Below are 54,509 nucleotides of genomic sequence, written 5' to 3'. Positions count from 1 at the left end.
CGCTCGCAGCCGGAGAGCGATCGCAGCATGCCGGCGGCGGCGAGGGCCGTGCCTTCCCAGAGCGCCAGTCCTTCACCCGGATCGTCAACGTCGAGCGCATCGCCGGTGCCGGCATAGTCGAAGCGGAGGCTGGCAATACCTTCCTTGGCAAAATCTTCGGCGAGAATGCGCCAGAATTTGCGGGTGCACATTTCCTCGAAACCCCAGGGGCTGAGGAACAATACGGCCGTCTGGCTCGTCGGTGCCGCGGCGGGCATGAACAGGCCGACAGTTCCGGCGAAAGTCACCGGCGTGGCGGCGGGGGTGACATCCTTAAGCGGGCCCTGGTATTCGGCGGCTCCCAACGCAGCCATGGCATTCTCCTCAAATTCGGCGCGGCGCCAGCCATGCCAGCGCGTGAACGGCAATCGGATGAGCGCGCCGGGGCAGACGCGCGGCAATTTGCTGAAGGACGGCGATATCCTCCGGCGGCACGGCATTCAGCAGCCGGAGCGCCAGGCCATAGACCAGGATGCCGGCAATGACGGCGCTGACGAGGCCGGGAATGCCGGGCAGCACATGGATGAAACCATAGGCCGCGGCGGCGCAGAGCGCGGATGCGCCGGTCACCTTGGCAAGGCTGACGAACATACTGTGCATCGAGCCCTCGAATTCCATGCGGCGCACCATCAGCACGCACATGGCGGAGAAGGCGAGCAGCCGCACCAGGGCGGCACCTTCGCCGCCATACGAGGGCACAGCGATCAGGCAGCCGACGACCATGATGACGCTCGCGACGCCGCCGATGATGGTACGCTCGCGCATGCGGTCGATGGAGTAGAGATATTGCGTGCAGATCTGCATGAAGACGTAGGGAGCAGCCGTCAGCGACAGCAGCGCCACCATGCCGCCGCTCGGGCCGAAGGGCTTGCCGAAGATCGTTACCACCAGCTCAGGGGCGATCGCCGCAAGGCCGAAGCTCATGGGCAGGGTAATATAGGAAATGGCGCGTGCGACGCCCTCGAAGACATGAACCGGCAACTTGCCCGACGCCTGCGAATGCATCTGTTCGGAATAATAGGGCAGCAGGCTGCCGCTCAACTGCACCGGAAGCTGGAGTGCCAGATTGGCAAGCGACAAGCCGACGGCGTAGAAGCCGACCGCTTCGATGCCCCAGTAATGCTGCAGGAAGACCAGCTCGATGCGGTTCAGGAAGATCGAGCTGTTGATGAATTCGACTGAGAGAATGAGCGAGGAACTGACGAGATAGCCAAGGCTGACGCCGCAACTGTTCCGGCGCGCGACTGCGATCCTCAGGCTGGAAACGAACATCGGGAGCTGACCGATGGCATAGCCGGCAAGAGCGCCGCTGACGCCAAAGAAGATGGCGCCGAGAAGCACGGTGGCGAGCTGCAGCACCGAGCTCGTCAAGGTGATGCGGAAGAAAGCGCCGAGCTGTTGTTCGCCGACCAGATAGTTCTTGCTGTAGGCGCCCAGCGACTGAAGGACGAAAAACGCGCCGGTGATGACGATGACGGACCATTCATCGTTTGCCCAATGCAGCCGCTCCGCTTCCCAATAAAAGGCCGTGTAGCCGGCGAGCAGGATCAGCGTCGACAGGATCGTCGGGTGCAGGAGGTAGGCCGCAAAGCCGCGCCGCTCCTCCGTCGAATAGCCCTGCACTTTGAGTTGCGGCAGTATGCGCAGTAGCGTGATGCCGGTGCCGAGTTCGGCGACGAGCGCGCCCGTAGTCGTCAACCAGAGCGAAAAGGCGATGATGCCGTTAGCTTCGGGGCCAAGCAGGCGGGCAGCGATGATCGAACAGGCAAAACCGGTCGCCAGCAGGGTCAGCCCCGCCGCCGCGTTCAACGCCGAATTCGCCATGATGCTCTTCGTCATGAAGATTACCGTTCCCCAGGTCGCAGAAATTGGCCGCAAATGCCGGCTCTTCATGGAGATAGCGCCTGCTGTATTTCATATGCCTTAATATTTACCGTCTATTCCTAATGTAACTTTCATTTTTACTTCAGCTAATATGCATATTTCCGATATTGGCTGTCTTGCCGCTTGTTCGGGAGTCCTCTTTGTTCAGCCTCATCGTCTGTACGATCGACCGCTTCGACCAATTGGAACGGCTGTTTCAGTCGCTGATGAATCAGCGTCACAGGGATTTTGAGGTGATCCTTGTCGACCAGAATCCGGACGATCGGCTGTCGGAGCTGATCGGAAGCTTCTCGCCCTTCTTCATGATCCGCCATGTCCGTTCGGCCAAGGGCCTTTCGCGGGCACGCAACAACGGAATGGCCGCCGCGAATGGCGACTATGTCTGCTTTCCCGATGATGATTGCTGGTATGAGCCCGATACGCTGGAGACGGCGGAGCGGCTGTTTGCCGCGCACCCGGAGCTTGCCATCGTCACCGGTCGTACACTCGATGCCGACGGCTTGGCCTCCGTCAGCCCGACAGGCGAAACGTCGCTTTCGGTGACGCGCTGGAACTATCTGAAATGCGGCAACTCCAACAGCATTTTCGTGCGCCGTGCGGCGCTGCCTGCCATCGGCGGCTTCGACGAGAATCTCGGGGTCGGCTCGGACTCGCCATTCCAAAGCGGCGAGGAGGCAGATTTCCTGCTGCGTGCTCTTGCTGCAGGCAAGCGGCTGATGTTCTTTCCGGAATTGATCGTCCACCATGATCAGGTCACCAGCGAATATGGCCCGCGGCAGATCGAACGGGCGCGCAAATATGGCCGCGGCTTCGGCGCGCTGATGCGCAAGCAGCGCTTTCCGCTCGCCTATGTCTGCTACCGCCTGTGCAGGCCTGTCGCCGGCTGGCTGGCAGCGCTGGTGCGATGCAGGGTCGATACGGCGCGTTACAAGCGTGCCTGGCTGATGGGCATATTGGAAGGTTATGCGACCTGGCCGCGATGGCGCAGCGGTTGATGCCGTTCGCCTCTTGGCGTCATGGCTTCGGCATAGACATCCATATAGCGCTGCGCGACCTCGTCCCAGGCATAGGCGCGGGCGTCATGAATGAGTTCTTCCCTGAGGCCCAGGCCTTCGGCACCGAGACGCGCGAAAGCGGCGGCTAGGGCATCGGCGGTGGTTTCCGGATTGGAAAAATCGGAAAGCATTAGCGTCGGATGGGTTTCAGCGAGCGCCTTGTAGGCATCGTTTGTGTGCAGCACCGGCAGCAGGCCGGCACTCATCGCCTCGATCGCCACCAGGCCGAAGCCCTCATAGTCGGAGGCGGAAGCAAAAAGCGAGGCGCGGGCGATAACGTTGCGGATGGCGCCATTGTCAATCGACACATGCAGCGAGACATGGCGGCCAAGCTCGCGGACGGCGATTTCCTTCTCCAGCGCCGGCTGATCGAGATCGGAGACGGCACCGATAATGTCGAGATGCCAATCCGGATCGCGGGCGGCGAGCACCTTCATGACGTCAAGCATGCGGTCAAGCCGTTTGTTGACGGAGAAGCGGCCGATGGTGACGATGCGGCGGCGGGCTTCGAGCGCGGCGCAATTGGCGAATTTGCCGACGTCGGCGCCGTTCTCGATCAGGCGGGTGCGGCTGGCGGCGATGCCGGAAAACAGCCGCTCGTCCGACAGGCTGCAACAGACGAGCTCGGCATAGGCAAGGGCCGAAAGCCGGGTGGCGGTGTTGAACCAGAGCTTCTTGATGGCGGCATATTTCGGCGTATGGAAGAAGCCGCCATGGGTGGTGGCAACCATCGGGCGGCCATGGAACAGCTTGCCCCAGGCAAGCGCGTCGAAGAAGAAATCGACGGCATGGACATGGATCAGGTCGGCATCGGCGATATGCTTGAAAACCTGCGGCGCCAAGGGATAGCGGCTGGAGCCGGACCAGGGGATGCGGACGATCTCGATATTATCGATGGTTTCGGCCGGTGCAAGTTTATGGGTAGGATCGGAGAACAGGCTATTGCAGGTGACGACCCGGACACGATAGCCGCGGCGGATCAACTGCCGGCAGAGGTTGGCGACCACATCTTCCAGCCCGCCCTTGTTGGGCAGGAACTGGCGCACGACATGCACGATCAGCGGTCCCGAGGCATTCTGTGCCTGAATATCCGAAATAGCCGATGTCATTGACCCGCCCTCGATCTTTGGCCGCACAAAGCCGCGGCGATCAGGCGCGCGAAAGCGCCGTCTCTTGATCAGCGCAAAGCACATCATCTTGCTGGTTAAAAAGAGCTTAATTGCGGACGAGGGATCGCGCCGTTTCAAGCAAGAAGGTTAATATCGGAACATTCCGTCAGGGAAGGTTGGGCTTGTGCATGGCCCCTCGCCCTCGCCCTCTCCCCGCAATGCGGGGACAGAGTTGGGGTGAGGGGCCATCTCGGAAAGAGCGGCATAACCCCTCCTCAGCCGGACCTCTCAAAACGCCCGAAATGTCAGTGTGGTCAGCGAGCGGACGATGCCCGGGATATTGGCGATGTTGTCGTTGATGAACTTGCCGATATCCTGCTCGTCCTTGATGTAGACCTTCAGCAGCAGGTCGTAGTCGCCGCTAGTGGAATAGAGCTCCGAGACCAGCTCCGTCTGGTAGATCGCGTCGGCGACCTCGTAGGTCTTGCCGGGTGCGCATTGGAGCTGAACGAAAATGGGCTTCATGAGATTGTCCTGACTCTGTCGCGGCCGCGATGGCGGCCGGCGCTTTGCTCTATAATGGTCGAAAGCGGCGTGGCCATGCAAGTTTTTCTCTATCCACCGGATGTCGCGCTTGCCGCTTCCGCAAGTCGGGAGGTGGCGCTAGATTGACGGGATTCTTTTAGCCAACCGGATCGATCCTATGCTGAATGACCCTCGCTCTCACGGACTCTGGGAGAAGACTGCTCCGCCGCCGCCTGCGACCGGGCCGCTTGCCGGCGATGTTTCGGCCGACGTGGTGGTGGTCGGCGGTGGCTATACGGGGCTGTCCTCGGCGCTGCATCTGGCGGAAGCCGGAACCAAGGTGCTGCTGCTGGAAGCCAATGAAATCGGCTTTGGCGGCGCGGGGCGCAATGTCGGTCTGATCAATGCCGGCATGTGGGTCATGCCCGACGACCTGCCTGGCGTGCTGGGTCCCGTCCATGGTGAACGGCTGCTGGAGCTTCTTGGCGATGCGCCGAAGCTGGTAATGGCGCTGATCGAGAAACACGGCATCGCCTGCGAGCTGGAACGCAACGGCACGCTGCATTGCGCCGTCGGGTCCGAGGGACTGAAGGAGATCGAAGAGCGTGCCCGTCAATGGGGCAAGCGCGGTGCCCCGGTCACCGTGCTCGATACGGACGAGACGGCGCGGCGGGTGGGGAGTTCTGCCTACGCGGGAGCGTTGCTCGACATGCGCGCCGGTACGCTGCAGCCGCTCGCCTATGTCCGCGGCCTGGCGCATGTGGCGGCCAAGGCCGGCGTTGTCATCCACACAAGCAGCCGCGTGACGGCGACCGAGAGGAATGGCGGGCGGTGGATCGTCAAAACCGCCGGCGGCAGTGTCAGTGCGGATTGGATCGTCGTCGCGACGGATGCTTACAGCACCGGTCCCTGGGCAGAGGTGCGCCAGGAACAGGTGCATCTGCCCTATTTCAATTTCGCCACCGTACCACTTGGCGACAATCTGCGCGGATCGGTGCTACCCGGTCGTGAGGGCGCGTGGGATACGAAAGAAATCCTGTCGTCCTTCCGCATGGACCAGGCCGGTCGCCTTGTCTTCGGTAGCGTCGGCGCATTGCGCAATACCGGGCTTGCCGTCCACAAGAATTGGGCGCGTCGTTCGCTGAAAAAGCTGTTTCCGCAGCTCGGAGATATCGCCTTTGAAAGTGAGTGGTACGGCAAGATCGGCATGACCGACAATGCCTTGCCGCGCTTCCACAGGTTCGCGCCGAATGTCGTCGGCTTTTCCGGCTATAATGGGCGCGGCATCGCGCCGGGCACGGTGTTCGGGAAGATATTGGCCGACCATATTCTCGGCCGAGTTTCCGAAGCCGACTTGCCGCTGCCGGCGACCGATCCGCGCGAGCCCGGCTTCCGTGCGCTGAAGGAAATGTGGTACGAAGCCGGCGCCCAGGCTGCGCATTTTGTAGGCGCGAGGGACTAGAGCATCCTATCGGCTTGGTGATTTCACCTAAAAGCGGGATGCTCCAGGGACGGGAACCGGACCATCATAACAAGAAGAGGAAGATGACATGACCGCCACACTCGATCTCGCCGCCGAGACCAGGGCAATCCTGACCGAACTCGGCGTTACCGCCGATCGCTACACGGGCGGAACACTTGCCGTAACCTCACCGGTAACCGGCGCTGAAATCGGCCGCCTGAGGGAGCATTCGGCTGCCGAAGCGAAGGCTGCGATCGACAAGGCGCATGAGGCGTTTCTTTCCTGGCGCGCTGTACCGGCGCCCAAGCGCGGCGAGCTGATCCGCCTGCTCGGTGAAGAGCTGCGCATCGGCAAGGCAGCGCTCGGCCGTCTCGTTTCCATCGAAGTTGGCAAGATCACCTCTGAGGGCCTCGGCGAAGTGCAGGAGATGATCGACATCTGCGATTTCGCCGTCGGTCTTTCGCGCCAGCTCTATGGCCTGACCATAGCCACCGAGCGCTCGGAACATCGAATGATGGAGAGCCGGCATCCGCTGGGGCCGATCGGCATCATTTCGGCCTTCAACTTCCCCGTTGCGGTCTGGTCGTGGAACGCGGCGCTCGCCATCGTCTGCGGCAATTCCACCGTCTGGAAGCCATCGGAAAAGACGCCGCTGACGGCGCTTGCCGTACAGGCCCTGTTCGAAAAGGCGCTGAAGCGCTATGTCGCCGAGGGCGGCGAGGCGCCGGCCAATCTCTCGACGCTGATCATCGGCGGCCGTGATGTCGGTGAGGTGCTGGTCGATCATCCGAAGATTCCGCTGGTTTCGGCGACCGGCTCTACAGCCATGGGCCGCGCCGTCGGACCGCGTCTCGCCAACCGCTTCGCCCGCGCCATCCTCGAACTTGGCGGCAACAATGCCGCGATCGTCTGCCCAACGGCCGATCTCGACCTGACGCTGCGCGGTGTTGCCTTTTCCGCCATGGGAACGGCCGGCCAGCGCTGCACGACGCTGCGCCGCCTCTTCGTGCATGAAAGCGTCTACGATCAGCTCGTGCCGCGCTTGCAGAAAGCCTACGGCTCGGTCACCATCGGCAATCCGTTGGAAACAGGCACGCTCGTCGGCCCGCTGATCGACAAGCAGGCCTTCGAGAAGATGCAGGCAGCCCTCGGCCAGGCGCAGTCGGCCGGCGGCAAGGTGACGGGTGGCGAACGCGTCGAAAACGGCGCGGCCGATGCCTTCTACGTCCGTCCGGCCCTGGTCGAGATGCCGGCCCAGACCGGACCAGTCGAGCACGAAACCTTCGCGCCGATTCTCTATGTGATGAAGTACAGTGATTTCGACGAGGTAGTGGCGCTGCACAATGCCGTGCCGCAGGGCCTGTCGTCGTCTATCTTCACCAATGACATGCGCGAGGCGGAAGCCTTCGTCTCGGCACGCGGTTCGGATTGCGGCATCGCCAATGTCAATCTCGGCCCTTCCGGCGCGGAAATCGGCGGTGCTTTCGGCGGCGAGAAGGAGACCGGCGGCGGCCGTGAGTCCGGCTCGGATGCCTGGAAGGCCTATATGCGCCGGGCGACCAACACCATCAACTACGGCAGGACATTGCCGCTGGCGCAGGGCGTCAAGTTCGACGTCGAGTAAGGCAAGCATCGCAATCGCTGCGTTGCGATGAGGAGGGCATGGGCGTAGAAACGTCTTCGCCCTCCTTCATCATTCCAAGGTCGCTCACCATGCATCTGTCGCTCGCCGAGGCCGAAACGCTGGTTGTGGAGGCGCTGCAGCGAAATCGGGTCAGTGCGGAAAACGCCCGTTCGGTGGCGGTCGCCCTCGTCGCGGCGGAGGCGGCCGGGCAGGGCGGCCATGGTCTGCGCCGCGTGCCCGCCTATGCCGGGCAGGCGAAGATCGGCAAGACCGACGGCTTCGTCAGGCCACAGCTCCTTCGGCCCTATCCTGCCGTGCTGCGCATCGATGCCGGCAACGGCTATGCCTATCCGGCGCTCGATCTCGCCGTTGCCGAGCTTTCCATTGTTGCTCGCGAACAGGGGATCGCGCTGGCGGCCATTAGCCGCTCGCATCATGCCGGCGTCATGGGCCTGACGGTCGAGCGTTTTGCCGATCAGGGGCTGGTGGCGCTGATGGTCGCCAATGCGCCGGCATCCATGGCGCCTTGGGGTGGCAAAAGGCCCGTCTTTGGCACAAATCCGATCGCCTTCGCCGCGCCGCTACCGGATGACGATCCCATCGTCATCGATCTCGCGCTATCAAAAGTGGCGCGCGGCAAGGTCATGGCCGCCCGGCAGAAGGGCGCGCCGATCCCGGCCGATTGGGCGTATGACCGCGACGGCAAGCCGACGACCGATGCCGAGGAGGCGTTGGCCGGCACGATGATCCCCGCCGGCGAATCGAAGGGGGCGGCACTGGCGATGATGGTAGAGATCCTCTCCGCCGGCCTGACCGGCGCCAACTATTCTTTCGAATCTTCGTCGCTGTTCGACGATCAGGGTTCGCCACCCGCGCTTGGGCATACGATCATGGCCATCAATCCGGCGGCGATGAGTGCGGGCGATACGGCAAAGCGGCTGGCCCTGCTGGCAAGTGAGATCACCAGCGATCCCAATGTCCGCCTGCCCGGCCGGCGCGGGCAGAACTCACGACGCCTTGCGCTGAGTGAAGGCATCAGTGTCGAGGACGAAGTGATTGCCGCGATAGAGAGGCTTTGAGCCGCCGACGGTGATGGTCGGGTGCCTGACGGCCACCCGCGATCCACAGATCAGACGATCGCCGGCGCCGTCTGCCCTTCGTTCAGCCAGCCGCCGATAAAGCCGGCGCGTTCGAGGCCACGGCGCAGGATCGGCGATTGCCGCATCAGGTTCCAGATCAGCCCGCTGCGCTCATTTTCGATCATCATCACGAGCAGGCCCTGGTCGATGGCGACCGAGCGGTCGTCCACCCAGCCTTCTGGGCCTGGGCCTCTGACGCTGGGGTTGAAGCCACCGGGAAAGCGGCCGTCCAGCAACAGGTTCGGATAGGTGGAAAGCAGGGCCTTGGTGCCGTCGAGGGCGGCTTGGCGGTCGAACGGCAGGCAGGATAACGGGCCCCAGGGCGCGATCGTACCGTCGTCGGGACCGAGCGGCGCGCCGCGGGCGGCATAGCCGAGAACCTTAGGGCTGTAACGCCGGCTGTGCTTAGTGCCGGTCGGATTCGGGCCGTCACAGGCCGAGAGCCCCCAAATGTTCTTGGCATAGCCGACGAAGTGGCCCGGGTTGCGGTCGGTGTAATCGCGCTGAACGGCGATGGCCGTCTGGGTGTTGCGGAAATAGTCCGTGTCCTTGTCGGCCACATGCCGGTCGGCGATGCCGCGAAAATCGATCCAGGCGTGAGAGAAGAGATGGATGAACAGCGGCCCGGCATAGAGATAGGGCGTGTCCCTGAACATCATCCAGGTATAGGTCGAGGCGAAGGCGTCGTAGCTCGATGACGGTATGGGATGGCTGGGCGAAGCGAGTGCCAGCACGTAAAGAAAGATCGCCTCGTCATAGCCCTGGTAGCGCCAGCGCAGGAAACCGCTGCTCGGCTTCCAGCCCATGCTGATCGTCTTGCCCTTGTTCAGCGCCCAATGCCAATCGCAGCGCTCATAGAGAAACTGCGCCTGTGTGCGAATGTCCTCTTCGTTCTGATCGGGGCCGTTGAAATAGGCTGCCGCCGTCAATACGCCGAGCAGGAAAAGGCCGGTATCGATGGTGGAGAGTTCGCTGTTCCAGGCCCGGTTGCCGGTCGCCATATAGAGGAAGTGATAGTAGAAGCCGCGATGACCGGTGGCGCCTCGCTCTTCGCCCTGCTGGCTTTCGGCGAAAAAATTCAGCGCGGTCAACACGCGCTGGGCCGCATCCGCGCGGCTGATCCAGCCGCGTTCGACGGCGACGGGATAGCTTGACAGCGCAAAGCCGACGGCGGCGATGCTGCAGTGGCTCGTCTTGATCGAAGTATCCGCCACCAGCCCATTTTCCGGATTGGTGTACAGCATGAAATAGTCGAAGGCTGAACGTTGCAGACGGTCGATCAACGCATCGTCGGTTTCGTTGGTCTGTTGCAGCATTGTCTGATCCATCTCCTCGGCGCCCCCCGGTTTCTGCTGAGCATAGGAGCTCGGACAGTTGCAAATCAAAGATGATTAATGCTGCCACGCTTTTGTGGACGATTGTTTAAAATCGGAGCACCCGTCAGATATACTAGCAGCGGCTGCCTCCAGAAGCTTAATCATCTACGACGCGGATGGCCGAAAGCATCGCGTCCAGCAAACTATCCGCCGTCTCGTCGCCAGGAAGCGATCTGATCATGCCGTCCAGGCGTCCCTCGAGCCGCAGCATAGCGAAGCCATGCACCAGTGACCAGAGGGCCGTCGCCTGCGCCGCCATCTGCAGGGGCGATATCGATATGTCGGGTGCGCGGGCCTGGACGGCGGCGATAAGAGCCTGTCGCGCGGCAAGGATGGAATCGCGTAGCGCCGGTCGGTCCGGATCGAGTACTTCGCTGCGGAACATCAGGGCAAAAAGGCCGGGGTGGACGGTCGCGAAGCCGACATAGCTGCGACCCATTACCTTTATCCGTTGACGGGGATCGTCTCCGGCTTCTGCCATCGCGGTGCCAAGTGCCGCGCTGAAGCGGGTAAAACCAAGGGTGGCCAGCTCGCTCAGCAGACCGGTGAGATCGCCGAAATGGTTTTTGGGCGCGGCATGCGAAACACCGGCTGCGCGTGCGGCGGCGCGCAGTGTCAGGGCCTGAATGCCCTCCTTTTCGAGAACTATCTCCGCTTCGGCGAGCAGGGCGGCTTTCAGGTCGCCATGGTGATAGGGGCGGCGAGCTGCGGCATCGGCTGTTTCATGACTCATGTCAAATATTTACGATGGAAACATTTCCATTGACAAGCAGAAAACGCCGGATATTGTCACTGTCAACATGTGATGCGAAAGAGTTTTGCTCCAGTTTTTTAGCGAACGGAAATTTGATGAGTCTTCTCCTGGCGTTCCTGCCTTTCATCGTCTTTGCGGTCGCGGACGGTTTCGTTGGCCCGACTGTAGCGCTGTTCCTGGCCGCGCTTGTCTCCTTCGTTCTTTTGCTGCGCGACTGGTTCATTCTCGGCAAAGTGCCGAAAATTCTGGATATCGGCACGACAATCCTGTTCGGCGGCCTTTCCCTTTATGTCCTGTTCGGCGGTGCCACGGGATCGATCTTCGCCGTCCGTCTGGCTGTTGATGCTGGGTTGCTGGCGATTGTCCTGATTTCCATCGCCATCCGCCGCCCGTTCACGCTGCAATACGCCCGCGAACAGGTGTCGCGCGAGTTTTGGGATCACCCGGTCTTCATCAGGACGAACTACATCATCACCTCGGTCTGGGCGCTGGCCTTTACGATGATGGCGGCCGCGGATGCGCTGCTGCTTTATGCGCCCGACGTACCGGCCCAGGTCGGGATTGTCGCAACCATCGCCGCGCTTGTCGCCTCGATCAGGTTTACGGGATGGTATCCGAAGCGCGCGCGGCAGCGTGCAGCAGAGCAAGCGGCAGAATAATAAGCTCTCGCGTGTTGTGCCTTACCGAGCTTAAGACATGCTACTGTTTGGCTTAGCGGGAAGCCGGATACTTATCCGGCCCGTCGGGTCTGACCTGCCTGCTTGGCAGCCTTTTCAAGGGCTTCCTCCGCCCACTGATTCAGGCTCTTGCCGGAAAGCTCGGCAGCCATGGCGGCACGACGATGAACTTCCGGGTCAACTCTGAACATCATCTTGCCGGAATAGGGCTTTTGCGGCTCCTTACCAATCCGGTGACAAGTGGCGATATAATCATCGACAGCCTCGTGAAAGGCACTCTTAAGTTCCGCGACGCTTTCGGCATGAAAGCCGATGACGTCGGAAATGCCGGCGATCTTGCCGAAAAAGATTTCATCTTCATCGTCATATTCGATGCGGGCATGATAGCTCTTGTAGCTCATGGTGTTCACGGCGTTACTCCGATTTGGATCAGGAATTCCCTGGCGTCGCGAACTTGATATCGCTTTGCTTCCTTGTCCGGATGGGGGCGATGAAAGCTCGCGACCGCGCCGTCTTTCTCGAACTTCACGCGCGAGCCACTTCCTTCGATGATGTTCGCGCCGGTTGCGATGAGGAGACTTTCGATATCGGCCCAATCAATCGTGCCGGATACCGGGTTTCTGAAAACTGCGGCAAGAGTCCTGATCTGCTTGCTATTCATGCTAGCAATATAGCGAGTGCTAGCAAATTATGCAAGCTTTGGCCGGAATGTGTTGCTCACCCCAATTTAGCTTCCACCCGCTCACGCCACCGTCGAAGCGTTCGCCCAAAAATCGCGTCGTCCCCCAGCGCTCTCGCAAGTATCAGTGCGCCCTGGATACCGACTACCGCTTCTTCGGCAAGCGCATTCGCTTCCGTCGTCTTGAGGCCCGCTCTCGTCAAAGCGCCGGCAAGTGCTTCGATCCATCGGTTGAAATAGGCCTGGATCGCCGCTGCGAAACGGTCGCGCGTTTCGTCGAGCGCGAAGGCGCCGATGAGGCAGATGCGGCGGCCGGAGCGGAAATAGGTGTCTGTTGTCTCCCACATGCGGGCAATGGCGGCGTGCGGTTCGTCTTCTTCGAGCGGCTTGAACATCTCGTTGACGAACCAGGCGTCGATATTGGCCATGATCTCCGCCGCCATCTCCTCCTTTCCGCCGGGAAAGAAGTGATAGAGGCTGCCCTTCGACAGTTTGGTACGCGCCGTGATGTTGCTCATCGATGCACCCTCGTAGCCGAGTTCACGAAAGACTTCGGCAACGAGGATGATGGCGTCCGATTTTTCGAAGATGGTGCGTGTCATCGTCTCAGAGTCCGAGATCGGAAAGCCCTGGATGGTCGTCCGGACGGCGGCCGAGCGGCCAATGGAATTTCCGGTCTTCTTCCTTGATCGGCATGTCGTTGATCGAGGCAAAGCGGCGCTGCATCAGGCCCTCGGCGTCGAATTCCCAATTTTCATTGCCATAGGAGCGAAACCAGTGGCCGCTATCGTCGCGCCATTCATAGGCGAAGCGCACGGCGATGCGGTTGCCGTCGAAGGCCCATAGTTCCTTGATCAGCCGGTAGTCCAACTCTCTGGCCCATTTTCGGGTGAGGAATTCGACGATTTCCTTGCGGCCGCGCGGAAATTCGGCGCGGTTCCGCCACTGGCTGTCTTCGGTATAGACCTTCGAGACACGTTCGGGATCGCGGCTGTTCCAGCCGTCTTCGGCCATGCGGACTTTGGCGTTAGCGGTTTCGCGGGTAAACGGCGGCACGAGTGGGGTGGCCATAGCTTGCTCCTTTTGGACCGATAAGATTATTCTAGACCGATCGGTTTAGCAGAGCAAGAGCGAATTTGATTTTCTCGGGAGGCTATCGCGCGAATTTCTTTGCGCCCATGACACAGGCGACAACGCCGAGCGTCACCGCAAGCATGGACCAACTGACGCTTTCCTTCAGCAAGGTAGCGGCGAGCGCCAGGCCGAAGAAGGGCTGCAGCAACTGCAATTGCCCGACGGCAGCAATGCCGCCCTGTGCCAATCCGCGATACCAGAAGATGAAGCCAATCAGCATGCTGAAGAGCGAGACATAGATCAGGCCGATCCAGGCCGGCTCGCCGATGCCGCCGATCGCCTGCGGCATGGTGAAGAGGCAAAGCGCGATCATGACCGGCAGCGACAGGACGAGCGCCCAGGAAATGACCTGCCAGCCGCCCAGCCGGCGCGACAGCACCGCGCCCTCGGCATAGCCGAGCCCGCAAACGAGGATTGCCGCCAGCATCAGCAAATCGCCGACCGGCGAGGCGGAGATACCTTGGGCCAGCGCATAGCCGCAGACGATGGTGCTGCCAACGGCGGAAAATATCCAGAAGGCCGGCCGCGGCCGTTCACCGCCGCGCAATACGCCGAATATGGCCGTGGCAAGCGGCAGCAATCCGATGAAGACGATCGAATGCGCCGAGGTGACGTGCTTCAGCGCCAGCGCCGTCAGCAGCGGAAATCCGACGACGCATCCAAGCGCGACGATGGCAAGAGGGATGATATCGTTGCGAACTGGCCGCTTCTCCCGAAAGGCGAGCAGCAGGCACAGCGCGAGAATGCCGGCAATCGCCGCGCGGGCGACCGTCAGGAAGACGGGATCGAAATCCATCACCGCCACCCGTGTTGCCGGCAATGAGCCGCTGAAGATCAGCACGCCCGTCATTCCATAGATCCAGCCGCTTGTCGTCTTGTCCATTCCGATGCTCCAAGTTTATCGGCCGGTATCGGCGAAGTCGGCTGGTCATTCCAGAGACGGCGCAGTACAATTTTTGCAAACTGTTATGGTGTGGGGTGCAGTACGGATGAACGATACTACGAATGGGGCCAGCGGCACGCGCATCGAGGTCGTGATGGCGGCGATTTCCAATCGCATTGCCGCACGCAGCTTGGTGCCGGGGGCGCGGCTTCCTTCGGTGCGCAGCTTCGCCAGGACGATGCAGGTATCCGTTTCCACTGTGGTCGAGGCTTATGAGCGGCTGGCGGCCGAGGGTGTCATCCGCTCGCGGCCCGGTTCCGGCTTTTACGTCTGTGGGCCGCTCGCGCCGCTTTCCCTGTCGGAGATCGCTCCCCCGCTCGAGCGCGATGTCGATCCGCTCTGGATTTCGCGGCAATCGCTGGAGGTGGACGACACTGTTCTGAAGCCCGGTTGCGGCTGGCTTCCGCCCTCCTGGATGCCGGAAGCGGCGCTGCGTCGAGCGATGCGAACCCTGGCGCGGACCGGCGGGAGCGACATTCTCACCAACTACGGAACACCGCTCGGCCTGCCGCCGTTGCGGCAGCTTCTGGCGCGGCGCATGGGCGAACACGGCATTACGGCGTCGCCCGATCAAATCATGCTTATGGAATCCGGCACGCAGGCCATCGATCTTCTCTGCCGGTTCCTGCTCGAACCCGGCGATACCGTGCTGGTCGACGATCCCTGCTACTTCAATTTCCACGCTCTCCTGCGGGCGCACCGGGCCAATATCGTCGGCGTGCCCTTCACGCCGACAGGGCCGGATATCGAGCGGTTTGCCGAGGCACTCGAAAGACATAAGCCGCGCCTCTACATCACCAATTCCGCCGTTCACAACCCAACCGGCGCCGCATTGTCGCCGGTGACGGCGCATCGCCTGTTGAAGCTGGCGGATGCTTCCAACCTGATCATCATCGAAGACGATATTTTTGCCGATTTCGAGCACGTGCCGGCGCCGCGGCTTGCCGCCTATGATGGGCTCGATCGGGTGATCCATATCGGCAGCTTCTCGAAGACGCTGTCGGCCTCGGTGCGCTGCGGCTTCATCGCGGCGCGGCGGGATTGGATCGACGGCCTTGTCGATCTGAAGATCGCCACCAACTTCAGCGGTGGCCAATTGGGGGCCGAGCTGTTGTTCTCGGCCCTGAAGGACGGAGGCTATCGCAAGCATATCGAGGCGTTGCGAGTCCGGCTTGCCAAGGCCATGAGCGAAACCATCTCCCGATTGGAGGCAATCGGCATCACGCCCTGGCTAAAGCCACAGGCAGGCATGTTCCTTTGGTGCCGGCTGCCGGAGGGGCTGAATGCGGCCGACGTCGCCCGCGCCTGTCTCGCCGAAGGCATCATCCTGGCACCCGGCAATGCCTTCAGCCAGAGGGATGCGGCAAGCAATTTCCTCCGCTTCAATGTTGCGCAATCAACGGATGCTCGCATTTTCGAGGTCCTGGCGGCGTCGATGCGGGCATTGGGCGCGAGTGTCTGAGATCCGCCAGCATGCCTGCCGCCAGTTAGCGGACCGCTGCGGCCAGCGGGAGTGCCGGATGCATTACTTATGCAGCATCTTCAAGGCGTCGATGAAATAGCTGTTGGCGCCGGAATAGTCGTCGGCCTTGCAACGCTTGAGACCCTCAGCCACCAGGGCGCTTGCCCGCTTTCTGTCGGCGGCGCTGATCGCCGATGTCTTCAACCCATTATTGATACTCTCCACCATTTTGGCGCATGGCGCGGAATTGCCGCTTCCCGTGGTTGCGGTGTTCGCGGCGAAGGCGGTGAAGGAAAGGGCGAAGGTGATTGAGATCAGCGACGGAACGACAAGAGCGAACGTTTTCATGTCCCTGCAGCCTCAGCTCCGCCCGCAGTCTACGGACAAGACATGCAGACCAAACGTCTTTGGATAGGGTCGAATGCCGAGAGAGGGATGGGAAAGACAATCGGACACTGGGAAGCAGCTCTAATACGCTCTTGCAGGTCTTGTTGAACTGACGCATCACAGTATAGCTCCGCCACAAGGCCGCTTCAATTGCGGTTCACATCGGCTTTCTAATCCCCGTTGGCAAAATGAGATCGACCGTGCGTGTTCTGCTTGTTGAAGACGACAATATTCTCGGATCATCCCTCAAGAAGGCTTTGGAGAAACACGCTTACGGTGTCGATTGGATGCGCGATGGCGAGTCCGGTCTCGAAGCTGCGCAGCATTCGCATTTCGCGGCTGTTATTCTCGATATCAACCTGCCGCAGCTCAATGGCATGGAGGTGCTGAGAGGCATTCGACAGCGGGGCAATGCGGTGCCGGTTTTGCTGCTGACTGCGCTCGATGCGGTACGGCAGAAGGTCGAGGGGCTCGATGAGGGCGCCGATGATTACCTGGTCAAGCCGTTCGATCTCGACGAACTGCTTGCCCGCCTGCGCGCGCTGATTCGCCGCCGCGATGGGCGAACCGAAAGCCTCATACGATGCGGCGATGTCGAGGTCGACCCGTCGGCGATGGTCGCCCGCAAGGGCAGCGCGCAGGTTCATACCACCGCCAAGGAATTCCATCTGCTGAAGCTGCTCATGGAGCGCAGCGGCCGATACGTGACCAAGAACGATATCGAATATGCGCTTTACGATGCCGAGAACAGCGTCGAAAGCAACGCCATCGAGGTGACGATCTACAACCTGCGCAAAAAGCTCGGCACCGATTTCATCAAGTCGATCCGCGGTGTCGGCTACATGATCGAACGATGATCAGGTCTACGCTAACCCGCAAACTCTTCTTCAGGATAGCGCCGGTCGTGGCGGTGACGATCGTGGTGATCGGCGCCTTCGCGTTCAACAGCGCAACGCGCGAAATCAACAATATCTACGATGCCCAGCTCATCGACGATGCGAACGTTATCTGGAGCTTGCTGCGTCGCCCTCTGGAAAGATCGCCGGACCGCTCTCCGAAGAAGATCGACGATATCGACTTCAATATGGACAACCAGCTATCCTTCAATGAGGACGCCGACGACTATGCTGACGCCCACATGTTTCGCGCATGGGTGGATGGCCGTATCCGCTTCTATAGCAGCACGGCGTTCCAGTCCGATGTGCCGCAGCAGAAGGTCGGCTTTACCACGCTCACCTATAAGGGAGAGGAATGGCGGGTCTACTCGCTGCCGATACCGAACACGACCATCGTCATGGAGATCGGCGAGAAGATCGCCCTGCGGGAAACGTTGGTCTCCAACATCCTGCTCAATCTCTTCTTTCCGCTGCTTGTGCTGGTGCCGGTCATCGGCTTCCTCATCTGGCTTGGCATCAACAGCGGCCTGCGCACGATCCACGGGCTGGTACGCCAGATTCGCACCCGGTCGCCCGACGATCTCTCCGCCATCCCTGTCCAGGGCCTGCCGCGTGACCTCTTGCCGCTCGGCCGCTCAATCAACCAGCTTCTGGAGAAACTCGGTCACTCATTGACCCTCGAACGGCGCTTCTCCGATCTTGCGGCACATCAATTGCGCACCCCGCAGGCGAGCGTGAAGCTGCTGCTGCAGATGCTGGACAATACCGACAATGAGCAGGAACGGCAGACGATCATCGCCGATCTCGTGGCCAGCAACAATCGCGCCATACATCTGATCGAGCAATTGTTGCGGCTTGCCAGGGTAAGCCATCATCCCCTCAATCCGACGCCCGTCGCCCTCTATCATATGGTGGCATCGGTTCTGGCGGAATTCGGCAATATCATCACCAGCCGTCAGCTCGATGTGCTGCTGGAAGGCGACGAGACGGCGCAGGTCAAAACGGATGAATCGCTGCTGCGCATGATGATCGGCAATCTGTTGGACAATGCCATCAAATACACACCCGTTGCCGGCAAGATCGAAGTCGTGATCTCCTCTGAAAACGCGCTCTGGCTGATATCGATCAGCGACAGCGGGCCCGGCATACCGCCCGATGAGCGTGCTGCGGTCTTCCAGCGATTCTATCGGCTCAATACGCTTCACACTGAAGGGGCCGGCCTCGGTCTTGCGATCGTCGCCGATACGGCCGACCGGCTGGCGGCCTCAATCCAGCTATTGACGCCGCGTTGGGGCACGGGCCTGCGGGTCGATCTGCGGTTGCCCAAAAACCAATAGAGCGACCCCTATATACCCATCCGAGCGCTCGGTGCTCATCGCTGGACGGTTCAGCTTTTCACGAAGTCGTGGGGCTGCTCGTTTTTCATTTTCGCATCATCCTGCCCTCATGCCTGGCTCATCCGTGGTTGCTAAACGCAACTTCAGGATAAGGCGAAAGGGTTTTTTTATGCAGGTGTTTTGCGATTTTGATGGAACCATATCCATCGAAGACGCGACGGATATGGTGTTGTCCCGTTTCGCCGGTTCCGAATGGGAAGACATAGAACAGCAGTGGAAACAGGGGCTGATAGGGTCGGGCGAATGCATGCGCCGGCAGATCGCCCTCGTGCAGGCGAGCCGCAAAGATCTCGAGGCTCTCCTGGACGGGGTGTCCATCGACCCCGGCTTTGAGGGTTTCCTGTCATACTGCAACCGCAGTGATCTGCCCGTGACGATCGTCAGCGATGGGGTCGACTATTTCATTCGCCATATCCTGGCACGTCACGGCATCGGCGACCTCAGAATAGTCGCCAACGTCCTCACCTATCGCTTCGCTCATGGCCGAGACTTGTATTCTCTTTCTCCGTCGCCCACGGCAGCCGGCTGCATGTCCGGTTCAGGCGTCTGCAAATGCCGGGTTGTCAGGGGAACTGAACTGCAGATCTACATCGGCGATGGGCGAAGCGATTTCTGTGTTGCCGACAAGGTCGATCTCGTCTTCGCAAAAGCCAAGCTCGCCGATTACTGCGATGACCGCGGCATTTCCTATGTCGGCTTCGACAATTTCGCCGACCTGCTTCCAAAGATGAAAGCCATTCTTCCCAGTGCCGCACGGGAGCACCGCGCGCTGCTGCATTCCAAGATCGCGTGAACCAGACCGAGAGGCATTAATGAAAACCAATGTAGTCGAAGCCTTCAGTGGCGAGATGCAATCGCCCGTCAAATCTGAGGCGGAGTTGCGCATCCTTGAGGAGGCTTATTGCTCCCATGGCGATACGGTCCACTATACGGCAAAGCCGAAATTCTTCGAGGAATGCGAAGGCTCCTACGTCTACGACCAGTCAGGGACGCCGTTCCTCGATCTGCAGATGTGGTATTCCGCCGTCAATTTCGGCTACCGCAACGAACGCCTGAATGCCGCCGCACACCGGCAGCTCGACCGGCTGCCGCAGGTCGCCTCGCAATATCTGCACCGGGAAAAGGTGGAGCTGGCGGCCATGATCGCCCAGGACGCCGAACGCAAGTTCGGGCGCAAGGGGCGGGTTCATTTCAACGTCGGCGGCTCGCAGGCCGTCGAGGATTCGCTGAAGCTGGTGCGCAACTATACCGGCGGCAAGAGCCTGATGTTCGCCTTCGAGGGCGGTTATCACGGCCGCACCCTCGGCGCCTCGGCCATCACCTCCAGCTACCGCTACCGCCGCCGCTACGGTCATTTCGGGGATCGGGCGCAGTTCATCGAATTTCCCTATCATTTCCGCGGCCCGAAGGGCATGTCGAAGGAAGAGTACGGGCATCACTGCGTTCAGAAGTTCGCCCGTCTGTTCGAGAGCGAATATAACGGCGTTTGGGATCCGAAGGCGGGCAAGTCCGAATATGCCGCCTTCTACATCGAGCCGATCCAAGGCACGGGCGGCTACGTCATTCCGCCGATGAACTTCTTCATCGAACTCAAGAAGGTGCTGGACGAACACGGCATTCTGCTCGTCGTCGACGAAATCCAGATGGGCGTCTACCGCACCGGCAAACTCTGGTCGATCGAGCATTTCGGCGTTTCCCCCGATGCTCTTGTCTTCGGCAAGGCGATCACCAATGGGCTCAATCCGCTTTCAGGCGTCTGGGCAAGGGAAGAGATGATCAATCCGGAAATCTTCCCGCCCGGTTCGACACATTCCACCTTCGCCAGCAACCCGATGGGGACCGCCGTGGCTCTCGAAACCATGAAGATGTTGGAAGAGGAGGATTTCGGCGCGGCCATCATGGCCAAGGGCGCTTATTTCCTCGATGGGCTGAAACAATTGCAGAAGCGCCATGCCATCGTCGGCGAGGTCGACGGTCTCGGCTTGGCCCTGCGGATGGAGATCTGCAAGGACGACAGCTACACGCCGGACAAGGCGACGATGGACTGGCTCTGCGACGAGGGCATGAAGGGCGACATTCAGGTCGGTTCCAAGATGTACGGCCTCGTGCTCGACGTCGGCGGCTACCACAAGAACGTCATCACCTTCGCGCCGAACCTGCTCATTACCCGCGAGGAGATCGATCTGGCGATTGCCCTGCTCGATCAGCTTCTCACGCGCGCAGCCCGGAGATAGACCGGTGCAACTCCTTCTTCTTCATCTCGATGATGCGTTGGAGTTGCAGCCAGATTTCGTGCGCGCCTGCAAGTTTGCGGGCGCGTGCCAATATGCCGATAAAGGAACCGGCAGGGTGGTGCGGCTCTGGAGCAAGCAGAAGGCGCTTGCCGAACTCGGCCGCAACATCGTCCGGAACACGCCCGCAATCGGCAAGGATCCGCAGCTCTGTTTCATGGGCTCCGGCGACTTTCATCATGTGACGGCGCTGCTTCTCGATGGGGCTCTGGAGCGGCAGTCCATTGCGACGACGCTCATTCATTTCGACAATCATCCGGATTGGGTCACCTTCAATGGCGGGATGCATTGCGGCTCCTGGGTCAACAGCGCGCTGGCCAACCGCCATATCCAAAAGGTCATCACCATTGGCGTTTGCAGCCACGACCTTCGTAGCCCGGAGCGCAAAGGCGCCAATCTGCACTGGCTCGGCGAAGGCAAGCTGGAGCTCTATCCTTATGAACATCCGCCGAGCCGTGTTTTGGCCGAATACGGCAGCGGCGCCAGCTATCGGCAGGAGAAGGGCGCCCTGCACTGGAAATCCATTTCCGAGATCGGCGAGGAAAATTTCATCGACCGGATGCTGAGCCGGATTCGCACCGAAGCGGTCTATCTGACGATCGACAAGGATGTGCTGGTGGCGGATGACGCCGTGACGAACTGGGACCAGGGCCGTATGCGGCTGCCCTACCTGCTGGCGCTGATCAGCGAAATCGGCAACCGCCATCGCATTATCGGCGCAGACGTCATCGGCGACTACTCGGCCCCGAGCTATGCCGGCCCTTTTCAAACCAGGATTTTGAAAAGGGCCGAGGTTTTTATCGACCAGCCGCATATCCGGCCAAGGGCCGAAACGATCAGAAATATCAACAGTGCCGCAAACCACGCGCTGCTGGAGGTCCTGGCGGAGTACATGGCATGAGCGGCAGCCTGACCCTTCCCATGCTCGGCCTGATCCTTTTCTGCGTGCTGGCGGAAACGGCGCGCGAGGTCTGCTTCAAGCACTCGGCAAGCGAAAACGCATTGCTTTCGGCGCTGACCAAGCCCGTCACATGGCTGGGCATCTTCTTTTGGGCGGTGGAGCTGCTCGCCTGGACCGCCGTGCTCGAGCACGTCCCCCTCTCCATCGCTTTTCCGCTGATGGCGCTGAGCTATGTCGTCATCGTCTTCGCCGGAGCCCTGATCTTCAAAGAAAATATCAACCTCCGCCACGCGACGGGTGTGTTCCTCGTGACCGCCGGCGTGGCTTGCGTGGGAGTAACCGGACTATGAAAATCTTTGCGCACACCAGATGGGATGCCGCGCCGGTTCTGGCCGCTGTGGCGCATCTCGCTTTCGACATCTATCTGATCGTCGGTTTCGAAAGCCGGCCGTTATGGCTCTCGGCTGTCCTCGGCTGCCTGTATGCAGTGTCGATCTCGTGGAATATCAACAGCATATCCCATAATTTCATCCACACGCCCTATTTCAAGCCGCGCTGGATGAACTACGCGTTCAGCCTGCTGGAATCGGTCGCGATCGGCTTCTCGCAGACCTATTATCATTGGGTGCACATGCGCCATCACTCCGGCAATAGCGATCGGCCGGACGAAAAGGGCGATACGATCGATCTCCTGTCGATCTATCGCCACGGCCGCAACGGCGAGCCGGAGAATGTGTGGTCCTATACGCTTCTGAGCTTCTTTCGGGACAGTCTCGGCGACATTCACAAGGCTATCGCCCGCACGCGGCCGTTCGATGCAAAATGGGGCCGGTTCGAGCTCTTTTTCTTCCTTGGCCTTGCTGCAATTGCGTTGATCTATGACTGGAAGGCCGTGCTGTTCTTCGTGCCCTTCTATTATTTCGGCAACTGCCTGTCGTCGCTGAACGGCTATTACGAGCATCTGAACGGCGATCCGGACGAGCCGATCGCCTGGGGCGTCAGCAGCCACAAGTCGTTCTACAACTGGCTGTGGTTCGGCAACGGCTATCATGCCGAGCACCATTACCGGCCGCGGACCCATTGGACGAAGCTGAGCACGCTGCACGAGCAGATCAAGGAAGAGCAGGAAAAGGCCGGCACGCATGTCATCAGCACCTGCCACGCCCTTGGCTTCATGGCCAAGGAAAACCGGCAGGCGGAGCTTTCCCATGAAATCTGAGGAATTGAGTTTCTTTCTCGAAGGAAACAACGGCAAAGGCGTGCTCCTCATTCATGGATTAACGGGTGCGCCGGCCGAAATGAAGCTTGTCGCGCGTCAGCTCAACCGCAGAGGGTTCAGCGTCCACGCACCGCTGTTGGCAGGTCACGGCGAGGATGTCAGGGCGTTACGGCTCTCTCATTGGGAGGATTGGCTGGACAGCGTGGTACAGGCGGCGGAATTCATGGCGCGGCGCACGCAGCATATTTTCGCGGCAGGCATCTGTGTGGGCGGCAAGCTGTCGATGCTCGCCGCCAATAGCCGCCCGGATCTCATAAAGGCCGTGGCGATCTATTCGCCCTGTTTCCACTATGATGGCTGGGACGTGCCACGCCACTACACTTTGCTGTCGCCGCATATCGGCTGGCTATCGCGCATTCCCTTCCTCGACCGTCTCAATTTCAAAGAGAATTCATCCCTTGGCATCAAGGACGAGCGTTTGCGCCGCATGGTCGAGGCAATGGCGGGCGAAGGCATGCTGGAAAAATTCCCTGGCCGCGGCATCGTCGAGATGCACCGTTTGGGCAAGACGCTGCGGGGCGTGCTGCCCGACATTCGCGTGCCGACCTTGATCCTGCACGCGGAGGAAGACGATCTCAGCAATCCGAGGCACGCCCGCTACATTTCCGAGCACATTGGCGGCCCGCATGAGCTGAAGTGGATCAAGGACAGCTATCACATGATCCACGTCGATCGTCAGCACCGGCAGGTCGCGGAATTCACCGCCGATTTCTTCGAGGCGAGCCATGCTTCAGCGCTCGCTTAGTCCTTCGCCGACGCCGGCGCGCGATCCGGTCGCCGAGGTGCATTTCAGCATTCGCGCCATCGGCCGCGATGCCTGGAACGCCTGCTTTCATGATCAGGTCGAGGATTATGATTGCCTGCTGGCCATCGAGGAGGCCGGTATCGAAGGCTTCGAATGGCGCTACATCACGGTCGCCGAGGACGGGCGGATCAGCGCCGCAATGCCGGCTTTCCTCTGCCCCTATGCCCTGGACACGACGCTGGAAGAGGGCGCGCTGCGCAGGGGCATACGGTGGGTGCGGCAGCGCTTTGCTGGCTTCCTGACGCTGCGCCTCGCCTGTCTCGGCTCTCCCTGCACGGAAACGGGCGCGGTCGGCTTTCATCCCGATGTGCCGCCGGAACGCCGCGAGGTGTTGTTTGCCGAATTGCTGTCATTCTTCGAACAGCTTGCGGCAACGGAAGATTGCGCGCTGATGGGCCTCAAGGACATTCCCCAGCCGGTTGCCCCCGCGCTAGACGGACCGCTGTCGGCCCGCCGTTACGCCATGATCGGCGGCTTGCCGACCGCCTGGCTCGATATCGACTTTAAGACGATCGACGAATATCTCGCCCGGCTCTCTTCCGGCACGCGCAAGGACATGCGCCGCAAGTTGAAATCCTTTGCGCGGGTCAGGGTCGAGATTCGAACGGATTTCGGCGATTTCCTGCCCGAGGTCATGAGGCTCTACCACGACACACGCAATCGCAGCGAATGGCAGTTCGAGGAACTGACGGCCGGTTACTTCGAGGGAATCCTTTCCCGGATGGACGGTCGCTCTTTCTGCGCCTTCTATTTCGTCGATGACAGGCTTCTTGCTGCCAATCTGATCGTCCATGACGGACGCGCCGCCATCGATAAATTCTTCTGCATGGATGGCGAAGAGGGGCGGCCCTACAATCTTTATTTCCTGAGCTGGTTCACCAATCTGCGCTATTGCCTGGAGCACGGCATACGCCGTTACCAGAGCGGTCAGGCCTATTATGAAAACAAGGTGCGGCTCGGCAGCAAGCTCACCGCCAATGCGATGTTCTTTCGCCACCGCAATCCGGTTCTCCAGAAAATATTGCGGCTGGTTTCGCCGCTGTTTTCGACAGATGAGGCGGGCTGATGATGTCGATGCGCTTATCCTGGCTGGCGGTGCCGGTGTTGAACACGCTGTACCAATTCTTCATCAAGCATGGAGCCGCGCAATTGGACGGTGACGGCGGAGCGGATTGGCTGTGGCAGGCGCTCACGTCGCATTGGATCCTGGCGGCGATCGCCGCCGAAATCCTCTGCTTCTTCATCTGGATGAATGTGCTTTCCGAGCTTGATCTGAGCCGGGCCTTCCCCCTTTCCGGCATCAGCTACGTCTTGATCATAGCTACCGGCTGGTTCGTCTTCGGCGAGCCCGTCGTCGGCCTGCAGGTCATCGGCAGCGGATTGATCCTGACGGGCGTCTGGCTGATCGCCAGTGCAGCGGGCGAAACCTCAGACCAAAATGGCTGGGCGCCAAAGCGCGGTTCGCTCAGTACCGACACGGGTAAGGATAAGTGATGTCCCGATTGCAAGCTGAAGACCAAAACAAGGGCGTCAGCATCGCGTCCGGCCTTGCGGACTGGAGCTTGAGACGCGCGCTGTCGCACATCGTAACGCGGGGATCACTGACGGTGACGACCGCAGGCGGCCGCGTCCTGACTTTCGGCGATGGCACTGGTCAACCTGTCCATGTCTGCTTCACCGACACCCGCGCGCAGTGGGCTTTCCTTGTCGACGCCGACCTACGGCTCGGCGAACTCTACATGGATGGCCGTTTTCTTGTCGAACACGGCTCGCTCTACGATTTCGTCGCAATGATGCTGCGGGAGGCGCAGAACAGCACGCATCCGCTCATTGCCCGTGTCATCGATCACATCCGCACGAGGCTGCGGATTTTCCGCCACCGCAATCTGCCGGGGCGTTCCAAGGCAAATGTCGCGCATCACTATGATCTCGACGGGCGGCTCTACGAGCTTTTTCTGGATGCGGACCGGCAATATTCCTGCGCCTACTTCGCCCATCCCGGTCAATCGCTTGAAGAGGCGCAACTGGCGAAGAAAAGGCATCTGGCGGCCAAGCTGTCGATCGAGCCGGACAACAGCATTCTCGACATCGGCTGCGGCTGGGGCGGCCTTGCCCTGCACCTGGCCGAGCAGGCACCGGGCGGCTATGTCCTCGGCGTCACCCTGTCCGAAGAGCAGCACGATTATGCTTCGAAACGGTTGCAGGGCGCCGTGGAGGGATCGAGGGCGGAGGTTCAGTTCGCGCTCCGGGACTACCGCAGCCTGACGGGTCATTTCGACAGGATCGTCTCGGTCGGCATGTTCGAGCATGTCGGCCTGTCATCCTATCGGACCTTCTTCCGCAAATGTGCCGAATTGCTCGAGGATGACGGTATCATGGTGCTGCACACTATCGGTTGTTCGGCAACGCCCGGCTTCACCACGCCCTGGCTCGACAAATACATCTTCCCGGGCGGTTACATTCCGGCACTTTCGGAGATCGTGCCGGAGGTCGAGGCAGCGGGATTGACGATCACCGATGTCGAAGTGCTGCGCCTGCACTATGCCTGGACGCTTGCCAACTGGCGCGAGCGTTTCATGGCGCGCTGGGGCGAAGTGGCGGAACTCTATGATGAGCGTTTTTGCCGCATGTGGGAATATTATCTTTCGACGGCGGAAGCTGCGTTCCGCTATGAAGATCTCGTCGTCTTCCAGATCCAGATCAGCAAACACAACGACATCGTTCCGGTCACGCGGGACTACATCGCCCGCAACGAAGCGCAGCAGGCTTCAAAACCGGATATCGAACGTTCTGTTGAGCGTAAAGCCGATGACGTTCTGGTTGGGTGAGCCGATCTGCGAGGTGATCGGGCTGTCGGCTGCATCACTTACGAGGCGGCTATATTTGTCATAGACCTGCACGCTCCAGGCGGGCGAGATCGTATAGGTCGCGGCCACCGTGAAGCCGACGGATTTCAAGCCGCCGCTGGCGTCAAAGGCATCGAGCTGGCCGTTTTTCACGGCTTCGCTCGCCGAGATTCCGAAATTGCTGCGCATATAGGTGGAGTTCGCCAGCGACATGCGCGGACCCGCCGACAGAAGCCAGCTATCTCCAACGGGCTGGAACCAGTCGAGCGACAGATCGGCAACGAGGCCGTCGCCGCCCCACAATGCCTGACGCGTCTCCGCCCGCAGCCGCAACTGATTTTCCATCGGCCAATATTGCGCGAACGCACCGGCGTCAAAATTCCAGTGAACCCTGTGCAGGCCGTTCAGACTGGAATCGTCAAATGCCGAGCGTCCACCTCTCAGACCGACGACCGGACCGACTTCGATGCCGCCAACCTCGAAGAGGCTATAGTCGATGTTGTCGTCCGGAGCGCTGTAGTCCTGCGTTTCGCCAAGGCGATGAAAATCGAAGGATGGCATGCCGCTGAAGGAGAGATGCTTCGATCCTTCGTAGGAAGGGCCGTATTCCACCGTGCCGCCAAGCGTAACGATCCAGGTACTCGACGAAGATTTCGTCGCCTCCTGCGCCAGTGCCGGAAGCGCGCCGATTGCGGATGTCGCCAGCAGAGCTATCCCGGCAAGCGCCGAGACGCTGGCGAAAGATGTTTTGACGCTGAACATTCTGCCAACACCCGTCCCTGATCGCCCCACACCGATTTACAGGCAGATCGCCCCCGCGCGCATTCCTAGCACGGCCTGCGGTTCCAAAAATAGAAAAAACTTGAGCAGGGGTGGTGGTTAAGGCTGTTCCGCACCTGCATTTCGACCGGATTGGCTCCTCAGATCGACGGCGATTTCAGCACTGCACCTCCAGCCTCGTCGCTACGAGCTGCGAATAATTCGTTCCCATCGGGTCGTTGAAGAACATACTGGTGAGCGTCGCCTGGTTCTGCGCGATGATCTCGTTGGGATTGGGCCTCACCACCTTGCGCTTGCAGCGGGCAAATGCCTCTCCGGAGGTGGCCATGTCGCTGTCCGCGGCGAAATCGACCGCGGTATAAAGCGTCGTATCGTAAATCCCGAAAATCGTGGTTCCCTTGAGGAAGGTCTTCTGCAGCGGTTTTAGCGAGAAGGTCAGTATCAGGGCGTTGTCCTTATAATCCGCCTGTATCGCCTCGGGCTTCGCCATCGCGACCGCTTTGCCGTTACTGGTGACGTTTGTGTAGTAGTTGTATTGCGCAAGCGAATTCCTGACCGTCTTGCCCACCGCTTTGAGCTCGCCGGCATCCAGCGTCATGTTGCCGTTCTTGTCGAAATCCAGCAGCACCGAGGAGGAAAAGACCTCGTCGAAACGCCAGACATTGCGAAGCTCGGCAATCGAGCCGTCTGGTGCTGCGACCACCTCGAACTTGGCATCGATAAATATATGCGGGTGGGCAAGAGCCGTGACAGGAAGGAGCGACAGCATCGCGATCGGCAGAATCGTCAGTCGTTTCATTCAGGCTCTGTCCGTGATCCGTCGGTGGCTCTGGTGTCGAGGCCTGAACTTCAATTGAGACTGATTTGAGACCCTGACGGGTTCCGGTCACGGATGGCTGGATACGTGCTGAACTCGTGCCGAGATTGAGCTCTCCACTCTATGGACTGTTCCATCTGAAGGCGGCGACAAAGCCTGAGATCAGTACCAGCAGCAGGAGCAGGTGGAATACACGGTCGGCCGTCGTCTGCGGGCCGATGCCGATGGCGATGGTGAATGCGCCGACGAGGGTTGCGAAAAGTGCAAAACTCTGGACCGCCAGAGCTACGGAGCGGGTCCACGCCGGCTGAAAGAGGCACGCGAAGATCCCGCAAGCCAGAACCGCCGCAATCAACCCCTCGGCTGTCGCGGCCCGCGCATGCTCATAGCCGCCAAGGAGCACGCCGGAGTGGACGAGCGAGGCGGCAGCAAAGAGCGTGACTTCGAAGATGAGAAGAGGTTTCGCCCAAGAGATCATGATCCGGGTCCATCACTGTCCATTGCGCAAAGATCGTATCGAACAAGAACCTGAAACAACGCGCTTGGTTTCCCTCAATGTCTTCGTTTGTTTCCATGGCTCAAAAATGCAGCCGGACTTTGTCGGATCGATGCGGTTCACCCTAGTGCGAACGCGAACATCAACGTGCGGTTTTTCCTGAAAGACGAAGGTGGATTGCGCGCGGGCGCAACAGGCATATCGTTATGCCATGGAGCACAGCGAAATCTTTCAACGCCTCGGTGTCGCACTTGCCATTGGCCTACTTGTCGGCATCGAGCGGGGCTGGCAGGAGCGCGACGTTCGGGCAGGCGGCAGAACGGCAGGCATCCGCACGTTCGGCCTCACCGGTTTCCTGGGCGGAATAGCCGGCGTACTGCAGTCCATGATCGGCCCACTGCTGCCGGCGACGATCGCCATCCTGCTCGGCCTCATCTATATCGCCGGTAAGTGGCAGGAAACGAAAGAGGATGAAGATTACAGCATCACCTCGGTCGTCGCCGCTCTCGTCGTTTTCGGACTGGGCGTTCTGGCTGCCGTCGGCGACGTTGTGACTGCGGCCGCCGGTGGCGTTGTCACGACGGCAATTCTTGCCGCGCGCCACAGTCTGCACGGCTTTCTTAGGGGACTGACCTGGCCGGAACTGCGTTCGGCGCTCGTGTTGCTGGCAATGACCATGGTTGCACTGCCGCTACTGCCAGATAAGGCGCTCGATCCCTGGGGAGCGCTCAACCCTTTCTCTCTCTGGCTGCTGACCATTACCATCGCCGCCCTTTCCTTTGCGGGCTATGTCGCCATCAAGCTGACCGGCACGAGCCGCGGCATCCTGCTCGCCGGCGCCGCGGGAGGGCTGGTCTCCTCGACGGCGCTGACGCTTTCCTTCGCCCGTCATTCGAAGGAGGCGCCGCAGGGCTCGGCACATCTGGCCGCTGGGGCTGCTATTGCCGGCGCCTTGTCCTTCGCCCGCGTCTTGGTGATCGGCAGCGCCCTTTCCTTCAACTTGCTTCTGCCGCTGGCGTCTGGCCTGGTGCCGGCGATTATAGGCTTCCTGATTGCCGGCTTCCTCTGGGTCTGGCGCTCCGGCTCCGCAACGGAGGTTCCGGAAATCAAGCTGAAGAATCCGTTCGAATTGCGCATGGTGTTCTCGTTCGCCGCCTTGCTCGGGCTGATCAGTCTGATATCGAAAATGACCATCGACTATGTCGGCGCATCCGCCCTTTTCGTCGTGGCCGCAATTTCCGGACTGGTGGACGTGGACGCCGTCACACTTTCGACCGCACGGCTCGCGGGCTCGACGATCGACGTCAAGACAGCTGCCGACGTCATCCTCATTGCTGTCGTCGTCAATGTCGTGACAAAGGCGGTCCTGGCCTTCTCGTCCGGCACGCGCGAATATGGCATGGCCCTGGCGCAAGCATCAGCCATTGCGATCGTCACGGGCGCTGTCGCCTATTTCATGCTGCGCAGCTTCATGCCCGATTGATATGATCGGCCAGAACCGGCTGCCGTGGGAATCAGTCATCCCTTGCGCGCCGCTTTGCAGCTTGGCATTCTAATGGTGTTGCCAGATGGGTGTGGCTATGTCCGATGATTATGAGGCTACCCTGGTACGGATAACCGGCAGGGTACAGGGTGTCAGTTTCCGTGTTTGGACCCGCAACGAGGCGTCAAGGCTCGGTTTGACAGGCTGGGTCCGCAACGAATCGGATGGGTCCGTCCTCGCTTTGATCGCCGGGTCTGACACTGCGATTTCGACCATGATCGAGCGTTTCTGGCATGGGCCTGCCGGCGCATCCGTTTCCAGCGTGGAGAAGCAACCGACCACCCTCGCGGAGATGCCAACCGGGTTTCGCATCACCGGCTAACCGCGTCTGCAATGCCAACTTGCGGATCTCTCATGGCTTCAAATGCGCCGATATGTGCCGGCTCTCTTCAGAGACCGGCCTTGCGGCAAATGCAAAATGGCCTCGAGCGGCCATTATAACCATCTGATTCTCTTGAGAAAACTGGAGCGGGCGAAGGGATTCGAACCCTCGACCCCAACCTTGGCAAGGTTGTGCTCTACCCCTGAGCTACACCCGCTCATATCCGCAGCCGTCCGGGGTAGTGTGTTGGACCGCTGGGCGTCGTCTTGCGGCGACGGGCGCTATATGGCCTAACCATTTTTCAAATGCAACAGGGAAATGACGAGGTGGCGAAGAAAAATCTGCATTTTTTTCATTGCCCGCCGGAAAGCCCCAGGACGCCGGGCTTTGTCGTCTGGAAGATTGCAAAGGATTTGCGGGCGACGTATCAGGGGCGGGATATTTTTATTGCGAGACGCTCATGACCGACAACAGCCCGAAAACCCGCGACGATCTTTTCCGTTTCCTGGATGGCCTCGGCATTTCCCACAGCACCAAGGATCATGCGCCGGTGTTTACTGTTGCCGAATCGGTGTCGCTGCGCGACGAAATCCCCGGCGGGCATACGAAGAACCTGTTCGTGAAGGACAAGAAGGACAATTTCTTCCTACTGACGGTCGAGGAGAATGCGAGCGTCGATCTGAAGACGGTGCACACGCTGATCGGTGCGGCCAGCAAAGTCTCCTTCGGTAGACCCGAAAAGCTGCTAGAATATCTGGGCGTGGTTCCCGGCGCGGTGACGGCCTTCGGGGCGATCAACGATACGGGCAAGAACGTTACCTTTGTGATCGATGCCGAATTGATGGAGCACGACATCGTCAATTGCCACCCGTTGTCGAACGACGCGACGACCTCGATTGCCAGCGGCGATCTCCTTCGCTTCATGGAGGCGACGGGTCATACGCCGCTAGTCTTGAAAGTGACGGGCTGACATACGATTTTAGCGCTACGATTAGAGCGAGAGGACCTATCTTCGAATTGGCCTGTCGCTTTGGCTATTTCATTGGGCGTGATTTTATCCAAAGGCTGCTTCTTTCCTTTTGGAATCATGCTTTAAAGGGTCCAGGATACCGGCAGGCGGGAGACACTCATGAGCGGTTCAAACAATCCTTATAACGCGTCCTTCGGCCGCCAGATGTCGGCTTCGGCATCCTATGGTGCCGCACCTGTCGCATCCGGCGGCGCTTCGCCCATCAAGGACACCACGACGGCGAATTTCGCGCGGGACGTTATCGAGGAGTCGCGCAACCAGCCGGTGCTGGTGGATTTCTGGGCGCCCTGGTGCGGCCCGTGCAAGCAGCTTACGCCGGTTCTGGAAAAGGTCGTCAACGAGGGCAAGGGCCGCGTCAAGCTGGTCAAGATGAATATCGACGATCATCCGGCCATTCCCGGCCAGCTCGGCATCCAGTCGATCCCGGCGGTGATTGCTTTCGTCAACGGCCGTCCGGCCGATGGTTTCATGGGTGCTGTCCCCGAAAGCCAGGTTCGCCAGTTCATCGATCGCCTCGGTGGTCCGGCTGACGGTGCCGGCGATCAGGCGGCAGAGATCGAAGCGATTTTGGAAGAGGCTGCCGGTCTTCTCACCGGGGGCGATATCAATGGCGCCGCCGAGCTGTTCGGCGCGGTGCTGCAGGCCGATCCGGAAAACGCCAAGGCGCTTGCCGGCATGGCAGAGTGCATGATCGCGGCCGGCCAGAGCCAAAGGGCGCGCGAGGCGCTGACGGATCTGCCGGAAACGCTTGCCAATGATGCCGGCATCCAGGCCGTGGTGAAGAAGCTCGATCAGATCGAGGAGGCCCGCAAGCTCGGCGATCCCGTGGCGCTCGAACAGGAATTGGCGGTCAATCCGGACAATCACGAGCAGCGCGTCAAACTTGCCAAGATTCGTAATGTCGAGGGCAAGCGCGATGAGGCGGCCGAGCATCTGCTGACGATCATGCGCCGCGACCGCGCTTTCGACGACGATGGCGCGCGCCGTCAGTTGCTACAATTCTTCGAGGTTTGGGGTGCCAAGGATCCGGCGACCATTGCCGCGCGTCGCAAGCTTTCGTCGATCCTGTTTTCCTAAGGCGTCATCTGTCCGGAAGGAACCTGACGCGCCATTCGGGGCGTCGCGGTTGCCTCGGTTGAACAGGAAAGCGAAATGCTTCGGCGTTTTGCCCGGAAATGCTCTTGTGTTTTCGGGAGAGGGGGTCACATTGTCCTGTGGCGCGGCGTGTGACGGAAGAAGAATGTCCGTTGGGGTATCGTTCTTGCGCGTCTCACAAGGCGCAGCACGGTGATGTAGCGGGACGAAAATCATGCAAGTCGGCAATGCCAGATATCTGAAGCCAAGCGATCTGCCGGATTCGGTGGTTGTCTTTCCTCTGTCCGGTGCTCTGCTTCTGCCGACCGGGCAATTGCCGCTCAATATCTTCGAGCCGCGTTATCTTTCGATGTTCGATGCCGCGATCGCCGGCAACCGGCTGGTTGGCGTCGTGCAGCCGGCGCTCGGCGAGCATCCGGAAACGCCGCATCTTGCGCATGTCGGCTGCCTTGGGCGCATCACCTCCTTCGCCGAGACGGGCGATGGCCGCTATATCGTCTCGCTGACCGGCATCTGCCGCTTCCGGCTGATGGACGAGATCACCGGCCACCATCCCTATCGCAGCTTCCGTATTACGCCCTTCATTTCCGACCTCAAGTCGCGCGACGAGGAGGATACAGTCGATCGTTCGGCACTTCTGTTGGCCTTCCGGGCCTATCTCGACGCCAATAAATTGGAGGCGGACTGGGAGAGCGTGGAGCGCGCCAGCAACATGACGCTGGTCAATTCGCTGGCGATGATGGCGCCCTTCGATCCCGCCGAGAAGCAGGCGCTGCTGGAAGCGCCCGACCTGAAGACGCGGGCGGAGACCTTCATCGCCATCATCGAAATCGTACTCGCCCGCTTCGGGGATACCGATTCCGTCATGCAGTAGGAGGTTGCGATGGATATCACCGTCAGCAAGGTGGACCCGAAACTGCTCGATCTCCTCGTCTGCCCCCTTACCAAGGGACGGCTGACTTATGATCGCGAAAAGAACGAACTGGTGTCGGAAAAGGCGCGGCTCGCCTATCCCATCCGCGATGGCATTCCGATCATGCTGATCTCGGAGGCGCGGCGCTTAGAGGACTGAGGGGGATTGTTCTCCCGATAAAGGAACTCAGATCGCCTCGCCGGCGAGAAGCCGTGGATTGTCCCTGGCAGCCGTGCCGGCGGCCTGACCGATGAAGAAGGATTTTAGTTTCGGCAGGCGGTCGACGAGGCCGAGGCCGAAATCGCGGGCGATCCGCACCGGCGTAATATCGTTGGAAAACAGCCGGTTCAGCACGTCGGTCGTCACCCCCATGCGGAAGGTGTCGAAGCGCCGCCAGGTCTGGTAGCGTTCGAGAATATTGATCGAGCCGATATCGAGGCCAAGGCGGTCGGCTTCAACGACGGTTTCCGCCAATGCGGCAACATCCTTGAAGCCGAGGTTGAGGCCCTGCCCGGAGATCGGGTGGATGCCGTGGGCGGCATCGCCGGCGAGTGCAAAGCGCGGTGCGACGAAGTCGCGGGCAAGCGTCAGGCCGAGCGGGAAGGCGCGGCGCTCGCCGACTGCGTGCAGTGCGCCGAGCTTGTGGCCGAAACGGCGCTCCAATTCCTCTTCGAATACCAGATCGTCGGAGGCGACCAGCCGGTCGGCATCTGCGGTGCGCTCGGTCCAGACGAGCGAGGCGCGATTGTTCTTCAGCGGCAGGATGGCGAAGGGGCCGGAGGGCAGGAAATGTTCCTCTGCGCAGCCATTGTGCGGCCGCTCGTGCTCGACGGTCACGACGATGCCGGACTGGCCATAGTCCCAGCTCACCGTCTTGATTCCAGCCATATCGCGGAGCTTGGAGCGCACGCCATCGCAGGCGACCAGCAGCTTTGTTTCCAGGGCGCTGCCGTCCGAGAGCGTCAGCGTAACGTTGGCATCGCCGGTCTTGAAGTCTGTCGCGCTGACGCCATGGCGAATCGGAATACCAAGGCGCTCGCAAGCGCCGCGCAGCGCGCCGACCATGGTGAGGTTCGGGACCATATGGGCGAAGGGCTGACCTTCCGCCACTTCCCCGTCGAAAGTAAGAAAGACCGGGCGCACGGGATCGCTGGTGCGCGAATCGGTGACGATCATGCGGGTGATCGGTTCCGCTTCCGGCTTGATCTCGTCCCATATGCCGAAAACGTCCAGCATCTTTGAAGCGGCGGCGATGATCGCCGAGGCGCGCATGTCCTTTTTCCAGGCGCTTTCCGGGGCGGCCTCTATGACCATGACGTCAAGATGGGGGGCTGCCTGCTTGACGGCAACCGCGGCGGCGAGACCCACATAACCGCCACCCACTACCAGCATGTCCAACATAGCGCTTCCCCGTGTCCTACTGTCATTTCCTGTTCTATATAGAGCATCCCATTCATGGTTCCTACCGTCGGAGTTCATGCAAAATGTCGCGCGAGAACGAGAAATTGACCGCCATGCAAGTCGTGCTCGCGACGCTGGATCTCGAAACGATCGAGATGAACCTTTTTCGCGGCAACAGCCCGCAGGTCGGCTGGCAGCGCGTCTTCGGCGGGCAGGTCATTGGCCAGGCGCTGATGGCGGCGCAGCGGACGGTGGCGGACGATCGTTTCGCGCATTCGCTGCACGCCTATTTCATGCTCCCCGGCGATCCCACTGTGCCGATCCTCTACCAGGTCGACCGCCTGCGGGACGGCTCGAGTTTCAATACGCGCCGCGTGCTGGCGATCCAGCACGGCAAGGCGATCTTCGCGATGACGGTTTCCTTCCAGATCGACGAGCCCGGTTTCGAGCATCAAAGCGAGATGCCGCAGGTGCCGGCTCCGGAAGAACTGATGGACGAGGAGCAGATCAAGGAGCGCTATCTCGCCAATGCGCCGGAAAATGTGCGCCGCTATTGGGAGAGGAAGCGGGCGATCGAAATCCGGCCGGTATCGCTCGATCATTATTTCTCCCGTACTGAGCCCAGCCAGCGGCAGGATATCTGGGTTCGCCTGACCGGACCGGTGCCGGATGACCGGCTCTATCGGAATGCAGTGCTTGCCTATCTCTCGGACATGACGCTCATCGACGCGGCGCTTCATGCGCATGGTACGTCGGTTTTCGATCAGGGCCTGCAAGTGGCGAGCCTCGATCATGCCATGTGGTTCCACCGGCCGTTCAAGCTCGACGACTGGTTGCTCTATACCCAGGATAGCCCAAGCGCCTCAGGCGCGCGCGGCTTGGCCCGCGGCAGTCTTTTTACGCGCTCTGGTGTCCTGATTGCGTCGGTGGCGCAGGAAGGTTTGATTCGTAAAAAGGCAAATGATTAAATAATATGCAATTTTTCAAATTTGCATATTATTTGTGCGCGAGGCGCGCCGAGATCTGCCGCTTTATTAGGTGCCTTCCGCAAAGTCGTTAAAATTCAATTAGTTATAATAGTGTCACGAATCTGGCACGTCCCTTGAATGTGTACCCTCAGTCGCTGCTGAAACAGTCGTCAGCGGCAAGGAGAGTCGGCTCCGTGCCGAGGGTAACAAAGGATGGGAAACCAGATGAAAATTGTGATGGCCATTATCAAGCCGTTCAAGCTCGATGAGGTCCGTGAGGCCCTCACGGCTGTCGGCATCCAAGGCCTGACTGTGACCGAAGTGAAGGGTTACGGGCGCCAGAAGGGGCACACCGAAATCTATCGTGGCACCGAATATGCCGTCAGCTTCCTGCCGAAGCTGAAGATCGAAGTCGCGGTCGCAACCGAAATCGTCGACAAGGCCGTCGAAGCCATCGCGGCGTCCGCCAAGACGGGTCAGATCGGCGACGGCAAGATTTTTGTCTACTCGATTGACCATGCCGTGCGCATCCGTACGGGCGAAACCGATTCAGACGCGCTGTAAGACACGGCCGATCAGGGAGTTATCTGCATGACATCTACAAAGCTTTCCTCCACTCTCGCACGGGTAGGCGCGCTTTCCGCGGCCTTGCTCGCGCCGGCGATTGCCTTTGCGCAGCAAGCCACGACAGCCGCAGCGCCGGCCGCTGCCGCAGCACCGGCAATGACCATGGACAAGGGTGACAACACCTGGATGCTGGTTTCCACGGTTCTCGTTCTTCTGATGACGATTCCGGGTCTGGCGCTGTTCTACGGCGGTCTCGTCCGCGCCAAGAACATGCTCTCCGTCCTGATGCAGGTCTTCATGATCACCGCGATGGTCATGATCATCTGGTGCGTCTATGGCTACTCGCTTGCCTTTACCGACGGCGGCTCGCTGAACAGCTTCGTCGGCGGCTTCTCCAAGGCCTTCCTCGCTGGCGTCAGCACCGATCCGAAGGATCTCGTCGAAACCTTCACCAAGGGTGTTGGCATTCCGGAGCTGACCTATGTCTGCTTCCAGATGACCTTTGCCTGCATTACGCCGGCCCTGATCGTCGGCGCCTTCGCCGAGCGCATCAAGTTCTCGGCCGTGATGCTCTTCGTCTTCCTGTGGGTCACGTTCATCTACTTCCCGATCGCTCACATGGTCTGGTTCTGGGGTGGTCCAAGCTCGTACTCGGCTCCGTCGGGCATGGTCTTCGGTTTCGGCGCGATCGACTTCGCGGGCGGCACGGTCGTTCACATCAATGCCGGTATCGCCGGTCTGGTCGGCGCGATCATGCTTGGCAAGCGCACCGGCTACAAGAAGGAGATCATGGCTCCGCATTCGATGACGCTCACCATGGTCGGCGCTTCGCTGCTGTGGGTCGGCTGGTTCGGCTTTAACGCCGGTTCCAACCTCGAAGCCAACAGCTACGCTTCGCTCGCCATGATCAACACCTTCGTTGCCACCGCTGCCGCCGCTCTTTCGTGGTGCGTGGTTGAAACCTTCACCCGCGGCAAGGCTTCGATGCTCGGTGCTGCTTCGGGTGCCGTTGCTGGCCTCGTCGCCGTCACGCCGGCTGCCGGCTTTGCCGGTCCGATGGGCTCCATCGTTCTCGGCCTGCTGGTTTCGCCGATCTGCTACTTCTTCGTCGACGTCGTGAAGAACAAGTTCAACTACGACGACAGCCTCGACGTCTTCGGCGTTCACTGCGTTGGTGGTATTTTCGGCGCCATCGCGACGGGCATCCTGGTCAATCCGGCCCTCGGCGGTGCAGGCATCGTCGACTATTCGACGGCTGACTTCGCAGCCTCCTATCCGGGCACCGCAACCCAGTTGCTCGCTCAGGTGAAGGGTGTACTCACCACGCTGATCTGGTCCGGCGTCGGTTCGGCGATCCTCTACAAGATCGTCGACGTGATCGTCGGCCTCCGCGTGACGCCGGAAGCAGAGCGCGAAGGTCTCGACCTCGCCTCCCACGGCGAAGCCGCTTACCACAATTCCTAATCTGGGGCTTGCGACGCCGGAACAAAGTTTCCGACGTCGCAGAACATCCCGTCGCGGTTCATTTATCAAAAATGAGCCGCTCTTGGCCCGGACCTCGGTTCGGGCTTTTTTTGTTCGCGCGACCGTCTGCCACGCGCCCATATTTCATTGATTCGCCCGCCGCACCCGCATGGTTAACATGCCATTAACCCTCCTCTGATTAGCTAGGGCCGACGTATTCCGTGAGTTGGCATGAAGCCGATTCGCGTGCTTTTCGACAACGAACGGGCTGGATAATATGGGCAGAAGCAATTCGGCAGCGTTGGGCGGTCCTTCCGGTCGTCTCTCGCTTTCGGGAGTGGTTTGGCGGCAGGTGAGGGGCCTCAGCGGCTTCGCGCTGCTGTTCCTGCTGGCGCTTGCCGTTGCGGCACTGGCGACATGGAACGTCATGGACCCCAGCTATTCCTACGCCACGAGCAACGCGCCGACGAACATACTCGGCTTTTCCGGCGCTGCCTTTGCCGACATCATGATGCAGGCGCTCGGTCTTGCCTCGGTCGTCGCGCTGCTGCCGGTCGTCGCCTGGGCTGTTGCGCTGATTTCCAACCGCAGGATTCATCGTGTGCCGGCTCGTCTCGGCGCCTGGGTCGGCGGGGCTATCGTTGCTGCCGGTTCCATCGCCTGCTTCCCCGCGCCTCCGACCTGGCCGATCCCGAACGGTATCGGCGGCGTTATCGGCGACATCGTTCTGCGCTTCCCCGCTCTTTTCATCGGCACCTATCCGAGCGGCGTCTTCGCCACCGTGTTCGGCTCCATTCTCGCGATTCCCGCGGCCTGGCTGATGCTGTTTGCTGCCGGCGTTCTCGGCCGCAGCCTGCCGGAAGATGAGGAGGACGAAGAGGAATACGAGAACACGCCGAGCCGTGCGCGCAATGTCGGCGACGACGACGAGGATGACGATCGCGGCGGCTTCCTGGCCTTTGGCGCCCTCATGCACGCCTGGTACAATACGCAGGCGCGCCTTCGCCGGCTATTCGGCATGGGGCCGCGCAAGCGCCGCGACCATGCCTTCGATGCGCCCTACGATTTCAATGACGACGAGTTCGGTACGCTGAACGAGCCGGTGCGCGCCAAGGCGCCGGTTGCCCGCGGCGAACGCGTCGAGCCGTCGATGGACGGTCCGGCGCAGCGCCGCGTCGTTTCTCCGCCGTCGATGAGCATCGACGATGACGAGGATGAAGACGACGATCCTTCCTATGAGCGCGAGCTGCCGCGCCCGGCCGGTATTCTGCCGGACGACGAGGAAGACGAATGGGCGCTGCGTCCCGCATCGCCTAAGGTTCCCGGCGGCCACCGCGTCGTTCCCGCCGCCGCCCGCCCGAAGCCCGGTATCCGCGCCGAGCGCGAGGCGCAAACCTCCTTCATCCGTCCCTATGGTTTCCAGCTTCCGGCCGTGCATCTGCTTGCCGAGCCGAAGACGATCGTGCGTGACGCGACGCTGTCTTCCGATGCGTTGGAGCAGAATGCCCGCATGCTCGAGGGCGTGCTCGAGGACTTCGGCGTCAAGGGTGAGATCATCCATGTCCGGCCCGGCCCGGTCGTCACGCTTTATGAACTGGAGCCCGCGCCGGGCATCAAGTCTTCGCGCGTGATCGGGCTTGCCGACGATATCGCCCGTTCGATGAGCGCCATCGCCGCCCGCGTCGCCGTCGTTCCCGGCCGCAATGCCATCGGTATCGAACTGCCGAATTCCACGCGTGAGACCGTCTACCTGCGCGAGCTCGTCGCCAGCCGTGATTTCGAAAGCTCGAAGGCCAAGCTTGCCATGGCGCTCGGCAAGACGATCGGCGGCGAGCCCGTTATCGCCGATCTCGCCAAGATGCCGCATCTGCTCGTTGCCGGTACCACCGGCTCGGGCAAGTCGGTCGCCATCAACACCATGATCCTGTCGCTGCTCTATCGCATGACGCCGGAACAGTGCCGCCTGATCATGATCGATCCGAAGATGCTCGAACTCTCCGTTTATGACGGCATTCCGCATTTGCTCTCGCCGGTGGTCACCGATCCGAAAAAGGCTGTTGTCGCGCTGAAATGGACCGTCCGCGAGATGGAAGAGCGCTACAAGAAGATGTCGAAGATCGGCGTGCGCAACATCGACGGCTTCAATACCCGCGTCGAGCAGGCCGTCGCCAAGGGCGAAGCGATCAGCCGCACCGTGCAAACCGGCTTCGACCGCCAGACCGGCGAAGCGATCTACGAGACCGAGGAATTCGATCTGAAGCCGATGCCTTACATCGTCGTCATCATCGACGAGATGGCCGACCTGATGATGGTCGCCGGCAAGGATATCGAAGGCGCGGTGCAGCGTCTGGCGCAGATGGCGCGTGCGGCCGGCATCCATGTCATCATGGCGACGCAGCGTCCGTCGGTCGACGTCATCACCGGTACGATCAAGGCGAACTTCCCGACCCGCATCTCCTTCCAGGTCACATCGAAGATCGACAGCCGCACGATCCTCGGCGAACAGGGCGCCGAGCAGCTCCTCGGCATGGGCGACATGCTCTACATGGCCGGCGGCGGGCGCATCCAGCGTGTCCACGGCCCCTTCGTCGCCGACGGCGAGGTGGAAGATATAGTATCCTACTTGAAAACGCAGGGTTCTCCCCAATATCTCGATGCGATCACTGCCGACGATGATGATGACGACGATGGTCACGGTCCGGCGGGTACGGCCAACCTTTCCGACTCGGAGGACCCCTACGACCAAGCCGTGGCGATCGTGCTGCGCGATGGCAAGGCGTCGACCTCCTACATCCAGCGCCGGCTCGGCATCGGCTATAACCGTGCCGCCTCGCTGATCGAGCGTATGGAGCAGGAAGGCTTGATCGGCCCGGCCAACCACGCCGGCAAGCGCGAGATTCTCGTGCCGACGGAAGCGGATGTTCTCGATCGCTGAGGGATCGCGAGCCCGTGTCACATATCCCGAATATGCTTTCGGAGATTTGATCGCGGCCCGTGATCGAGCATGGGCCGCCGCGCCATGAAGACGCCGATTTTGCGCGCCATGGACAAAGCATGAAGGAGAATTCGATGAAAAAGACCGATGCACAGCCCTTGACCAGCCTGAACCTGACCCGCCGTCATTTCCTCGGCGCTGTGCTGGCGGCCGGTGCGGCAAGCGCGGCCCCCGCGTCGGCCTTTGCGCAGGCGCAAGCTGCGGCTGCGACCCTCAATCCCGGCATAGCCCAGGCGATCGCCGATCATTTTTCGTCCATCAAGACCATGAAGGGCGGCTTCCTGCAGATCGGGCCGCGTGGCGACCAGATGAGCGGCGCGTTTTTCATCCAGCGCCCCGGCAAGCTGCGCTTCAACTATGACCCGCCGTCCCGCATGCGCGTCATCTGCGACGGCAACAACGTCCAGGTCATCAACGACCAGACGCGTACGAACAACATGTATCAGCTCTCGAAGACGCCGCTGAGCCTGCTGCTCGCCAACAAGATCGACCTTTCCGCGGACATGGTGCGCAATGTCGATGCACAGCCGGACCTTACCAAGATCACGCTCGGAAACCGCACCGTCTTCGGTGATTCGACCATCGCCATGATCTTCGATTCCAAGACGTACGACCTGCGCCAATGGACGGTCATCGACCCCCAGGGCAAGACCACGGATGTCATCATCAACAATGTGAAGACCAATATTTCCTTCGACGACAGCGTTTTCCGGATCGATTATACCGGCACGAGCCGGTGATCCCCTGCCAGCCATGACGAACGGGGAGAAGAGGTTGAACGATCTTCCTTTTCTCTCCTTGCCAGTCTAAATCCCTAGCCTGATTAGAGCAATTCCAGGAAAAGTGCGAAGCGGTTTTCCGTCCGGAATGCGTAAAAACAAACGGATAGAGCGGGAAAGCGATTCTGTGAAACGCTGAACCGCTCTAAGGATAAGGGTTTGGGCATGGGATTTTCGATTGCGACCTGGAACATCAACTCGGTGCGGCTGCGCATGCCGATCGTCGCGCAATTCGTGATGCAGCACCGGCCCGATATTCTCTGCCTGCAGGAAACCAAGGTCCCCAACGAGCTCTTCCCGCTGTCGCCTTTGCGGGCGCTCGGCTACGAGCACATCATCGTCCATGGCCAGAAGGGCTATCACGGCGTCGCCATCGCCTCGCGTGTTCCGCTGACCGAGGACCATCGGCAGGATTATTGCAATGTCGGCGACAGCAGACATATCTCGGCGATCTTCGAACGCGGCGGCCGGCGCATCCGGTTGCATAATTTCTATGTTCCGGCCGGCGGTGACGAGCCGGATCGGACGATCAATCCGAAGTTCGGCCATAAGCTCGATTTTATCGACGAGATGAAGCGGCTGCATGCCAATGCCGAACCGAACACATCAGCGATCCTGGTCGGCGATCTCAACATCGCGCCGCTCGAGCATGACGTCTGGTCGCACAAGCAATTGCTGAAAATCGTCAGCCACACGCCGGTCGAAACCGACGGGTTGATCGAGGTGATGAAACGCGGCGCCTGGCTCGATCTGATGCGCCAGCATGTGCCGGAGACCGAGAAGCTCTATACGTGGTGGAGCTATCGCGCCAAGGATTGGGAAGCGGCGGATCGCGGCCGGCGTCTCGACCACATCTGGTCGTCATCCGATCTCGGGCCGCTCCTGCAGCGCATCGAGATCCTGAAGGCGGCCCGGGGCTGGGACCGCCCGTCCGACCATGTGCCGGTGACCGCGCATTTCAATCTCTGAGCCAGGAGTTTCAAGAAAACCGGTGCAGGAGCGCCGCGGCCTGCTTGGCGAGGACGGCGAAATTTTCGCGGACGCGGTTTTGGATGAGCAGACCGGCGTCGGGGTATTCCTCGATCAGCCGGTGAAATAGCGCCCGCGTGATGCGGATGACATCGGAGTCCTCCAGCGCCACGGCGGTGTATTTGCGCTCCACCAGCGTCACCAGCGCCAGCTCCGACAGCATGGCGCCGGCCTGCACGGTGGCCTCGACATGGGGTTGCCCCGTGGGATCAAGGGTGCTTAGCTCAAAACTGCCGCGGGCGATGACATAGGCGCATTCGGCTGGCGATTTTTCGCGGAACAGAGTGAGGCCGGCCGTGACATGGCGACGGTCGGCGCCGAAGGCGATCAGCCGCAACGGCTCATCGCCCATGCCGTGGAACAACGGCAATTGCGACAGCAGGCGGATATCGTCGTTGAGCGCCATCGTATCGCCTACGGAATGATCTTGTAGCCGCCGTTTTCCGTTACCAGGATTTCGGCGTTGGAGGGATCGCGCTCGATCTTCTGGCGCAGGCGATAAACATGGGTTTCCAGCGTGTGGGTGGTGACGCCGGAATTGTAGCCCCACACTTCCTCAAGAAGGATATCGCGGGTGACGACTTTCTGGTCGGCGCGGTAGAGATAGCGGATGATCGCCGCTTCCTTCTCCGTCAGGCGGATCTTCTGGCCGTCTTCGGTGGTCAGCAGCTTCTGGCTCGGCTTGAAGAGATAACGGCCGACGGTGAAGGTTGCGTCCTCGCTCTGCTCGTGCTGGCGCAGTTGCGCGCGGATGCGGGCAAGCAGCACGGCAAAACGGAACGGTTTGGTGACATAATCATTGGCGCCGGCTTCAAGGCCGAGGATGGTGTCGGAATCGGTGTCGTGGCCCGTCAGCATGATGATTGGTGCCTTGAAGCCGCTCTTGCGCAGCAGCTTCACCGCTTCGCGGCCATCCATATCGGGCAGGCCGACGTCCATGATCAGCAGATCGACGGGAGCGGCGCGTGCGACCGCGACGCCCTTGCCGGCGGTCGCTTCCTGCAGAACCGTGAACTCCTCATAAAGGGACAGTTGCTCGACCAGCATTTCACGCAGGTCGTTGTCATCATCCACCAGCAGAATGGTGCGTGCGGTCATGCCGTTGCGGTCCTCGTTCTATTGCACCTTAAGTCCTACGCCAAATTGCATTTTTAGCAAGTCGTCAGGCAGCTCAGGCTTGGTCGTCCAGTTGAAACTGCTATGATTTCAAACGAAATCACAAGCAAAGCAAAAACATGTGAGGAAAATGCAAAAAGCAAGGGCGGGTGGCAGGCGGGCCGTTTCCACAATCGTCGTTCGTCCCGCGCCGGGGAAATCCACGCGCGCCCTGGTGCAGATCGGGCCGCTGGCGCTGCCGGCGGCGATCGGCCGATCGGGGCGCAGCGTGCTGAAACGGGAAGGGGACGGCGCGACGCCGATTGCGGCGATGAAGCTGCTTTACGGCTTCACGCGCGGCGATCATGTCCGTTTTCTGCGCACATCTCTGCCGATGCGGAGCATTCGCAAGAGCATGCTCTGGTGCGATCAGCCGGAAGACGCCAATTACAACAGGCTGGTCAAGGCGCCGTTCAAGCCCAGCCATGAAGAGATGCTGCGGCGCGATGGGCTTTACGACATCTGCCTGGTGCTCGATTGGAACATCCGCTCGCGCCGGCGTCATCGCGGCTCGGCGATCTTCTTTCATCTGATCCGGCCGGGCTACGAGCCGACGGCGGGGTGTGTCGCGGTCAATCTTCGCGACATGCGGCGGATACTGCCGCTGCTGCGCAAGGGAACGACCATCCGCGTCATCTGAGTGGTCGCCTCGGGGTTAAAATCCCAATATTCCCCACTATATAGGTTTGCGACCGGCGCGCCCCTGGCCCGGCTTCTTTCTTTCAGAATTTAAATCACGCCTTCACTCCACCGCTTCTCATCCTTTGGAGACTTATCGTGACCACGCAATCGACGATCACTTTCAATGATGGCAATTCCATTCCGCAGGTCGGCCTCGGCGTCTGGCAGACGCCGGAAAACGTCGCGCCGATGGCTGTCAGCGCGGCGCTGAAGGCCGGCTACCGCCATGTCGACACGGCCGCCATCTACGCCAATGAAGACGGCGTCGGCGAAGGCATTCGCCAATCCGGCGTCGCCCGTAAGGATATTTTCCTGACTACCAAGCTCTGGAACGAAGCCCAGGGTTTCGACTCGACCCTGAAGGCGTTCGATGAAAGCCTGAAGCGGCTCGGCACCGACTATGTCGATCTCTATCTCATCCACTGGCCGTCGCCGCATCGTGGCCGTTACCTCGATAGCTGGAAGGCTTTCCTGCGTATCAAGGAAGAAGGCCGCGCCCGCTCGATCGGCGTTTCCAATTTCGCCAAGGAGCATCTGGACCGCATTATTGGCGAGACCGGCGTCACCCCGGTGCTGAACCAGATCGAGCTGCATCCGACCTTTCAGCAGAGGGGCCTGCGCGAGGTGCACGACAAGCTCGGCATCAAGACGGAGTCCTGGAGCCCGCTCGGCCAGGGCAAGCTTCTCGGCAACGCCGTCATCGGCAAGGTTGCCGCCAAGCATGGCCGCACGCCGGCGCAGGTCATCATCCGTTGGCACATGGACAACGGGCTGATCGTCATCCCGAAATCGGTGACGCCGAGCCGCATCGAAGAAAACTTCAACGTGTTCGACTTCAAACTCGATGCGGATGATCTCGCCGAAATCGCCAGATTGGATTCGGCTGGCGGACGTATCGGGCCGGACCCGATGACGGCGGCGTTCTGATTGTCGAGGTTTGCGGAGGGGAATTGTCTTTCCGCTCAGCATTCGGAAGGCCCGGAGCCGATACTCCGGGCCGCTTAGAATCGTTGATCGTGCCGCGGGCAAAATCTCTTCAAATGCGGCGGCGAAGCGCATTCACCACCAGGGCGAAGGCCGGCGAGGCCTGCCGCCTGCTCGGATAATAGAGATGATATCCGGCAAAGGGCGGACACCAGTCCTCGAGAACCCTGACGAGCCGCCCGTCGTGAAGATGGGGCTGCACGATATCCTCCGGAAGGTATGCCAAGCCTAAACCTGCCAGTGCCGCGTTCAGGCGGAGTGCGATATTGTTGAACACCAATTGGCCTTCGACCCGCACCTTCAGCTCCCGCCCGTCCTTCTCGAATTCCCAAGCATAGATGCCGCCGTACGTCGGCAGGCGCAGATTGATGCAATTGTGACCGGTCAGATCCTGAGGTGTCTGGGGTTTCGGCCGATTCTCAAAATATGCGGGAGCACCGACGGCCGCCATGCGCATGTCGGGACCGATGCGAACGGCGATCATGTCTTTCGCCACCTGTTCACCCAACCGCACGCCGGCATCATATCGTTCGGCGACGATATCGGTCAGGCCATAGTCGACGATGATCTCGACATGGACATCCGGATATTGCGGCAGCAATGTTTCCAGTGCAGGCCAAAGGATGGTTTCGGCTGCATGCTCACCGGCGGTAATGCGAATGGTGCCTGCCGGCTTTTCGCGAAATTCGCTAAGGGCGGCCAATTCGTTTTCGATCTCATCGAAGCGAGGGCCAATGGTCACGAGCAAACGCTCGCCTGCTTCGGTCGGTGAGACGCTGCGGGTGGTGCGGGTCAGCAGCCTGAGCCCCAAACGAGCCTCCAGTCCGCGGATGGTATGGCTTAGCGCCGATTGGGAAACGCCGAGTTTTGCGGCTGCTTTGGTGAAGCTTTGTTCCCGTGCCACGGCAAGGAACGCAATGAGGTCATTCACGGGCTGGCGCGGCATTCATGAATCCTTCTCATAAGCCTTTGCCACTTTTACCATCTAATCGGGGTCAATCGCATGCCCTAAATGCCTGTTATCAGCAGCCGAATTCATCGCGCTGCCCTTGGATCAAAGGACGAAGGTCATGGAAATCAAACGAAACGGTTCGCAGCCATCGAGCAGGGGACCAGCCGATTGGTTCACGGGAACAGTCCGGGTGGATCCGCTGTTTCAAGCCCATGAGTCCACGCGCGCGGCCGGTGCCAGCGTCACATTCGAGCCGGGCGCCCGCACGGCTTGGCATACTCACCCCGCCGGTCAAACCCTGATTGTGACGGCCGGTCTTGGCCGGGTTCAACGCGAGGGCGGGCCGATCGAAGACATACGGCCCGGGGACGTTGTCTTGTTCTCTCCGGGCGAAAAGCATTGGCACGGCGCCTCACCCACCACAGCCATGACCCATATCGCCATTCAGGAACACCGCGACGGCAAAGTGGTCGAGTGGATGGAGCATGTCAGCGACGAGCAATATCGGGCTTGAGGGAGAAGAAGCCATGCAGATGCGTAAACTTGGAAACAGCAGTCTCGAAATCTCGGCTCTCGGTCTCGGATGCATGGGCCTCAGCTATGGTTATGGCCCGGCGACGGATACGCAAGAGGCGATCAAGCTGATCCGTGCGGCCTTCGAACGCGGCGTCACCTTCTTCGACACCGCGGAAGCCTACGGCCCCTACAAGAACGAGGAGCTTCTGGGCGAAGCCCTGGCGCCCATTCGGGAAAAGGTCGTGATCGCAACGAAGTTCGGTTTTGAATTCGATGCGAATGGCGGCCAGAGCGGAATGAACAGTCGGCCGGAACATATCCGCAGGGTTGCCGAAGCGGCGCTGACGCGCCTGAAGACCGATGTCATCGATCTCTTCTATCAACATCGCGTCGATCCGAACGTCCCGATCGAAGATGTCGCCGGTGTGGTGAAGGACTTGATTGAAGAGGGCAAGGTCAAGCATTTCGGATTGTCGGAGGCCTGCGCACAGACGATCCGGCGTGCGCATGCGATCCAACCGGTCGCGGCCCTTCAAAGCGAATATTCACTCTGGTGGAGAGAGCCTGAGCAGGAGGTTCTGCCGACCCTCGAAGAACTCGGCATCGGCTTCGTTCCTTTTAGCCCGCTCGGAAAAGGCTTCCTCACCGGCGCGATCAGCGAAAGCACTACATTCGACAGTAAGGACTTCCGCAACATCGTCCCACGCTTCACGCCGGAAGCGCGAAAGGCCAACCAAACCCTCGTCGATCTGCTTGGCGCAATCGCGGCACAGAAGCGGGCGACGTTGGCGCAGATTGCCCTTGCCTGGCTGCTTGCCCAAAAGCCCTGGATCGTTCCGATCCCTGGGACGACCAAGATGCACAGGCTTGAAGAGAACATCGGAGCGGTTGATGTCGTGCTCACCGCCAACGATCTTCAGCGTATCGACGACGCACTCTCTCAGATCGCCGTGCAGGGGGACCGCTATCCTCCGCACCTGCAAGCAAGGGTCAACCGTTAGAGCGCCACGCGGCCGATCCGATAAGAATGCTACGCGTAAAAATAGCCCGTCATCGGCGGGCTACTTTTCGGCGGTTCAGACTGCGGCGGATTTCTCCAGCGCAGTCTCGAAGTCAGATAGATATTTACCGAGCAGCGTATTCAATGCTGCTTTTTCCTCCTCCGACAGACCAGAGACGAGACGGGTCTGCGTCTCGACATGGGCTGCCACCGCGCTGTCAATCAGCGCAAAACCCTTTTCGGTCAGCGATACCAGAAAGCTGCGGGCGTCTTCAGGGTTGACGCTGCGGGCAACGAGGCCAGCTTTTTCCAGTTGATCGATGCGATTGGTCATGGTGCCGGAGGTTACCATCATGGCGGCCATCAGATCGCTGGGGGAGAGGGCATAGGGCATTCCCGAGCGGCGCAGCGTCGCCAGCACGTCGAAGGTTGCGCGATTCAAGCCGAACTGCGCGAAAGTACGCTCCATCTCGCGGCCAAGATGGTGGGCTACGTTTCCGAGGCGGCCGATCAATCCCATCGGGGTGGTATCGAGATCGGGCCGCTCCCTTTTCCATTGGGCAAGAATCTTGTCGATGCGATCCATGCCCGGACATCGCCATGAAAATATCTTGACGTCAAGATATTTCAGATTATCTTGAGGTCAAGATAAATTCGGAAGTAAGACATGACGCGCAATTCCGATCTCTTGTTGACCGCCGTCTCGCCGGCGATCTGGGGCAGCACCTATCTTGTGACGACGGAACTTCTGCCGGCCGGCTATCCGCTGACGGTTGCCCTGTTGCGTGCGTTGCCCGCAGGGCTGCTTCTGCTCGCCATCGTGCGGCGGGTACCGCACGGCATCTGGTGGGTGAGATCGCTCGTCCTCGGCGCTCTGAATTTCTCCATCTTCTGGTGGATGCTGTTCATCTCCGCCTACCGGCTGCCGGGCGGCGTGGCAGCGACCGTCGGTGCGATCCAGCCGCTGATCGTCATCGTGCTGGCCCGCCTCTTGCTCGGCTCGCCGATCCGCGGCCTTTCTATCGTGGCGGCGCTTGCCGGCATTGTCGGCGTTGCGTTCTTGATCCTTACGCCGCGGGCAACGCTCGATCCCGTCGGCATTGCGGCCGGGGTCGGCGGCGCCGTCTCCATGGCGGCCGGTACCGTGCTCAGCCGGCGCTGGCGGCCCGATGTCTCGCCGCTCACCTTTACTGCCTGGCAGTTGACCGCTGGCGGCTTGCTGTTGCTGCCTTTCGCCATGATGATGGAGCCGCCGCTTCCTCTTCCGACCGCCGCCAATATTCTGGGCTTTGCCTATCTCGGCCTGATTGGAGCGGCGCTCACCTATATTCTCTGGTTTCGCGGCCTGTCGCGTCTGGAACCATCCGTCGTCTCGCCGCTCGGCTTTCTCAGTCCCATGACCGCCGTGATCCTCGGCTGGGGTGTGCTGGACCAACAGCTCAGCGCAATTCAGATTCTGGGCATCGCCATCGTGCTTGGCAGCGTCTGGCTGAGCCAGCGCGCGCAGCAGCTTCCTTCTGCCGGGAAATCAGCGTCCGCCAATCCGGCAATCGCGTCGGAACGATAGAGTCCGGTGACGGGAATCCGATCAGTGCTTCGTCCATCGAGACAAACAAAAAAGGCGGCTCGAAAGCCGCCTTTGTCGGTTATCTGAAATCAATCAGTTCCATTCGCGAATATCGACGAAGTGACCGGCGATTGCCGCTGCCGCTGCCATAGCCGGCGAGACCAGATGGGTGCGGCCCTTGAAGCCCTGGCGGCCTTCGAAGTTGCGGTTCGAGGTGGAGGCGCAGCGCTCGCCCGGCTTCAGGCGGTCATCGTTCATGGCGAGGCACATGGAACAGCCCGGCTCGCGCCAGTCGAAGCCGGCGGCCTTGAAGATCTTGTCGAGGCCTTCGGCTTCCGCCTGTTCCTTCACAAGACCGGAGCCCGGAACGATCATCGCGTCGACGGTGGATGCCACCGTCTTGCCTTCGACGACCTTGGCGACGGCGCGCAGGTCCTCGATGCGGCCGTTGGTGCAGGAGCCGATGAAGACGCGATCGATGTTGATCTCGGTCATCGGAGTGCCCGGCTTCAGGCCCATGTAGTCGAGGGCGCGCCACTTGGAAGCGCGCTTGGTCTCATCCTGGATCTCGTCCGGGTTCGGAACGATGCCCTGCACAGAGACGACGTCTTCCGGCGACGAACCCCAGGAGACAATCGGCGGCAGGGCGGCAGCGTTGAGCACGACGACGCGGTCGTAATGCGCGCCTTCGTCGCTCTGCAGCGTCTTCCAGTAGGCGATCGCCTGCTCCAGTGCTTCACCCTTCGGCGCGCGCGGCTTGCCCTTGATATATTCGAAGGTCGTGTCGTCCGGCGCGATCAGGCCGGCGCGGGCGCCGCCTTCGATCGACATGTTGCAGATCGTCATGCGGCCTTCCATCGACAGCGCGCGGATCGCTTCGCCAGCATATTCGATGACGTAGCCGGTGCCGCCGGCAGTGCCGATCTCGCCGATGATGGCGAGGATGATGTCCTTGGCAGTGACGCCCTCCGGCAACTGGCCGTCGACGCGCACCAGCATGTTCTTCGCCTTCTTCTGGATCAGCGTCTGTGTGGCGAGCACATGCTCGACCTCGGAGGTGCCGATGCCGTGCGCCAGGGAGCCGAAGGCGCCGTGGGTGGACGTATGGCTGTCACCGCAGACGATGGTCATGCCGGGCAGGGTGAAACCCTGCTCAGGGCCGATGATGTGGACGATGCCCTGACGCTTGTCGTTTTCGGAGTAATATTCCACGCCGAATTCAGCCGCGTTCTTGGCGAGCGCCTCGACCTGGATGCGGCTTTCCTCGTTCTTGATGCCGAGATGGCGATCAGCAGAGGTCGGAACGTTATGGTCGACGACGGCCAGCGTCTTTTCCGGGGCGCGAACCTTACGGCCGCTCATGCGCAGGCCTTCGAAAGCCTGCGGCGACGTCACTTCATGAACGAGGTGACGGTCGATGTAGAGAAGACAGGTGCCGTCGTCCTGGCTGTCGACGAGATGATCATCCCAGATTTTGTCGTAAAGGGTGCGTGGAGCGCTCATGGCTACAGATCCATATTGCATTGTCGAAAATGGGGGTGACGGATCAGGACCGCCGGCCTCGGGAGTGATCAGCGAAGTCGGCTGTTGAGCGCGCCCGAAATCATCGCAAAGAATCGGGCCGGCAGGCGCTTATGGTCCTGCAGCACGAAAGCCGTGACGAGCTGTCCGTCTTTGCTCATGATCTTTGTCATGCCGATGCTCATACCAATTTTCAAAACCTTCGGCAATGGTGGCGATAGGGTGGTGTTGGGTGGGCCGACGTTTGGCCGCAGCCATCACACTTGCGCATCCGGCGGCTGGCCAGGCGCCATGCGGCGGAAGGCGGAGCGATCGCCGCCCGAACGCCGGCGCATCCAGGCTTCGAGCTGCCGCAGCAATAGCGACAGGCCAATCGTCAGCAACAGGTAGATGAAAGCGAGGATCGACAGCGTTTCGAAGTAGCGGAAATTGGCCGAGTAATAGAGCTTGGCAAGCTGGCTGATATCGGCAACGCCCAGCACGGACACCAGCGAGCTGTCCTTCACCATCGCGATGAAGTCGTTGGACAGCGGTGGCAGGATCACGCGGATCGCCTGCGGAAAGACGACGAGGCGGAAACGCTGGAAGCGGGTGAGGCCTAGCGCCTTTGCCGCTTCGATCTGGCCCTGGTCGACGGCTTGAATGCCGGCGCGGAAGATCTCGGCGATGAAGGACGAATAGCCTATCGTCAGCGCGATGATCGTGCGCCAGACGAACGGCACGTCGCGGACAACAAGCGGGCTTGTCCAGCCGGCGGAAATCAACGGGGAAATGATGAAGTTATAAACGGCGACGAAGGCCGGTGTGCCAACGAAGGCGACGTAGGAGAGCAGCACGAGCATCGGGATGCCGCGCACGATCTCGATATAGAAGCGCGCCGCCTGCCGCAGCACGAGGAAGTCCGACAGGCCAAGCAGCGCAAGCCCAAGGCCGAGCAGCATGGCAAGCGTAAAGGCCACCAGCGTCACGAAGATCGTGACGCCGATGCCGTTGAGCAGAAGAGAGAAGATCTGGGCGTAGAGGCCGTTTGCCGCGATTGCAAAGGAAATGACGACGCCGAGTATGGCAAGGGCGATCAACCACCAGGGAAAGTCATCCTTGCCGGGGTGCCCGCCCAGGCCTGTCAATGGTGCCATCAGAGCGGGCTTCCAGTATATCGATCTGCAGGGTTCATTGGCCCATCTTGTAGTCGAGGAGCCACTTCTTGTTCAGGGCGTCGAAGGTGCCGTCGGCTTTCAGGCTGGCGATGGCGGCGTTGATCGGAGCGACGAGATCGGAGCCTTTCTGGAAGATGAAGCCGAAATCCTCGGTGCCGAGCGGATCGCCGATCAGCTTCAATCCGCCGTTTGAAGCGTCGACGTAACCCTTGCCTGCCGTGCCGTCGGTCAGCACCAGATCGACATCGCCGGTCTTCAGCGCCTGCACGGTCGCGCCGAAGGTTTCGAAGGTCTTGATGCGCGGGTTCTGCTCGTTGCCGTCGAGGACTTCATAGACGGCGGTGTAGAAGGGGGTCGTGCCCGGTTGCGCGCCGATCAGGCCTTCCTTGAAGGCGGCGAAGCTCTTGGGATCCGTGAAGCGCTTCTCGTCGCCGCGCACCAACATGAACTGCTGCGAGCGCATATAGGGATCGGAGAAGTCGACCTTCTGCTTGCGGTCTTCCTTGATGGTAATGCCGGTCATGCCGATGTTGTACTGGCCTTCGGAGACGGCCTGGATCATCGCATCCCAGCTCGTGTTCTGGTACTCGACCTTGAAGTTCAGCCGCTTGGCGATCTCGTTCATCGCGTCATATTCCCAGCCGATCGGCTTGCCGGACTTGGGGTCGACGAATTGCAGCGGCGGATAGGCATTCTCAGTGACGACGACCACGGTCTTGCCGTTCAGGTTCGGCAGATCGGCGGCGAAAGAAGCAAATGGTGCAAGCACGAGGGCGGTCAGGCCCAAAAGAAACGAACGACGGAATGTCATGGAAATCTCCCCGGATAGCGCAACGGAAAATTGTCATAATTAGAAAGCGAATGGCAAGGCTATTGCCATGGTCGCGACGATAAAAACAGAAAAGCCTCTCCAAAGCTCGTGGTTTGCGGGGAATTTTCCTTCTCGTCCCTTTTCTCCTTCGCAACAAAAAAGGCGACCCGAAGGCCGCCTTGATCTCTGCAATCCAAGAGGAAAGCTTATTCTGCTGCCGGTTCCGCGGCGGCTGCAGCGGCTTCGGCTGCTGCCTTTGCTTCGGCGGCTTCTGCTGCTGCCTTCTCGGCTGCGAGAGCCTGAGCTGCGGCAACCTTTTCAGCTTCAATGCGAGCCTTTTCATCGGCCAGAGCCTGGCGCTCGGCATCGTTGAGCTTGCGAGCGCGCGTGCCGGTGTTTTCAACGATACGGGCAGCCTTACCGCGCAGGTCGCGCAGGTAGTAGAGCTTGGCGCGACGGACCTTACCGCGGCGAACGACTTCGACGCTTTCGATCAGCGGCGAGTAAACCGGGAATACGCGCTCGACGCCTTCGCCGTAGGAGATCTTGCGAACCGTGAAGTTTTCCTGCAGACCGCCGCCGGAGCGGGCGATGCAAACGCCTTCATAGGCCTGAACGCGGGTACGGTTGCCTTCCGTGACCTTCACGTTGACGCGGACGGTATCGCCGGCCGAAAACTCGGGAAGGGTACGCTTGGCTTCGATCTTGGCGGCCTGTTCGGCTTCCAACTGCTGAATGATGTTCATGTTATCAACCTCTTTGTTGGTTCAACAGCCAGAGCGCTCCGAATGGTCTATCCTTGGTCGAGCCTCGGATATCTGCCAATAAAGGCAGGAGCGAATACGTCTGCTTTTCTTTGCTGGTTGATGGGAAATTTCCCATGCCGGGCGCGCACATATCCTATTGTCGCGGCTTTGTCACCCCTTGTCGGGGAATTTCATGAGCGAGACGTCGCTTTTGATGGAATCCGCTCCTCCCGCTGACTAAAAAACAAGCTGGTGTCCGAAGGGTTTAAATAATTGTCAAAATTCGCGTCGTGCTGCACACTTATTTCTTCAGGGGAGCTAAGAAAAGAGGCAGTCATGACAGTGAATAATCCATCGCCCTTGCTCTACAACGAGGATCTGGCGCCAGCCGAGGAGCGAAAGTGGGGAGCTTTCAGCATTTTCAACGTCTGGACCTCGGACGTCCATAGTCTATGGGGCTACTATCTTGCCGCCAGCCTTTTTCTGCTCTGCGGCAGCTTCATCAACTTCGTCATCGCCATCGGCATCGGCTCGCTGGTGATCTTCTTCTTCATGA

The 54,509-nt window shown here is 60.4% G+C and carries 61 protein-coding genes and 1 tRNA gene (2 of these 62 only partly in view); 36 read left to right on the top strand and 26 right to left on the bottom strand.

What is annotated here, in order from left to right; all coding sequences use genetic code 11:
• Positions 1-353 carry the beginning of an alpha/beta hydrolase gene (locus QA648_RS15700; protein WP_283047927.1) on the bottom strand. It extends 1,441 nt beyond the left edge of the window, so the window shows 353 of its 1,794 coding nt (coding positions 1-353); the start codon lies at positions 351-353; its stop codon lies off the left edge, out of view.
• A 10-nt stretch (positions 354-363) separates the two neighbouring features.
• Positions 364-1,878: a polysaccharide biosynthesis C-terminal domain-containing protein gene (locus tag QA648_RS15695; protein ID WP_104825256.1), complete on the bottom strand. Its 1,515-nt coding sequence runs from the start codon at positions 1,876-1,878 to the stop codon at positions 364-366.
• Positions 1,879-2,063: 185 nt separating this feature from the next.
• On the opposite strand from QA648_RS15695, the gene QA648_RS15690 reads away from it, so the two are divergent.
• Positions 2,064-2,918 (top strand): glycosyltransferase, encoded by an 855-nt coding sequence (locus tag QA648_RS15690; protein WP_283047925.1) that lies wholly within the window; start codon positions 2,064-2,066, stop codon positions 2,916-2,918.
• Here the strand turns inward: QA648_RS15690 and QA648_RS15685 are convergent.
• Positions 2,885-4,087 carry a glycosyltransferase family 4 protein gene (locus QA648_RS15685; protein WP_283047924.1) on the bottom strand — a complete coding sequence of 401 codons (1,203 nt, stop codon included), beginning with the start codon at positions 4,085-4,087 and terminating at the stop codon, positions 2,885-2,887. The two genes, QA648_RS15690 and QA648_RS15685, sit on opposite strands and share 34 nt — an antisense overlap.
• A 288-nt stretch (positions 4,088-4,375) precedes the next feature.
• Positions 4,376-4,612 (bottom strand): Lrp/AsnC ligand binding domain-containing protein, encoded by a 237-nt coding sequence (locus QA648_RS15680; RefSeq protein WP_034522129.1) that lies wholly within the window; start codon positions 4,610-4,612, stop codon positions 4,376-4,378.
• A gap of 178 nt (positions 4,613-4,790) precedes the next feature.
• Here QA648_RS15680 and QA648_RS15675 point away from each other — a divergent pair, with 178 nt between their 5' ends.
• The 3 genes from QA648_RS15675 (at position 4,791) to QA648_RS15665 (ending at position 8,777) form a co-directional block, all read left to right on the top strand.
• On the top strand, positions 4,791-6,074 hold the full coding sequence (locus QA648_RS15675) for an FAD-binding oxidoreductase (protein ID WP_283047917.1): 1,284 nt from the start codon (positions 4,791-4,793) through the stop codon (positions 6,072-6,074).
• Between the two features lie 88 nt (positions 6,075-6,162).
• The gene (locus QA648_RS15670; protein ID WP_283047916.1) at positions 6,163-7,698 is read left to right on the top strand and encodes an aldehyde dehydrogenase family protein; all 1,536 of its coding nucleotides are present in this window, start codon (positions 6,163-6,165) and stop codon (positions 7,696-7,698) included.
• An 89-nt stretch (positions 7,699-7,787) separates the two neighbouring features.
• Complete coding sequence (locus tag QA648_RS15665; protein ID WP_283051362.1) at positions 7,788-8,777, top strand: Ldh family oxidoreductase; 990 nt, start codon at positions 7,788-7,790, stop codon at positions 8,775-8,777.
• A 50-nt stretch (positions 8,778-8,827) separates the two neighbouring features.
• On the opposite strand, the gene QA648_RS15660 is transcribed toward QA648_RS15665, so the two are convergent.
• Both QA648_RS15660 and QA648_RS15655 read right to left on the bottom strand, forming a co-directional pair.
• Positions 8,828-10,153, bottom strand: a complete 1,326-nt coding sequence (locus QA648_RS15660; protein ID WP_283047914.1) for a glucoamylase family protein — start codon at positions 10,151-10,153, stop codon at positions 8,828-8,830.
• A 157-nt stretch (positions 10,154-10,310) separates the two neighbouring features.
• On the bottom strand, positions 10,311-10,946 hold the full coding sequence (locus QA648_RS15655; protein ID WP_283047912.1) for a TetR-like C-terminal domain-containing protein: 636 nt from the start codon (positions 10,944-10,946) through the stop codon (positions 10,311-10,313).
• A gap of 116 nt (positions 10,947-11,062) precedes the next feature.
• Here QA648_RS15655 and QA648_RS15650 point away from each other — a divergent pair, with 116 nt between their 5' ends.
• A complete protein-coding gene (locus QA648_RS15650; RefSeq protein WP_283047910.1) occupies positions 11,063-11,626 on the top strand; it encodes a hypothetical protein in 564 nt (187 codons plus the stop codon).
• A 71-nt stretch (positions 11,627-11,697) separates the two neighbouring features.
• On the opposite strand, the gene QA648_RS15645 is transcribed toward QA648_RS15650, so the two are convergent.
• From QA648_RS15645 to QA648_RS15625, 5 genes are all read right to left on the bottom strand, one after another.
• On the bottom strand, positions 11,698-12,054 hold the full coding sequence (locus QA648_RS15645; RefSeq protein WP_283047909.1) for a type II toxin-antitoxin system HicB family antitoxin: 357 nt from the start codon (positions 12,052-12,054) through the stop codon (positions 11,698-11,700).
• A complete protein-coding gene (locus tag QA648_RS15640; protein ID WP_283047908.1) occupies positions 12,051-12,305 on the bottom strand; it encodes a type II toxin-antitoxin system HicA family toxin in 255 nt (84 codons plus the stop codon). Before QA648_RS15640 ends, QA648_RS15645 begins: the two co-directional genes overlap by 4 nt.
• A 56-nt stretch (positions 12,306-12,361) precedes the next feature.
• Complete coding sequence (locus QA648_RS15635; protein ID WP_283047907.1) at positions 12,362-12,925, bottom strand: TetR/AcrR family transcriptional regulator; 564 nt, start codon at positions 12,923-12,925, stop codon at positions 12,362-12,364.
• A gap of 4 nt (positions 12,926-12,929) precedes the next feature.
• Complete coding sequence (locus QA648_RS15630; RefSeq protein ID WP_104824707.1) at positions 12,930-13,394, bottom strand: nuclear transport factor 2 family protein; 465 nt, start codon at positions 13,392-13,394, stop codon at positions 12,930-12,932.
• Positions 13,395-13,476: 82 nt separating this feature from the next.
• Positions 13,477-14,340: a DMT family transporter gene (locus QA648_RS15625; protein ID WP_283047906.1), complete on the bottom strand. Its 864-nt coding sequence runs from the start codon at positions 14,338-14,340 to the stop codon at positions 13,477-13,479.
• A 106-nt stretch (positions 14,341-14,446) separates the two neighbouring features.
• Here QA648_RS15625 and QA648_RS15620 point away from each other — a divergent pair, with 106 nt between their 5' ends.
• On the top strand, positions 14,447-15,862 hold the full coding sequence (locus tag QA648_RS15620) for a PLP-dependent aminotransferase family protein (protein ID WP_283047905.1): 1,416 nt from the start codon (positions 14,447-14,449) through the stop codon (positions 15,860-15,862).
• Between the two features lie 63 nt (positions 15,863-15,925).
• On the opposite strand, the gene QA648_RS15615 is transcribed toward QA648_RS15620, so the two are convergent.
• Positions 15,926-16,210, bottom strand: coding sequence for a hypothetical protein (locus QA648_RS15615; protein ID WP_104824705.1), 285 nt, complete (start codon positions 16,208-16,210; stop codon positions 15,926-15,928).
• Between the two features lie 239 nt (positions 16,211-16,449).
• Between QA648_RS15615 and QA648_RS15610 the strand changes: the two genes are divergently transcribed.
• The 11 genes from QA648_RS15610 (at position 16,450) to QA648_RS15560 (ending at position 26,646) form a co-directional block, all read left to right on the top strand.
• Entirely contained in the window at positions 16,450-17,106 is a 657-nt protein-coding gene (locus QA648_RS15610) for a response regulator transcription factor (RefSeq protein WP_104824704.1), read from the top strand.
• Positions 17,103-18,482: a HAMP domain-containing sensor histidine kinase gene (locus QA648_RS15605; RefSeq protein ID WP_283047903.1), complete on the top strand. Its 1,380-nt coding sequence runs from the start codon at positions 17,103-17,105 to the stop codon at positions 18,480-18,482. The genes QA648_RS15610 and QA648_RS15605 overlap by 4 nt, the downstream gene beginning before the upstream one ends.
• A 169-nt stretch (positions 18,483-18,651) precedes the next feature.
• A complete protein-coding gene (locus QA648_RS15600; protein WP_104824702.1) occupies positions 18,652-19,335 on the top strand; it encodes an MtnX-like HAD-IB family phosphatase in 684 nt (227 codons plus the stop codon).
• Between the two features lie 19 nt (positions 19,336-19,354).
• Entirely contained in the window at positions 19,355-20,776 is a 1,422-nt protein-coding gene (locus QA648_RS15595; protein WP_104824701.1) for an aminotransferase class III-fold pyridoxal phosphate-dependent enzyme, read from the top strand.
• 4 nt (positions 20,777-20,780) lie between these two features.
• Positions 20,781-21,734, top strand: a complete 954-nt coding sequence (locus QA648_RS15590; protein WP_283047902.1) for an arginase — start codon at positions 20,781-20,783, stop codon at positions 21,732-21,734.
• Positions 21,731-22,084, top strand: a complete 354-nt coding sequence (locus QA648_RS15585) for an EamA family transporter (RefSeq protein ID WP_283047901.1) — start codon at positions 21,731-21,733, stop codon at positions 22,082-22,084. Before QA648_RS15590 ends, QA648_RS15585 begins: the two co-directional genes overlap by 4 nt.
• Positions 22,081-22,953 carry a fatty acid desaturase gene (locus tag QA648_RS15580; protein WP_104824698.1) on the top strand — a complete coding sequence of 291 codons (873 nt, stop codon included), beginning with the start codon at positions 22,081-22,083 and terminating at the stop codon, positions 22,951-22,953. The genes QA648_RS15585 and QA648_RS15580 overlap by 4 nt, the downstream gene beginning before the upstream one ends.
• The gene (locus QA648_RS15575; RefSeq protein WP_283047898.1) at positions 22,943-23,758 is read left to right on the top strand and encodes an alpha/beta fold hydrolase; all 816 of its coding nucleotides are present in this window, start codon (positions 22,943-22,945) and stop codon (positions 23,756-23,758) included. The genes QA648_RS15580 and QA648_RS15575 overlap by 11 nt, the downstream gene beginning before the upstream one ends.
• Positions 23,739-24,884, top strand: a complete 1,146-nt coding sequence (locus tag QA648_RS15570) for a peptidogalycan biosysnthesis protein (RefSeq protein ID WP_283047896.1) — start codon at positions 23,739-23,741, stop codon at positions 24,882-24,884. Before QA648_RS15575 ends, QA648_RS15570 begins: the two co-directional genes overlap by 20 nt.
• Entirely contained in the window at positions 24,884-25,312 is a 429-nt protein-coding gene (locus QA648_RS15565) for an EamA family transporter (RefSeq protein WP_104824695.1), read from the top strand. The genes QA648_RS15570 and QA648_RS15565 overlap by 1 nt, the downstream gene beginning before the upstream one ends.
• Entirely contained in the window at positions 25,312-26,646 is a 1,335-nt protein-coding gene (locus QA648_RS15560) for a cyclopropane-fatty-acyl-phospholipid synthase family protein (RefSeq protein WP_283047895.1), read from the top strand. The genes QA648_RS15565 and QA648_RS15560 overlap by 1 nt, the downstream gene beginning before the upstream one ends.
• Here the strand turns inward: QA648_RS15560 and QA648_RS15555 are convergent.
• The 3 genes from QA648_RS15555 to QA648_RS15545 all read right to left on the bottom strand — a co-directional run bounded on the left by QA648_RS15555 (position 26,587) and on the right by QA648_RS15545 (position 28,739).
• Entirely contained in the window at positions 26,587-27,426 is an 840-nt protein-coding gene (locus QA648_RS15555; RefSeq protein WP_283047894.1) for a MipA/OmpV family protein, read from the bottom strand. The genes QA648_RS15560 and QA648_RS15555 overlap by 60 nt on opposite strands.
• Positions 27,427-27,601: 175 nt before the next feature.
• Positions 27,602-28,243: a DUF1007 family protein gene (locus QA648_RS15550; protein WP_283047893.1), complete on the bottom strand. Its 642-nt coding sequence runs from the start codon at positions 28,241-28,243 to the stop codon at positions 27,602-27,604.
• Positions 28,244-28,382: 139 nt separating this feature from the next.
• Positions 28,383-28,739, bottom strand: coding sequence for a hypothetical protein (locus QA648_RS15545; protein WP_283047892.1), 357 nt, complete (start codon positions 28,737-28,739; stop codon positions 28,383-28,385).
• Positions 28,740-28,968: 229 nt separating this feature from the next.
• Here QA648_RS15545 and QA648_RS15540 point away from each other — a divergent pair, with 229 nt between their 5' ends.
• Together QA648_RS15540 and QA648_RS15535 are read left to right on the top strand one after the other, a co-directional pair.
• Positions 28,969-30,240 carry an MgtC/SapB family protein gene (locus QA648_RS15540; RefSeq protein WP_283047891.1) on the top strand — a complete coding sequence of 424 codons (1,272 nt, stop codon included), beginning with the start codon at positions 28,969-28,971 and terminating at the stop codon, positions 30,238-30,240.
• Between the two features lie 97 nt (positions 30,241-30,337).
• The gene (locus QA648_RS15535; RefSeq protein ID WP_283047889.1) at positions 30,338-30,622 is read left to right on the top strand and encodes an acylphosphatase; all 285 of its coding nucleotides are present in this window, start codon (positions 30,338-30,340) and stop codon (positions 30,620-30,622) included.
• Positions 30,623-30,764: 142 nt separating this feature from the next.
• Here the strand turns inward: QA648_RS15535 and QA648_RS15530 are convergent.
• A tRNA-Gly gene (locus QA648_RS15530) sits at positions 30,765-30,839 on the bottom strand.
• 109 nt (positions 30,840-30,948) lie between these two features.
• On the opposite strand from QA648_RS15530, the gene QA648_RS15525 reads away from it, so the two are divergent.
• The 5 genes from QA648_RS15525 to QA648_RS15505 all read left to right on the top strand — a co-directional run bounded on the left by QA648_RS15525 (position 30,949) and on the right by QA648_RS15505 (position 33,819).
• Positions 30,949-31,086: a hypothetical protein gene (locus tag QA648_RS15525; RefSeq protein ID WP_283047887.1), complete on the top strand. Its 138-nt coding sequence runs from the start codon at positions 30,949-30,951 to the stop codon at positions 31,084-31,086.
• A complete protein-coding gene (locus QA648_RS15520) occupies positions 31,083-31,592 on the top strand; it encodes a prolyl-tRNA synthetase associated domain-containing protein (RefSeq protein WP_283047886.1) in 510 nt (169 codons plus the stop codon). Before QA648_RS15525 ends, QA648_RS15520 begins: the two co-directional genes overlap by 4 nt.
• Positions 31,593-31,751: 159 nt before the next feature.
• On the top strand, positions 31,752-32,729 hold the full coding sequence (gene trxA, locus QA648_RS15515) for a thioredoxin (RefSeq protein ID WP_283047885.1): 978 nt from the start codon (positions 31,752-31,754) through the stop codon (positions 32,727-32,729).
• A 232-nt stretch (positions 32,730-32,961) separates the two neighbouring features.
• Positions 32,962-33,621 (top strand): LON peptidase substrate-binding domain-containing protein, encoded by a 660-nt coding sequence (locus QA648_RS15510; protein ID WP_104824687.1) that lies wholly within the window; start codon positions 32,962-32,964, stop codon positions 33,619-33,621.
• A 9-nt stretch (positions 33,622-33,630) separates the two neighbouring features.
• Positions 33,631-33,819, top strand: coding sequence for a Trm112 family protein (locus tag QA648_RS15505; protein ID WP_104824686.1), 189 nt, complete (start codon positions 33,631-33,633; stop codon positions 33,817-33,819).
• A 27-nt stretch (positions 33,820-33,846) separates the two neighbouring features.
• Here the strand turns inward: QA648_RS15505 and QA648_RS15500 are convergent, their stop codons facing one another.
• Complete coding sequence (locus tag QA648_RS15500) at positions 33,847-35,061, bottom strand: ubiquinone biosynthesis hydroxylase (protein WP_283047883.1); 1,215 nt, start codon at positions 35,059-35,061, stop codon at positions 33,847-33,849.
• Between the two features lie 83 nt (positions 35,062-35,144).
• Here QA648_RS15500 and tesB point away from each other — a divergent pair, with 83 nt between their 5' ends.
• The 6 genes from tesB (at position 35,145) to QA648_RS15470 (ending at position 42,803) form a co-directional block, all read left to right on the top strand.
• Entirely contained in the window at positions 35,145-36,029 is an 885-nt protein-coding gene (gene tesB / locus QA648_RS15495; RefSeq protein ID WP_104824684.1) for an acyl-CoA thioesterase II, read from the top strand.
• Positions 36,030-36,242: 213 nt separating this feature from the next.
• On the top strand, positions 36,243-36,593 hold the full coding sequence (locus QA648_RS15490) for a P-II family nitrogen regulator (RefSeq protein WP_199773498.1): 351 nt from the start codon (positions 36,243-36,245) through the stop codon (positions 36,591-36,593).
• A 27-nt stretch (positions 36,594-36,620) separates the two neighbouring features.
• Positions 36,621-38,060 (top strand): ammonium transporter, encoded by a 1,440-nt coding sequence (locus tag QA648_RS15485; RefSeq protein ID WP_104824683.1) that lies wholly within the window; start codon positions 36,621-36,623, stop codon positions 38,058-38,060.
• A 277-nt stretch (positions 38,061-38,337) separates the two neighbouring features.
• The gene (locus tag QA648_RS15480) at positions 38,338-40,995 is read left to right on the top strand and encodes a DNA translocase FtsK (RefSeq protein ID WP_283047879.1); all 2,658 of its coding nucleotides are present in this window, start codon (positions 38,338-38,340) and stop codon (positions 40,993-40,995) included.
• 134 nt (positions 40,996-41,129) lie between these two features.
• Positions 41,130-41,795, top strand: coding sequence for an outer membrane lipoprotein carrier protein LolA (locus tag QA648_RS15475; RefSeq protein WP_283047877.1), 666 nt, complete (start codon positions 41,130-41,132; stop codon positions 41,793-41,795).
• A 204-nt stretch (positions 41,796-41,999) separates the two neighbouring features.
• The gene (locus QA648_RS15470) at positions 42,000-42,803 is read left to right on the top strand and encodes an exodeoxyribonuclease III (protein ID WP_283047875.1); all 804 of its coding nucleotides are present in this window, start codon (positions 42,000-42,002) and stop codon (positions 42,801-42,803) included.
• Positions 42,804-42,813: 10 nt separating this feature from the next.
• Here the strand turns inward: QA648_RS15470 and QA648_RS15465 are convergent, their stop codons facing one another.
• The gene (locus QA648_RS15465; RefSeq protein ID WP_104824680.1) at positions 42,814-43,269 is read right to left on the bottom strand and encodes a cyclic nucleotide-binding domain-containing protein; all 456 of its coding nucleotides are present in this window, start codon (positions 43,267-43,269) and stop codon (positions 42,814-42,816) included.
• 8 nt (positions 43,270-43,277) lie between these two features.
• Positions 43,278-43,961, bottom strand: coding sequence for a response regulator transcription factor (locus QA648_RS15460; protein WP_283047873.1), 684 nt, complete (start codon positions 43,959-43,961; stop codon positions 43,278-43,280).
• Between the two features lie 148 nt (positions 43,962-44,109).
• Between QA648_RS15460 and QA648_RS15455 the strand changes: the two genes are divergently transcribed.
• Positions 44,110-44,658 carry a L,D-transpeptidase family protein gene (locus QA648_RS15455; protein WP_283047872.1) on the top strand — a complete coding sequence of 183 codons (549 nt, stop codon included), beginning with the start codon at positions 44,110-44,112 and terminating at the stop codon, positions 44,656-44,658.
• 137 nt (positions 44,659-44,795) lie between these two features.
• Positions 44,796-45,626, top strand: a complete 831-nt coding sequence (locus tag QA648_RS15450; RefSeq protein WP_283047871.1) for an aldo/keto reductase — start codon at positions 44,796-44,798, stop codon at positions 45,624-45,626.
• A gap of 109 nt (positions 45,627-45,735) precedes the next feature.
• Here QA648_RS15450 and QA648_RS15445 read toward each other — a convergent pair whose 3' ends face one another.
• Positions 45,736-46,629 (bottom strand): LysR family transcriptional regulator, encoded by an 894-nt coding sequence (locus QA648_RS15445; protein WP_283047870.1) that lies wholly within the window; start codon positions 46,627-46,629, stop codon positions 45,736-45,738.
• A 124-nt stretch (positions 46,630-46,753) separates the two neighbouring features.
• Here QA648_RS15445 and QA648_RS15440 point away from each other — a divergent pair, with 124 nt between their 5' ends.
• Together QA648_RS15440 and QA648_RS15435 are read left to right on the top strand one after the other, a co-directional pair.
• Positions 46,754-47,149, top strand: coding sequence for a cupin domain-containing protein (locus QA648_RS15440; RefSeq protein WP_104824675.1), 396 nt, complete (start codon positions 46,754-46,756; stop codon positions 47,147-47,149).
• 13 nt (positions 47,150-47,162) lie between these two features.
• Complete coding sequence (locus QA648_RS15435) at positions 47,163-48,152, top strand: aldo/keto reductase (RefSeq protein WP_283047869.1); 990 nt, start codon at positions 47,163-47,165, stop codon at positions 48,150-48,152.
• Between the two features lie 75 nt (positions 48,153-48,227).
• Here QA648_RS15435 and QA648_RS15430 read toward each other — a convergent pair whose 3' ends face one another.
• Positions 48,228-48,737 carry a MarR family transcriptional regulator gene (locus QA648_RS15430; RefSeq protein ID WP_104824673.1) on the bottom strand — a complete coding sequence of 170 codons (510 nt, stop codon included), beginning with the start codon at positions 48,735-48,737 and terminating at the stop codon, positions 48,228-48,230.
• Positions 48,738-48,818: 81 nt separating this feature from the next.
• Here QA648_RS15430 and QA648_RS15425 point away from each other — a divergent pair, with 81 nt between their 5' ends.
• Entirely contained in the window at positions 48,819-49,718 is a 900-nt protein-coding gene (locus QA648_RS15425) for an EamA family transporter (protein ID WP_104824672.1), read from the top strand.
• 93 nt (positions 49,719-49,811) lie between these two features.
• Here the strand turns inward: QA648_RS15425 and leuC are convergent, their stop codons facing one another.
• The 5 genes from leuC to rplS all read right to left on the bottom strand — a co-directional run bounded on the left by leuC (position 49,812) and on the right by rplS (position 53,953).
• The gene (leuC, locus tag QA648_RS15420; protein WP_104824671.1) at positions 49,812-51,221 is read right to left on the bottom strand and encodes a 3-isopropylmalate dehydratase large subunit; all 1,410 of its coding nucleotides are present in this window, start codon (positions 51,219-51,221) and stop codon (positions 49,812-49,814) included.
• Between the two features lie 68 nt (positions 51,222-51,289).
• Complete coding sequence (locus tag QA648_RS15415; RefSeq protein WP_260303993.1) at positions 51,290-51,412, bottom strand: hypothetical protein; 123 nt, start codon at positions 51,410-51,412, stop codon at positions 51,290-51,292.
• Positions 51,413-51,496: 84 nt separating this feature from the next.
• Entirely contained in the window at positions 51,497-52,375 is an 879-nt protein-coding gene (locus QA648_RS15410; protein WP_104824670.1) for an amino acid ABC transporter permease, read from the bottom strand.
• Between the two features lie 34 nt (positions 52,376-52,409).
• The gene (locus tag QA648_RS15405; RefSeq protein ID WP_283047864.1) at positions 52,410-53,207 is read right to left on the bottom strand and encodes a basic amino acid ABC transporter substrate-binding protein; all 798 of its coding nucleotides are present in this window, start codon (positions 53,205-53,207) and stop codon (positions 52,410-52,412) included.
• 206 nt (positions 53,208-53,413) lie between these two features.
• Entirely contained in the window at positions 53,414-53,953 is a 540-nt protein-coding gene (rplS, locus tag QA648_RS15400; RefSeq protein WP_104824668.1) for a 50S ribosomal protein L19, read from the bottom strand.
• Positions 53,954-54,289: 336 nt separating this feature from the next.
• Here rplS and QA648_RS15395 point away from each other — a divergent pair, with 336 nt between their 5' ends.
• On the top strand, positions 54,290-54,509 hold the beginning of the coding sequence (locus tag QA648_RS15395; protein WP_104824667.1) for an NCS1 family nucleobase:cation symporter-1. The gene runs 1,235 nt beyond the window's last position; 220 of the gene's 1,455 nt are visible here — the first part of the coding sequence; the start codon lies at positions 54,290-54,292; its stop codon lies beyond the right edge, outside the window.

Origin of the sequence: Rhizobium sp. CB3171 (assembly GCF_029714265.1) — a bacterium.
Classification (GTDB): domain Bacteria; phylum Pseudomonadota; class Alphaproteobacteria; order Rhizobiales; family Rhizobiaceae; genus Rhizobium.
The sequence above is the reverse complement of the archived record's forward strand: the minus strand, read 5'-3'. Positions and strand labels throughout refer to the sequence as shown.

What these genes read in the sequence shown, in the direction of transcription:
- QA648_RS15695 (WP_104825256.1), bottom strand. Translation starts at nt 1,878, where the DNA reads ATGACGAAGAGCATCATGGCGAATTCGGCGTTGAACGCGGCGGCGGGG.
- QA648_RS15685 (WP_283047924.1), bottom strand. Translation starts at nt 4,087, where the DNA reads ATGACATCGGCTATTTCGGATATTCAGGCACAGAATGCCTCGGGACCG.
- QA648_RS15680 (WP_034522129.1), bottom strand. Translation starts at nt 4,612, where the DNA reads ATGAAGCCCATTTTCGTTCAGCTCCAATGCGCACCCGGCAAGACCTAC.
- QA648_RS15675 (WP_283047917.1), top strand. Translation starts at nt 4,791, where the DNA reads ATGCTGAATGACCCTCGCTCTCACGGACTCTGGGAGAAGACTGCTCCG.
- QA648_RS15670 (WP_283047916.1), top strand. Translation starts at nt 6,163, where the DNA reads ATGACCGCCACACTCGATCTCGCCGCCGAGACCAGGGCAATCCTGACC.
- QA648_RS15665 (WP_283051362.1), top strand. Translation starts at nt 7,788, where the DNA reads ATGCATCTGTCGCTCGCCGAGGCCGAAACGCTGGTTGTGGAGGCGCTG.
- QA648_RS15660 (WP_283047914.1), bottom strand. Translation starts at nt 10,153, where the DNA reads ATGCTGCAACAGACCAACGAAACCGACGATGCGTTGATCGACCGTCTG.
- QA648_RS15655 (WP_283047912.1), bottom strand. Translation starts at nt 10,946, where the DNA reads ATGAGTCATGAAACAGCCGATGCCGCAGCTCGCCGCCCCTATCACCAT.
- QA648_RS15650 (WP_283047910.1), top strand. Translation starts at nt 11,063, where the DNA reads ATGAGTCTTCTCCTGGCGTTCCTGCCTTTCATCGTCTTTGCGGTCGCG.
- QA648_RS15640 (WP_283047908.1), bottom strand. Translation starts at nt 12,305, where the DNA reads ATGAATAGCAAGCAGATCAGGACTCTTGCCGCAGTTTTCAGAAACCCG.
- QA648_RS15635 (WP_283047907.1), bottom strand. Translation starts at nt 12,925, where the DNA reads ATGACACGCACCATCTTCGAAAAATCGGACGCCATCATCCTCGTTGCC.
- QA648_RS15630 (WP_104824707.1), bottom strand. Translation starts at nt 13,394, where the DNA reads ATGGCCACCCCACTCGTGCCGCCGTTTACCCGCGAAACCGCTAACGCC.
- QA648_RS15625 (WP_283047906.1), bottom strand. Translation starts at nt 14,340, where the DNA reads ATGGACAAGACGACAAGCGGCTGGATCTATGGAATGACGGGCGTGCTG.
- QA648_RS15620 (WP_283047905.1), top strand. Translation starts at nt 14,447, where the DNA reads ATGAACGATACTACGAATGGGGCCAGCGGCACGCGCATCGAGGTCGTG.
- QA648_RS15615 (WP_104824705.1), bottom strand. Translation starts at nt 16,210, where the DNA reads ATGAAAACGTTCGCTCTTGTCGTTCCGTCGCTGATCTCAATCACCTTC.
- QA648_RS15605 (WP_283047903.1), top strand. Translation starts at nt 17,103, where the DNA reads ATGATCAGGTCTACGCTAACCCGCAAACTCTTCTTCAGGATAGCGCCG.
- QA648_RS15600 (WP_104824702.1), top strand. Translation starts at nt 18,652, where the DNA reads ATGCAGGTGTTTTGCGATTTTGATGGAACCATATCCATCGAAGACGCG.
- QA648_RS15595 (WP_104824701.1), top strand. Translation starts at nt 19,355, where the DNA reads ATGAAAACCAATGTAGTCGAAGCCTTCAGTGGCGAGATGCAATCGCCC.
- QA648_RS15585 (WP_283047901.1), top strand. Translation starts at nt 21,731, where the DNA reads ATGAGCGGCAGCCTGACCCTTCCCATGCTCGGCCTGATCCTTTTCTGC.
- QA648_RS15580 (WP_104824698.1), top strand. Translation starts at nt 22,081, where the DNA reads ATGAAAATCTTTGCGCACACCAGATGGGATGCCGCGCCGGTTCTGGCC.
- QA648_RS15575 (WP_283047898.1), top strand. Translation starts at nt 22,943, where the DNA reads ATGAAATCTGAGGAATTGAGTTTCTTTCTCGAAGGAAACAACGGCAAA.
- QA648_RS15570 (WP_283047896.1), top strand. Translation starts at nt 23,739, where the DNA reads ATGCTTCAGCGCTCGCTTAGTCCTTCGCCGACGCCGGCGCGCGATCCG.
- QA648_RS15565 (WP_104824695.1), top strand. Translation starts at nt 24,884, where the DNA reads ATGATGTCGATGCGCTTATCCTGGCTGGCGGTGCCGGTGTTGAACACG.
- QA648_RS15560 (WP_283047895.1), top strand. Translation starts at nt 25,312, where the DNA reads ATGTCCCGATTGCAAGCTGAAGACCAAAACAAGGGCGTCAGCATCGCG.
- QA648_RS15555 (WP_283047894.1), bottom strand. Translation starts at nt 27,426, where the DNA reads ATGTTCAGCGTCAAAACATCTTTCGCCAGCGTCTCGGCGCTTGCCGGG.
- QA648_RS15550 (WP_283047893.1), bottom strand. Translation starts at nt 28,243, where the DNA reads ATGAAACGACTGACGATTCTGCCGATCGCGATGCTGTCGCTCCTTCCT.
- QA648_RS15545 (WP_283047892.1), bottom strand. Translation starts at nt 28,739, where the DNA reads ATGATCTCTTGGGCGAAACCTCTTCTCATCTTCGAAGTCACGCTCTTT.
- QA648_RS15540 (WP_283047891.1), top strand. Translation starts at nt 28,969, where the DNA reads ATGGAGCACAGCGAAATCTTTCAACGCCTCGGTGTCGCACTTGCCATT.
- QA648_RS15535 (WP_283047889.1), top strand. Translation starts at nt 30,338, where the DNA reads ATGTCCGATGATTATGAGGCTACCCTGGTACGGATAACCGGCAGGGTA.
- QA648_RS15520 (WP_283047886.1), top strand. Translation starts at nt 31,083, where the DNA reads ATGACCGACAACAGCCCGAAAACCCGCGACGATCTTTTCCGTTTCCTG.
- trxA (WP_283047885.1), top strand. Translation starts at nt 31,752, where the DNA reads ATGAGCGGTTCAAACAATCCTTATAACGCGTCCTTCGGCCGCCAGATG.
- QA648_RS15510 (WP_104824687.1), top strand. Translation starts at nt 32,962, where the DNA reads ATGCAAGTCGGCAATGCCAGATATCTGAAGCCAAGCGATCTGCCGGAT.
- QA648_RS15505 (WP_104824686.1), top strand. Translation starts at nt 33,631, where the DNA reads ATGGATATCACCGTCAGCAAGGTGGACCCGAAACTGCTCGATCTCCTC.
- QA648_RS15500 (WP_283047883.1), bottom strand. Translation starts at nt 35,061, where the DNA reads ATGTTGGACATGCTGGTAGTGGGTGGCGGTTATGTGGGTCTCGCCGCC.
- tesB (WP_104824684.1), top strand. Translation starts at nt 35,145, where the DNA reads ATGTCGCGCGAGAACGAGAAATTGACCGCCATGCAAGTCGTGCTCGCG.
- QA648_RS15490 (WP_199773498.1), top strand. Translation starts at nt 36,243, where the DNA reads ATGGGAAACCAGATGAAAATTGTGATGGCCATTATCAAGCCGTTCAAG.
- QA648_RS15485 (WP_104824683.1), top strand. Translation starts at nt 36,621, where the DNA reads ATGACATCTACAAAGCTTTCCTCCACTCTCGCACGGGTAGGCGCGCTT.
- QA648_RS15480 (WP_283047879.1), top strand. Translation starts at nt 38,338, where the DNA reads ATGGGCAGAAGCAATTCGGCAGCGTTGGGCGGTCCTTCCGGTCGTCTC.
- QA648_RS15475 (WP_283047877.1), top strand. Translation starts at nt 41,130, where the DNA reads ATGAAAAAGACCGATGCACAGCCCTTGACCAGCCTGAACCTGACCCGC.
- QA648_RS15470 (WP_283047875.1), top strand. Translation starts at nt 42,000, where the DNA reads ATGGGATTTTCGATTGCGACCTGGAACATCAACTCGGTGCGGCTGCGC.
- QA648_RS15465 (WP_104824680.1), bottom strand. Translation starts at nt 43,269, where the DNA reads ATGGCGCTCAACGACGATATCCGCCTGCTGTCGCAATTGCCGTTGTTC.
- QA648_RS15460 (WP_283047873.1), bottom strand. Translation starts at nt 43,961, where the DNA reads ATGACCGCACGCACCATTCTGCTGGTGGATGATGACAACGACCTGCGT.
- QA648_RS15455 (WP_283047872.1), top strand. Translation starts at nt 44,110, where the DNA reads ATGCAAAAAGCAAGGGCGGGTGGCAGGCGGGCCGTTTCCACAATCGTC.
- QA648_RS15445 (WP_283047870.1), bottom strand. Translation starts at nt 46,629, where the DNA reads ATGCCGCGCCAGCCCGTGAATGACCTCATTGCGTTCCTTGCCGTGGCA.
- QA648_RS15440 (WP_104824675.1), top strand. Translation starts at nt 46,754, where the DNA reads ATGGAAATCAAACGAAACGGTTCGCAGCCATCGAGCAGGGGACCAGCC.
- QA648_RS15435 (WP_283047869.1), top strand. Translation starts at nt 47,163, where the DNA reads ATGCAGATGCGTAAACTTGGAAACAGCAGTCTCGAAATCTCGGCTCTC.
- QA648_RS15430 (WP_104824673.1), bottom strand. Translation starts at nt 48,737, where the DNA reads ATGGATCGCATCGACAAGATTCTTGCCCAATGGAAAAGGGAGCGGCCC.
- QA648_RS15425 (WP_104824672.1), top strand. Translation starts at nt 48,819, where the DNA reads ATGACGCGCAATTCCGATCTCTTGTTGACCGCCGTCTCGCCGGCGATC.
- leuC (WP_104824671.1), bottom strand. Translation starts at nt 51,221, where the DNA reads ATGAGCGCTCCACGCACCCTTTACGACAAAATCTGGGATGATCATCTC.
- QA648_RS15415 (WP_260303993.1), bottom strand. Translation starts at nt 51,412, where the DNA reads ATGACAAAGATCATGAGCAAAGACGGACAGCTCGTCACGGCTTTCGTG.
- QA648_RS15410 (WP_104824670.1), bottom strand. Translation starts at nt 52,375, where the DNA reads ATGGCACCATTGACAGGCCTGGGCGGGCACCCCGGCAAGGATGACTTT.
- QA648_RS15405 (WP_283047864.1), bottom strand. Translation starts at nt 53,207, where the DNA reads ATGACATTCCGTCGTTCGTTTCTTTTGGGCCTGACCGCCCTCGTGCTT.
- rplS (WP_104824668.1), bottom strand. Translation starts at nt 53,953, where the DNA reads ATGAACATCATTCAGCAGTTGGAAGCCGAACAGGCCGCCAAGATCGAA.